General features: G+C 63.3%; 38 protein-coding genes and 1 pseudogene. 23 read left to right on the plus strand and 16 right to left on the minus strand.

The window, feature by feature from the left end; genetic code table 11:
* The 9 genes from Q0K17_RS01780 to Q0K17_RS01820 all read right to left on the minus strand — a co-directional run.
* Positions 1-695: polyphosphate polymerase domain-containing protein (locus Q0K17_RS01780; RefSeq protein WP_294539201.1), on the minus strand; the 695-nt coding region annotated here is incomplete at its 3' end.
* Entirely contained in the window at positions 692-2,920 is a 2,229-nt protein-coding gene (locus Q0K17_RS01785; protein ID WP_294539203.1) for a CotH kinase family protein, read from the minus strand. The genes Q0K17_RS01780 and Q0K17_RS01785, both read right to left, overlap by 4 nt.
* The gene (locus tag Q0K17_RS01790; RefSeq protein WP_294539206.1) at positions 2,917-3,591 is read right to left on the minus strand and encodes a DUF4956 domain-containing protein; all 675 of its coding nucleotides are present in this window, start codon (positions 3,589-3,591) and stop codon (positions 2,917-2,919) included. The genes Q0K17_RS01785 and Q0K17_RS01790 overlap by 4 nt, the downstream gene beginning before the upstream one ends.
* 155 nt (positions 3,592-3,746) lie before the next feature.
* A complete protein-coding gene (locus Q0K17_RS01795) occupies positions 3,747-5,072 on the minus strand; it encodes an MATE family efflux transporter (RefSeq protein WP_294539310.1) in 1,326 nt (441 codons plus the stop codon).
* A 185-nt stretch (positions 5,073-5,257) separates the two neighbouring features.
* The gene (locus tag Q0K17_RS01800) at positions 5,258-6,340 is read right to left on the minus strand and encodes a type I phosphomannose isomerase catalytic subunit (protein WP_294539208.1); all 1,083 of its coding nucleotides are present in this window, start codon (positions 6,338-6,340) and stop codon (positions 5,258-5,260) included.
* 60 nt (positions 6,341-6,400) lie between these two features.
* Entirely contained in the window at positions 6,401-7,141 is a 741-nt protein-coding gene (locus tag Q0K17_RS01805) for a GntR family transcriptional regulator (protein WP_294539210.1), read from the minus strand.
* Positions 7,116-7,625 (minus strand): hypothetical protein, encoded by a 510-nt coding sequence (locus Q0K17_RS01810; RefSeq protein ID WP_294539213.1) that lies wholly within the window; start codon positions 7,623-7,625, stop codon positions 7,116-7,118. The genes Q0K17_RS01805 and Q0K17_RS01810 overlap by 26 nt, the downstream gene beginning before the upstream one ends.
* Before the next feature lie 203 nt (positions 7,626-7,828).
* Complete coding sequence (locus Q0K17_RS01815) at positions 7,829-9,958, minus strand: hydantoinase/oxoprolinase family protein (protein ID WP_294539215.1); 2,130 nt, start codon at positions 9,956-9,958, stop codon at positions 7,829-7,831.
* 104 nt (positions 9,959-10,062) lie between these two features.
* Positions 10,063-11,340 carry a citrate transporter gene (locus tag Q0K17_RS01820; RefSeq protein WP_294539218.1) on the minus strand — a complete coding sequence of 426 codons (1,278 nt, stop codon included), beginning with the start codon at positions 11,338-11,340 and terminating at the stop codon, positions 10,063-10,065.
* Between the two features lie 454 nt (positions 11,341-11,794).
* On the opposite strand from Q0K17_RS01820, the gene Q0K17_RS01825 reads away from it, so the two are divergent.
* The 5 genes from Q0K17_RS01825 (at position 11,795) to Q0K17_RS01845 (ending at position 17,242) form a co-directional block, all read left to right on the plus strand.
* Positions 11,795-12,916 (plus strand): ABC transporter ATP-binding protein, encoded by a 1,122-nt coding sequence (locus Q0K17_RS01825; protein WP_294539222.1) that lies wholly within the window; start codon positions 11,795-11,797, stop codon positions 12,914-12,916.
* Positions 12,917-12,930: 14 nt separating this feature from the next.
* Positions 12,931-13,836, plus strand: a complete 906-nt coding sequence (locus Q0K17_RS01830; protein WP_294539225.1) for a sugar ABC transporter permease — start codon at positions 12,931-12,933, stop codon at positions 13,834-13,836.
* Entirely contained in the window at positions 13,833-14,705 is an 873-nt protein-coding gene (locus tag Q0K17_RS01835; protein ID WP_294539228.1) for a carbohydrate ABC transporter permease, read from the plus strand. The genes Q0K17_RS01830 and Q0K17_RS01835 overlap by 4 nt, the downstream gene beginning before the upstream one ends.
* Complete coding sequence (locus Q0K17_RS01840; RefSeq protein ID WP_294539231.1) at positions 14,702-16,321, plus strand: extracellular solute-binding protein; 1,620 nt, start codon at positions 14,702-14,704, stop codon at positions 16,319-16,321. Before Q0K17_RS01835 ends, Q0K17_RS01840 begins: the two co-directional genes overlap by 4 nt.
* 99 nt (positions 16,322-16,420) lie before the next feature.
* Positions 16,421-17,242 (plus strand): hypothetical protein, encoded by an 822-nt coding sequence (locus Q0K17_RS01845; RefSeq protein ID WP_294539234.1) that lies wholly within the window; start codon positions 16,421-16,423, stop codon positions 17,240-17,242.
* Between the two features lie 92 nt (positions 17,243-17,334).
* Here Q0K17_RS01845 and Q0K17_RS01850 read toward each other — a convergent pair whose 3' ends face one another.
* The gene (locus tag Q0K17_RS01850; RefSeq protein WP_294539237.1) at positions 17,335-18,267 is read right to left on the minus strand and encodes an AraC family transcriptional regulator; all 933 of its coding nucleotides are present in this window, start codon (positions 18,265-18,267) and stop codon (positions 17,335-17,337) included.
* Between the two features lie 215 nt (positions 18,268-18,482).
* Between Q0K17_RS01850 and Q0K17_RS01855 the strand changes: the two genes are divergently transcribed.
* The 16 genes from Q0K17_RS01855 (at position 18,483) to Q0K17_RS01930 (ending at position 42,327) form a co-directional block, all read left to right on the plus strand.
* Positions 18,483-21,563 carry a glycoside hydrolase family 2 TIM barrel-domain containing protein gene (locus Q0K17_RS01855; RefSeq protein ID WP_294539240.1) on the plus strand — a complete coding sequence of 1,027 codons (3,081 nt, stop codon included), beginning with the start codon at positions 18,483-18,485 and terminating at the stop codon, positions 21,561-21,563.
* Between the two features lie 18 nt (positions 21,564-21,581).
* The gene (locus Q0K17_RS01860) at positions 21,582-22,784 is read left to right on the plus strand and encodes an MFS transporter (RefSeq protein ID WP_294539243.1); all 1,203 of its coding nucleotides are present in this window, start codon (positions 21,582-21,584) and stop codon (positions 22,782-22,784) included.
* Between the two features lie 179 nt (positions 22,785-22,963).
* Positions 22,964-24,067, plus strand: a complete 1,104-nt coding sequence (locus Q0K17_RS01865) for a glycoside hydrolase family 88 protein (RefSeq protein ID WP_294539246.1) — start codon at positions 22,964-22,966, stop codon at positions 24,065-24,067.
* A gap of 14 nt (positions 24,068-24,081) precedes the next feature.
* Positions 24,082-25,422 (plus strand): sugar ABC transporter substrate-binding protein, encoded by a 1,341-nt coding sequence (locus Q0K17_RS01870; protein WP_294539249.1) that lies wholly within the window; start codon positions 24,082-24,084, stop codon positions 25,420-25,422.
* Positions 25,423-25,537: 115 nt separating this feature from the next.
* Entirely contained in the window at positions 25,538-26,422 is an 885-nt protein-coding gene (locus tag Q0K17_RS01875; protein ID WP_294539252.1) for a sugar ABC transporter permease, read from the plus strand.
* On the plus strand, positions 26,422-27,258 hold the full coding sequence (locus tag Q0K17_RS01880) for a carbohydrate ABC transporter permease (RefSeq protein WP_294539255.1): 837 nt from the start codon (positions 26,422-26,424) through the stop codon (positions 27,256-27,258). The genes Q0K17_RS01875 and Q0K17_RS01880 overlap by 1 nt, the downstream gene beginning before the upstream one ends.
* A gap of 19 nt (positions 27,259-27,277) precedes the next feature.
* Positions 27,278-28,927 (plus strand): hypothetical protein, encoded by a 1,650-nt coding sequence (locus tag Q0K17_RS01885; RefSeq protein WP_294539258.1) that lies wholly within the window; start codon positions 27,278-27,280, stop codon positions 28,925-28,927.
* A gap of 67 nt (positions 28,928-28,994) precedes the next feature.
* Positions 28,995-32,180, plus strand: a complete 3,186-nt coding sequence (locus tag Q0K17_RS01890) for a glycoside hydrolase family 38 C-terminal domain-containing protein (RefSeq protein WP_294539261.1) — start codon at positions 28,995-28,997, stop codon at positions 32,178-32,180.
* On the plus strand, positions 32,173-33,117 hold the full coding sequence (locus Q0K17_RS01895) for an ROK family protein (RefSeq protein WP_294539264.1): 945 nt from the start codon (positions 32,173-32,175) through the stop codon (positions 33,115-33,117). The genes Q0K17_RS01890 and Q0K17_RS01895 overlap by 8 nt, the downstream gene beginning before the upstream one ends.
* Positions 33,114-33,965, plus strand: a complete 852-nt coding sequence (locus Q0K17_RS01900) for a TIM barrel protein (protein ID WP_294539267.1) — start codon at positions 33,114-33,116, stop codon at positions 33,963-33,965. Before Q0K17_RS01895 ends, Q0K17_RS01900 begins: the two co-directional genes overlap by 4 nt.
* A gap of 130 nt (positions 33,966-34,095) precedes the next feature.
* Positions 34,096-34,413 (plus strand): hypothetical protein, encoded by a 318-nt coding sequence (locus tag Q0K17_RS01905; RefSeq protein WP_294539270.1) that lies wholly within the window; start codon positions 34,096-34,098, stop codon positions 34,411-34,413.
* 212 nt (positions 34,414-34,625) lie between these two features.
* Positions 34,626-36,632, plus strand: a complete 2,007-nt coding sequence (locus Q0K17_RS01910) for a hypothetical protein (RefSeq protein ID WP_294539273.1) — start codon at positions 34,626-34,628, stop codon at positions 36,630-36,632.
* On the plus strand, positions 36,629-37,237 hold the full coding sequence (locus Q0K17_RS01915; RefSeq protein WP_294539276.1) for a hypothetical protein: 609 nt from the start codon (positions 36,629-36,631) through the stop codon (positions 37,235-37,237). The genes Q0K17_RS01910 and Q0K17_RS01915 overlap by 4 nt, the downstream gene beginning before the upstream one ends.
* A gap of 28 nt (positions 37,238-37,265) precedes the next feature.
* The gene (locus Q0K17_RS01920) at positions 37,266-39,230 is read left to right on the plus strand and encodes a hypothetical protein (protein ID WP_294539279.1); all 1,965 of its coding nucleotides are present in this window, start codon (positions 37,266-37,268) and stop codon (positions 39,228-39,230) included.
* Positions 39,227-39,829, plus strand: coding sequence for a hypothetical protein (locus Q0K17_RS01925; protein WP_294539282.1), 603 nt, complete (start codon positions 39,227-39,229; stop codon positions 39,827-39,829). The genes Q0K17_RS01920 and Q0K17_RS01925 overlap by 4 nt, the downstream gene beginning before the upstream one ends.
* A 29-nt stretch (positions 39,830-39,858) precedes the next feature.
* Complete coding sequence (locus Q0K17_RS01930; protein WP_294539285.1) at positions 39,859-42,327, plus strand: YfhO family protein; 2,469 nt, start codon at positions 39,859-39,861, stop codon at positions 42,325-42,327.
* A gap of 119 nt (positions 42,328-42,446) precedes the next feature.
* On the opposite strand, the gene Q0K17_RS01935 is transcribed toward Q0K17_RS01930, so the two are convergent.
* Positions 42,447-43,361, minus strand: a complete 915-nt coding sequence (locus Q0K17_RS01935) for a hypothetical protein (protein ID WP_294539288.1) — start codon at positions 43,359-43,361, stop codon at positions 42,447-42,449.
* Positions 43,362-43,495: 134 nt separating this feature from the next.
* On the opposite strand from Q0K17_RS01935, the gene Q0K17_RS01940 reads away from it, so the two are divergent.
* Entirely contained in the window at positions 43,496-44,188 is a 693-nt protein-coding gene (locus Q0K17_RS01940; RefSeq protein ID WP_294539291.1) for a metallophosphoesterase family protein, read from the plus strand.
* Between the two features lie 77 nt (positions 44,189-44,265).
* On the opposite strand, the gene Q0K17_RS01945 is transcribed toward Q0K17_RS01940, so the two are convergent.
* From Q0K17_RS01945 to Q0K17_RS01955, 3 genes and pseudogenes are all read right to left on the minus strand, one after another.
* Positions 44,266-45,489 (minus strand): nucleotide sugar dehydrogenase, encoded by a 1,224-nt coding sequence (locus tag Q0K17_RS01945; RefSeq protein ID WP_294539294.1) that lies wholly within the window; start codon positions 45,487-45,489, stop codon positions 44,266-44,268.
* A 265-nt stretch (positions 45,490-45,754) separates the two neighbouring features.
* Positions 45,755-46,516, minus strand: a pseudogene (locus Q0K17_RS01950) (PLP-dependent transferase); the annotation flags it as partial.
* A gap of 88 nt (positions 46,517-46,604) precedes the next feature.
* Positions 46,605-48,065 (minus strand): C69 family dipeptidase, encoded by a 1,461-nt coding sequence (locus tag Q0K17_RS01955; RefSeq protein WP_294539297.1) that lies wholly within the window; start codon positions 48,063-48,065, stop codon positions 46,605-46,607.
* Between the two features lie 316 nt (positions 48,066-48,381).
* On the opposite strand from Q0K17_RS01955, the gene Q0K17_RS01960 reads away from it, so the two are divergent.
* Positions 48,382-49,128, plus strand: coding sequence for an HNH endonuclease signature motif containing protein (locus Q0K17_RS01960; protein WP_294539300.1), 747 nt, complete (start codon positions 48,382-48,384; stop codon positions 49,126-49,128).
* Between the two features lie 33 nt (positions 49,129-49,161).
* Here Q0K17_RS01960 and Q0K17_RS01965 read toward each other — a convergent pair whose 3' ends face one another.
* Entirely contained in the window at positions 49,162-50,439 is a 1,278-nt protein-coding gene (locus Q0K17_RS01965) for a DNA cytosine methyltransferase (RefSeq protein WP_294539303.1), read from the minus strand.
* Positions 50,440-50,568: 129 nt separating this feature from the next.
* The gene (locus Q0K17_RS01970) at positions 50,569-50,781 is read right to left on the minus strand and encodes a helix-turn-helix domain-containing protein (protein WP_294539306.1); all 213 of its coding nucleotides are present in this window, start codon (positions 50,779-50,781) and stop codon (positions 50,569-50,571) included.
* Positions 50,782-51,130: the final 349 nt, after the last annotated feature.

Below are 51,130 nucleotides of genomic sequence, written 5' to 3' on the forward strand. Positions count from 1 at the left end.
AATTCCCGGGCGGCGGCGTATTTGCTGATGCTCATGCCCTGGCCCTGCACCGCGGAGAGCATCCGGCGGATGTGCCCGGGCAGGTAGTGGTCGTACTTGACCTCCAGGATCACCGCGCCCCCGGAATGCACCCCCACCATGGGGACGGCCGCATCAAAGAGGGCCGCGCTCTTGGCGGCGCGCACATGCTCGTCCAGGGTGATGCGCACCCGCTCCACCGGCATGGTCCAGGCGGTGCGCTCATAGTCGATGAGAGCGGCGGGGCGGCGCGCCTCCTGCACCAGCAGGTTTCCCGCCCGTCGGGCGGCGGCGTCGGCGCTCCGGCACAGGAAGTCCCGCTCCCCGGCGATCAGGGCCTGGGCCTGGGCCCGGGTCAGGGTGACGCCGGTCTTGTGGGAGTAGATCCCCTGCTTCTCCTTCAGTTCCAGGCGGGCGGCGGCCGCGTCGGTGCTGTAGATGCGCAGGCGGACCTTGCGCCGGTCGCTGACCCCCAGCACCTTGTCGGCGTAGTCGTTGTCAAAGGGGGTGTCAAAGTACAGGCTGCGGATGTAGTAGGCCCCGCCGGCGGAATACCGGTCCCGGTACAGCACCCCGTCCAGCAGGCCCCGGACCAGGGCGGCCTCCCCGGGGTTGAGCAAGAACTTTTCCTCGTGCCGGTCCACGGCCAGAGCGGGGGCGTTGGTCAGGCTTTTCATGCTCCCTCCGCCTCCTGCAGGTACTGGTCCAGGTAGCGGAGCATCACGTCCGCCCGGTTGGCCAGGTATTCGTTCATGGTGTCCACCTGTTCCTCCCATTCTTCCATGGACATCTCCCACCCGGTGACCCCGCTGCCGTCAAACAGCCTGACCAGGGGGGCCAGAGGGGTGGTGTCCACCTTCAGCCGGTCCAGATCCCGCTGGGTCTCGGGACGCAGCAGGTCGGCCCAGGCCGTGAAGGCGGGGCCGATGTTTTCCGGGGCGTAGGTGGTGGCCATCTCCGCCCGGAATTCCTCCGCGAACCGCTGCCGGAAATCCGGGTCCTGCCACAGTTTCTGGAACAGGTTGTCGATGACCGAGTACCAGGGGGAATTTTCGCAGTTGGCAAAGGAGAAGTCGTTTTCCAGCAGGTAGGCGAAGGGGTCCACCTGGTAGTCGATCATGGTGGCGTCCAGGTCGTTGAGCAAAAACCGCCACCGGCCGTCGGCGTAGGGGTTGTCCTCGTCGATGGTGCTGCTCTTCCACAGCACCGAGTTGTTGCCGCCGTTGTACATGCCGTCGGCGTTGTAGGTGTACATCTGGGCGATGGTGTACCGGATGTACTCCTCCACGTCCACGTTGGCCTCCACCCAGGCTTTGCCTTCGGGGGTGGTGGCGTCCAGGGCGTCCACCCCCAGGCCGAAGGCGCTTTTTTCCGGCTGGGCGGTCTCGTCGTCGGTGGTGCCGGGGCAGATCAGGTCCTTTTCCTGGATGCCGTAATGCCGCTCATAGAAATCGGTGTTCTTGCTCTCCCGGATGGTGTACACGCCCCAGTATTCGTCCTGCAGGAACAGGGTCACGGGGACGTTGTACTGGCAGCCGATGTCCAGGTCGTACAGGTAGTTGGACAAAAAGGCGTCCTGGTGCAGGGCCGGGTAGACGGTGCCGTTGCCCATGCCCCGCAAAACCAGGGTGTCCAGGGCGTCGCCGCCGGGAGCCGCGTCCAGAATGCCGGAGGTGGCGTCGTCCTGCAGTTTCAGGTGCAGGTTTTTCTGCTTGACCCCCTGGCGGCTCCATCCGCCGGAGACCCGCACGGTGGTCTGTGCCTGCCAGGCTTCGCTGCCGTCGGGGGCAAGGATCTGCAGCCGGCCGTCCACCTTCTCATTGCCGTTGAAGTTGCCCTGGGGGTTTTCGGAGCCGTATTTGCGCATGGTGTAGTAGGTCTGCCCCGCCACATAGATGCCCTCGGGGCCGAAGAGGTCGTCCGCCTCGCAGGTCAGGCTGACCACCGGCAGGCTGCCGGCGTCCACCCCCACCCAGTAGGTCTGCACGCTGATCTCCTCCCCCAGCACCCCATCCTTCCACAGGCGGGCGGTGACGGTGGTGGCCTTGTCCACCGGGTCGGGGGCATACGCAAAGGCATACCCCAGCAGCCAGCCGTCATACAAAACGGTGGGCAGGCTGACGTATTGGTTTTTCTCCCCCGCCCGACTTTCGATGGAGAGGGGGCCGGTGTACACCGGGGAATCGGTGTCCGGCACGCTGCCGTCCAGGGTGTACAGGATGACCGCGTCGGGGTCGTCGCTGGACAGGGTCAGCTGAAAGTCCTCCTCATAAAAGCCCGCGGGGGCGGAGAAGTTCACCGCGCCCCAGTCGGCAGGCGTAATACTCTCTTCCAGGAAATCCCGGCTGTTGGCCGCCCCGGGGGTGGGGCCGGTGAGCACCCCCACCCGGTCGGCACTGCCGGCCAGACGGCCGTAGGTCAGGTCATATTCCATGGACGGGTATTCCAGGGTGTCCACGGTGGTGCCGTCGGGGGCGGTGAGCACCAGGGTCTCCCCGGTGCGGGCCAGGGAGAATTTGGCGTGAAGGTTGGTGCCGTCAAAATAGTCCTGCCCGTCCGCAAAGATCACCAGAATGTTGTTGGCCCCGCCGCCGATGGTGCTGCCTTCGGGGAAGGTCCAGCGGAAGGGGCGGTCGGGGTCGTCGCTGAGGCCCCAGCCATCCAGCACCAGATCCTCCCCGGACACGTTGATGAGCTCCACCCAGTCCCCGGTATTGCCGTCGGCGTCTTCGATGCCGGTCAGGTTCTTGGGGCAGACCTCATTGATGAGGACGGTGCGCCCCGCGTAGTTGTCGGGACCGGGGACTTCGGCCAGATGCAGGGCCACCGCCGCCCCCAGGGCCGCCAGCAGGGCCAGGGGCAGCAGCACCGCCAGAATCCTCTTGTATACGGAGGGCGTCATCCGATGCTTTCCCCGCTGTAGCTCACCAGGTTCACGCTCTGTACCCCGGCGCAGGCGCCCACCGCCTCCACCAGGTCGTGCTCGTACTTGCTTTTCAGCCGCAGTTCAAAGGTGACCTCATCGCTGCCGGCGCTGCGGCTGCGCATGCGCAGTCTGGCGGTGCGGGTCTTTTCCCGGATGGCCTTCTGCACCCCGTCCAGGTCCAGGGCGCCTTCCTGCCCCCGGACCACCAGAAGAAAGCTCACCGAATCGTACAGGTCCAGGTTGGCCAGGGCCAGCACCACCGCAATGAGCACACTGCCCAGCACCCCGGCCACATAGAATTCGCTGCCGCAGGCCAGACCGATGCTCACCGCCCAGAAGAGGAAGGCGATGTCCCGGGGTTCCTTGATGGCGGTACGGAAACGGATGATGGACAAGCTGCCCACCATGCCCAGGCTCAGCGCCAGGTTGGTGCCGATGATCATCATGACCACGGTGGTGATCAGCACAATGAGGATCAGGGTGAGATTGAAATTTTTGGAATACAGGGTGCCCCGGTAGGTGGCCCGGTAGACGAAGTAGATAAACAGGCCCATGACCAGGGCCACCAGCAGGGAGACGCACATCTGCGTCACCGAAACGCTGGTGTTGGTTTCCAGCAGGTATTCCAGGATCTGACGTTTGCTCATCTTTGCCCAAACTCCTTTTCCGGGGCACAGCCTCCGGGGATGTGATAGTCTGTCGTATTATAGCACTTTTTCCATTTCTTTACAATCAGCATTCCTGTTTTTTTCACAAACAGAAAGCGCCCTGCCGGAGCAGGGCGCAGAAAGGCAAAACCAGGTCAGGCGCGGGCGTTTTCCCCGTGGCCGGGGGCGCCGCCCCCGGGGCTGGGCAGGGGGCAGTGGGTCAGGTACCAGGCAAAGAGCACCGAACTGATGGTCCAGGTGATGGGATAGGCCCAGAAGATGACCCCGATCTGGGGAATGAACCGCAGGGTGACGGTGATGTAGGTGATGCGCAGCGCGCACCACACCGCCAGCATGACGGCCATGGGCACCATGGGCCGGCCCAGGCCGCGCAGGATGCCGGCGGAGCAGTGGCTGAAGGCCAGCAGGCAGTAGAACAGCGCCACCGTGCGGGCCTGCCGCACCCCGAAGGCGATCACCTCCGGTTCGGGGTTGAAGGCCCCGATGAGCCAGGGGGCCAGCAGGAACATGGCCACGCCCACCCCTTCGGCCAGCAGCGCGGAGGTCAGCATGCCGAAGCGCATGCCCCGGCGCACCCGGTCCAGCCTGCCGGCGCCGATGTTCTGGCTGATGAAGGTGGCCAGGGCCATGGCAAAGCAGGTCACGGGCAGGAAGGCGAAGCCTTCCACCTTGCTGTAGGCGCCGCACCCGGCCATGGCCTGGGCGCCGAAGGCGTTGATGTTGGCCTGCACGATGACGTTGGCCAGAGAGATGACCGAGTTCTGCACCCCGGAAGGCACCCCCTGGATGACCACCGCCCGCAGGGTGGGGCCGTGGAACCGCACCTGGCGCCAGCGCACCCCGTAGGGGGCTTTGGTCATGCTCAGCTTGCGGAAGGCCAGCACCGCGCTCACCGTCTGGGAGAGGATGGTGGCCAGGGCGGCGGAGCCCACCCCCATGCCCAGCACGGCGATGAAGAAGAGGTCCAGGATCACATTGAGCGCCGAGGCGGTGATAAGGTAATACATGGGGCTGCGGCTGTCTCCCACCGACTGCAGGATGCTGGCCCCCACGTTGTACATGACCACGGCCAGGGAACCCAGGAAGTACATCCGGAAATAGGCCACCGAGTTGGGCATGACCTCGGCGGGGGTGCCCATCCAGCGCAGGATCTGGGGGGTGAGGACCATGCCCACCACCGTGAGCACCGCCCCGGCGGCCAGGCCCAGGGCCACGGTGGTATGCACCGCCCGACGCAGGGCCTCCTCGTCCTTTGCGCCGTAGTACCGGGCCACCAGCACCCCGGCGCCCAGGCTGACCCCGTTCACAAAGCCGGTGAGCAGGAAGATCAGGCTGCCGGAAGAGCCCACCGCGGCCAGGGCGTCCCCGCCCAGGAAGTTGCCCACGATGAGCGAGTCCACCGCGTTGTACAGCTGCTGGAACAGGTTGCTGAAAAAGATCGGCACCGCAAACACCAGCATACCCCGGGCCACACTGCCCTCGGTCAGGGAAACAGATTTTTCATACACCTTTGTACCACACACCTTTATAAATATACAAAACACGCATTTAATCCTAACGCGGCGCCCGGAGGTTGTCAAGCGCGGCGGCGTGCAAAAAGGCAGGGGCCGCATCCGCGGTCCCTGCCCGTTGGCTGTACAGATATTCAGCGCGGCCCGCCGCAGTGCAGCAGGCGCAGCGTGCCCGAAGCCCGGACGCCCAGCGTCCCGGCCGAGGCGGGCACAAAGAACTGTTCCCCGCGCCGTACCGGCATGGTCTGGCCCTGGGGGCCCAGGAAACAGCCCTCCCCTTCCACCGCCACCAGAATGCCGAACCGGCCGTCCGGCGGCAGCTGGGCGGTGCCGGTCACGGTCAGTTCCTCCATGGCGAAGTAGGGGGTATCCCCCTGGTCGACCAGCACCCGGCGGGTCCCGCCGTCGGGCAGCGGGGTCGGGTCGTGGTGCAGGAACCACCGGCGGCGGGCCTCCGCCTCGGTGACGGGCTCAAAGTGGAAGCAGTCGAACATCCGCTCGAAGCCCAGTCCCTGGTGGCAGGCGCTGTCGGCGATGCGCAGCCCCGAAGGGGTGGTGCGCTCCACCCGGATGGTGTAGTCGGTGGGTTCCTGGATCTCGGTCAGGAAGCAGCCCGCGCCGATGGCGTGGGGCACCCCGCCCCGGATCAGGATCACATCTCCCCTGTGGACGGGGATCTTGTGCAGGCATGCCAGCATGCCGGCGCAGTTCTGTTCCTGGAACAGCTCCTTCCACTGGCTCCGGGTCACCCCGGGCCGGAACCCCAGATAGATGCAGGGTTCCTCCCCGTTGATGGTGCGGCCGCCCAGCACATACCAGCACTCGGTCTTGCCGTACCGGGAATGGAAGAGCTTTTCGGCGGTGTCCCGGTCGGGGTGGACCTGCACCGTCAGCCGTTCGCCGGCATCAATGAGCTTGACCAGCACCCCCAGGGAGGCCCCGTACCGGGCCCAGTGGTCCGCGCCCACCGCCCGGGAGCCCTGCTGTTCGATCCAGTCGCGCAGGAAGGGGGTCCCGGGAAGGTCCGCCAGACGGCTGAGACCTTCGTCCGGGAACTGTTCCCGGCCGGGGTTGCGGGCGGTCACCAGCGAGGCGATCCACTCTTCGGGGAAGTTGGTGTCCCTGGCATCAGGGATGCCGTTCCATGTATCCAGCAGTTTTCCGCCCAGATAGGTACGCCATGCGCGGGCATGGTCCAGCCGGACGGGCATTGTCATATCGTTCAAACCTGTTCACCTGCCTGTTTGCGGCAGGCAGGGCGCGGCGGGTGGGCGGGCTCAGAGCCCGTGGCCGCGGATGGAAAGGAGAAAATCCGTGTCCAGGTCGGGGTTTTCCCGCCGTTCCTGGCCGGAGACGTTCTGGAACAGATCGCCGAAGCGGCGCAGGATCTTGCGTTCCTGGCTCTTGATCTGGTCCAGGTGGAGAGAAAAGCAGGACATGACCCTTTCCATGTCACGCAGGGCCACGGCATTGACCAGTTGGACGTGTTCTTCGATGGTTTTTTCCATGGCGTCGTTGTCGGTCATCTGGGCCAGCAGGCGCATCCGTCGATAGTTGCTGCATTCCTTGTCGATGACATCGCAGCAGTATTCGCGCTCTGCCCCCTGATAAAAAACCCGATGGAACCGGTCGTCGGCGTCCAGAAATCCCCGATGATCCCCGCCTTTGTGCAGCACGCGCTGCTCCCGGATCATCTCTTCCAGGTGCAGGATCACCGAGTTGGAGAACATACCGACGAAGTCCCTCATTACATTTTCTTCGATGGAGCGGCGGATATAGCGTTCGTTGTCGATCCGTTCCAGGTCCAGTTTGGAGATCATGGTCCCGCGCTGGGGCAGAAAGGTCACAAGGCCTTCCTGTTCCAGCCGGATCAGGGCTTCCCGCCCGGGCGAACGCCCGACATTATAGAAGGCGCACAGGTCCCGGATGCTGAAAAACGCACCGGGGCGCAGCCGCAGATTGATAATGTCGTCCCGCAGGACGGAGTAAACGTCACCGCCATCCACTTTCTTTTCCATCACCGTACGCACCATCCATATCTGTCTTTTGGTTCGTTGCCGCAAGAAGATACCTGGTGTAGAGACAGGGGGAGAATTCCGCCCTTGCCATCAGCTTGGAAAAGTGGACCGCTCCGATCTCGCTGGCCGCCTCCACCTTGCTTTTCCAGGGGATGCAGCCCAGCAGCTTGCGCGTGGCGTAGACGCGGCGGGTGTAAATGCCTTCGGACGTTTCTTCCAGCACGTGGAAAAGCTCGTGATACAAGACGATATCACGCAGTTTTTCCCGCTGCGGGTCCCCGGCGGGGAGATGGGTGTGCATGTATTGTTCCAATACGCCCAGGACGGTCCTGTTCAGACAGACCTTGTGTTCGTCCGGCACCGTCAGTCCCATATAAAGGAAATGGAGCATCAGTTCCGGGTTTTCTTCTTCGATCCGGTAGCCAAGCTGCCGCAGACAGGGTTCGGGTTCTTCGGTGCCGAACCGCTGCCGCAGCGTCTGCATTTGTCTCTTTGCTTCCTGCATTGACAGCCTTATTATAGAAGATTTCTGCGAAGAATTCAACGGTCTGGCAACAGGATCCCCCTGCAGGAACAGGGCGTACCAGTTTTCATCGCTCCATTGGGTGCACATATCCCTCTCCTTTGCCCGGGTCCGCACGCACAAGGGCCGGTCCCCCACGGGGCCGGCCCTTGCCTGGAAGCCGGTCAGCGCAATGCGTTCTTGGCCAGCACCAGAATGATCTCGTCATCCGGTTCCTTGTCCGCCAGTTCGGCCTCGATCAGGCCTTCCACCTGAGCGTACTCCGGAATGCCGGAATAGTCAATGACCCGGGACCCGGCGATGACATACACGTCGGGGTTGATGCGCACTTCGGAAGAGAAGTTGGAGGAAGCATCCCAGATCTTCTTCAGGTCGTCGGCCACGTTGGCCATGGTGGTGCGCAGGCAGCCGCCGTCCGAGCGCTGGATCTTGATGAAGCCCTTCTTGTCGATGACCCGCAGCTGTTTGCGGCTGCCCTGCTGGCAGGTGACCACAAAGACCTGGCCGTTGGAAGCTTCCAGCTCCACGTCCTTGGGGTCCACGCCCACGGATTCCGCCGCGATCTGCACGGCTTCCGTCTCGTCGCAGTTCTTCATCAGGTCGGTGGTCTTGACCTCGGTGGAGCCCATGGCGATGGCGGTGACCTTCTGGGCCTGCTCGTCGATCTCCACGTACACTTCCACGCTGTCCTCCACGGCGCCGGAGTTCATGGCCATCTCCTTGGCTTCCTTCTTCAGTTCGGCGATGTCCTTGGCGGTGGGGTTGGGGATGGTGCGTTCCACCATCTCACGGACCATGGCCAGGGCCACGCCGATGGAAGAGATGACCTCGGCGTTTTCGGGGATCTGGTACTTGAAGCCCATGTCGTTGGCGGTGAAGGTCAGCAGGGTGCCCGCGCCGCCGCCGGCGCCCACCAGCACGATCTGGTCGCGCTCGATCTTGTACTTGGCGATCAGGTCCTCGATGACCGGCTTGATCTTGTCGGTGGATTTCTGCAGGATGGCCCGGGCGGTGTCCTCGATGGACATGCCCACCTCCTGGGCCAGCAGGCCGATGGCCTTGCGGGCGGATTCCACGTTGCCGCGGGCGTAGTCGCCCTCGGCCAGGATGCCCAGCACGTTGGCGGCGCAGGTGTTGGTGATGGTGACGCTCTCGCCGTTGTTCAGGCGGATGGCCACATAGTCGTCGGGGTCGTTCTCCCGGGGCTGCATGTGGTACAGGGTGGCGCCTTCAAACAGGGCGGTGTCGGTGAAGCAGGCATAGCCCATGTTGGCGATGTGGGCGGAACGGGGACCCACGTCCACGATGCCGCCCTTGCCGGCACGCACCATGGAACCGCCGGCCACGCCCAGGACGCGCACGTCCAGGGAGTTGACGTAGGTGCGGTGGCCGCCGATGATGGCGTAGTCCACGGCGGGACGGCCGTTCTTGATGACGCCGATGTTGGTGGAGGTGCCGCCCACCTCAAAGTAGATGCCGTTGGAGGCACGCAGGTACATCAGAGCGCCGATGACCGAAGCCGCGGGGCCGCTGAGCATGGTCAGCACCGGGCGCTTCTTCATCTCGTTGACTTCCATAACGCCGCCGTCGCCGCGCATGATCATCAGGGGGACCTTGACGCCGGTGGAGCGCACCGAGGACTCGGTGCTGTTGGCGGTCTCCATCATCTTGGGCAGGATGCTGGCGTTCAGGGCCGCGGTGCGGGTGCGGGTGGTCAGGCCGTACAGCTTGGTGATGTCCGAAGCCATGGAGGCGGGCATGCCCATCTCCTCGGCGGTCTCGGCCACCAGGCGTTCCTCGGACATATCATCCACGCCGAAGGCCTTGGAGGCCACGATGACCCGGTCGCCCTGGTCGTACATCTTCTGGATCATGGCCTTGACGCTGTCGTGGTTCATCTCCTTGGCCTTCATGAACTCGGAGTCGATGTGGATGAACTTGCCGGTGCCCAGGTCGATGTCCGGGATGCGGGTCTGGCGCTTGGCCAGGAAGCCTTCCAGGCCGCCCTTGCCGATGCCGATGACGCCCACGTTGGCCACGTCGCCTTCCAGCAGGGCGTTGGTGGCCTGGGTGGTGCTGTGGGCGATGAAGATGACTTCATCCGGGCTGATGTTGCTGGTCTCCAGGCATTTCTGGAAGGATTCCACAACGCCCCGGGCCACGCCCTCCTTGGCGAAGTGGGTGGTCATGACCGAGCCCTTGCCCACGATCTCGTTGGTATTGTTGTCGATGGCGACAGCCTTGGTGTGGGTGCCGCCCACGTCGATGCCGATGCGGATGGATCTTTTTGCCATAGTATTTTCCCTCATTGTGTCACGGTGTGCCGCCCTTCAAGCACAAACGGCGCCAGCCATGCGCAATGTTGGCCGGCACCGTTGTGCGTACGGAAGGGGGAAGATCAGACGATGCTGTAAGTCAGATAACCCACGATCTGGATGATGATGCAGGCGATCCAGCCCCAGGGCAGGTTCGCTTTGATGTAGTTCTTGGGTTCCAGCTTGGCATAGCTCAGAGCCCACATGGTCCAGGACTGGGTCGGGCAGGCGGAAGCCACGATGGCCACCGGCGGCACCAGGAACAGCATGAACAGATAAGGTTCGGTGAACACGCCCATGGCCTGCAGGATGGAAGCCAGCGCGATGCCGGAGCCCCAGATCATCAGGGGGCCGCGGAACAGGGCCAGCGGAGCCAGCACGCAGAAGGCGATGAGCAGCACAACGGGAGAGGTGGGGATGATGTCACCCAGCAGGTCCTGCAGGATGGGGGCCACCTGCTTGGCGGCCGCCTGGAAGATGTTGACGCCGTACAGCATGCCGATCAGCAGGCCGGAGTCCGCGACGCCGTCATACAGGGTCTTCTGGACCTTTTCCACAGCCTTGGAGTAGCTGGTCATGTTGCGGGTGAACAGCAGGCCCAGGAAGATGCCCAGCAGGAAGGAGGGCACGGGCTGCCAGGAGAAGAAGGAGACCATCACGATGGGAACGAAGGGAACGATGACGCAGTACCAGGGCAGGGGCTTGGCCTCCACTTTGGGAGCGGCGGCGAAAGCGCGGTTCTTGCGCTGTCTGGTGTAGTTGAAGACGATGTACACGGCCATGACCAGCACGCTGACGACGGTGGCGATGATGGCGAAGGTGCGGTACTTGGCATCATAGGTGATGTCGGGGAAGACAGCGAAGAACTGGCTGACGTAGGCGATGTTCAGGTACATGCCGGCAGCCACCGCCAGCATGTAGGAGCCGACGGCCGTCTTCTTGTCGATGCCCAGGGAGAACATGATGGGCAGCACGATCATGCCGATGGCCATGACCGAGCCGACGCCGAAGGCGCTGCAGAAGATCAGGGCACAGACGAAGTTCAGCAGCAGGGTGGTGAGCAGGGGCTTGTCGCCGGCCAGCTCCACGGTCTTTTTAATGATGTAGCCCGCAATGCCGGTGTCCACCAGAACGCGGCCGAACCAAGCACCGAATACGATGATGGCGATGGTCGCGCCGTAGCTTTCCACCGACTTTTCAAAGACATCATTGACCACCGTGGTGATGGGCACACGACCGATGATGCACCAGAGCAGTGCCGTCACGATAAAGCCGATCAGCAGGTTGCCGCCTTTGGCGCAGTACGCGATCAGCCCGATAAAGGTGATCAGCAGCAATACGCCCGCAATGAGATTAACCATGGGATACCTCCTTGAAAAATATATTACACTGATATATTACTACTGATATATCAGTTTGTCTATCTCCATAATCACGATAGTCCGGGCGTTTTTTTATGCACTTTACACAATGTTCATATTCTTCACATCTTTTTAACACTTCTTGTTTTTCCCGGATTTCAGCCTGTATCCATATCCATCCGGCTGTAACAGGAGGATTTCTTTTCTTTCGGTTCTGCTTTCCACCACCGCACTTTGCCTATAATTGGAAGAATTTTCCACCGCCCCTTCTGAAAATATGTCCCGTTATTGGGACTCTTTATCAGACATCCTCCCTGCTCTTTCCCCCCGGACCCCTGTCCGGCGGGCTTTCCCGGGCCCGGAGCACCCCCGGCCCCGCCCCCGCCCGCGCTTGTGATGCCCCGGCAAATGCGGTATAATGGCTTCATATTGCTGACATTGGGGAGATGTGTGCATGAATATCAAATTGGTTGGCCTGACCAAGCGGTTCCCCGCCCGGGGCAAGGGAACGTCCGGCGAGGTCACGGCGGTGGATTCCTTGAGTTTTACGGTGCCGGACGGCAAGCTGGTGGGACTGCTGGGCCCTTCCGGCTGCGGCAAGAGCACCACTTTGAATATGATCTGCGGTCTGGAGACCCCCACCGCCGGACAGATCTTCTTCGGGGAGGAGGACGTCACCGCTGCCCCGCCGGAGCTGCGGGGTGTGGGCATGGTGTTCCAGAACTACGCCCTGTACCCCCACCTGACGGTGCTGCAGAACATCACCTTCCCCCTGGAGAACCTGAAGGGGGACAAGAAGCTTTCCAAGGCGGAGATGCGCCGTCGGGCGGTGGAGACCGCCAGGCTGGTGCAGATCGAGGATTTACTGGACCGCAAGCCCCGGGAACTGTCCGGCGGCCAGCAGCAGCGGGTGGCCATCGCCCGGGCCCTGGTCAAGACGCCCCGGGTACTGCTGCTGGACGAGCCCCTGTCCAACCTGGACGCCCGCCTGCGGCTGCAGACCCGGGAGGAGATCTGCAAGATCCAGCGGGCCACCGGCATCACCACCATCTTTGTCACCCATGACCAGGAGGAGGCCATGAGCATCTCCGACCACATCGTGGTGATGAAGAACGGGGTGCTCATGCAGCAGGGGGAGCCCCAGCAGGTCTACGACGACCCGGCCAACCTCTTTGTGGCCAAGTTCCTGGGCACCCCGCCCATCAACGTCTTTGACGCCGCCGTCAAAGGCGGCAAGCTGTACCTGAAGGGTGCTGACGCCCCGGTGCTGGATGTTCCCGGCGTCCCCGACGGCCCGGTCTGGGCAGGCATCCGCCCCGAAGGCTTTGTGCCCGACGGCACCGGCCCGGTGGCCTGCGCCCTGAGCCGGGTGGAAGTGCTGGGCCGGGACGTGAGCATCGTCTGCACCCATCCCGCCTGTCAGGCGGACACCATCCGGGCCATCATCCCCTCCCGGAACCTGGTCAACGCCGCCGACCCCACCGTTCACTTTGCCCTGAAACCGGACAAGGTCTTCCTTTTTGATAAAGCCGATGAGCGCCGCCTGCCCTTTGCCCTGTCCGGCGCCCGCCGCTGAAAGGGGGCCGGTGCATGGACCGCTCTTCCCGCAAGGCCTGGCTGTACCTGCTGCCCGCCGCCGCACTGCTGGCGGTGTTCCTGGTCTACCCGGTCATCGACGTGCTGATCTATTCCTTTGAGGAAGGCTTCAACTTTGCCTCCCAGAGCTACTGGGGCACGGGATGGTACAACTACTCTTATGTGCTCCACGACCCCTACTTCCTGCAGGCGGTGCAGAACACCTTTGTGCTGGTCATCATCACGGTGCCGGTGTCCACCGGGCTGGCCCTGGCCATCTCGGCGGCGCTGGCTTCCATCCGGCCTCTGCGCAACCTCTACCAGACCATCTACTTCCTGCCCTACGTCACCAACACCCTGGCCGTGGGCCTGGTGTTCATGGTGCTCTTCCAGAAGACCGAGTACACCGACGGCCTGGTGAACCTGATGCTCCGCTGGTTCGGCGCCGGCCCCATCGACTTCATCAACGGTCCCCACTGGGCCAAGATGTTCGTCCTCTGCTTTTACACCATCTGGGTGGTCATGCCCTTCAAGATCCTGGTACTTACCGGGGCGCTGGCCTCGGTGAACCCGGACTACTACAAGGCCGCCCGGGTGGACGGCACCTCCCGCACCCGCATCTTCTTCCGCATCACCCTGCCCATGATCGCCCCCATGCTGGTGTACCTGGTCATCACCGGCTTCATCGGCGCCTTCAAGGCCTACAGTGACGCGGTGGCCCTCTTCGGCACCGACCTGAACGCCGCCGGGATGAACACCATCGTGGGCTATGTGTACGACATGCTCTACGGGGACAGCGGCGGCTATCCCTCCTACGCATCGGCGGCGGCCATCATCCTGTTCGTCATCGTGCTGACCATCACCTGCATCAACCTGCTCATCAGCCGCCGGGTTTCGGAAGGAGGCGTGCATATCCAATGACCCACACCGAATTTGAGGCCCGCCGCAAGGCCGCCGGACGGAAAAGCGGCTTTCTCAAGGCCCTGACCTACCTGGCCCTGAGCATCTGGGCCGTGGTGGTGCTCTTCCCCTTTTACTGGATGGTGCTCACCTCGGTCAAAAGCTACAGCGCCTACAACTCGGAGTATGTGCCCTCCTTCTTCACCCTCTCCCCCACTCTGGACAACTACAGGCAGGCCTTCACCGCCGTGCCTTTGGGCGGGTATCTGCTCAACACCCTGATCTTTGCGGTCATCACCACCGCGGTCATGGTGGTGGTGAGCACCCTGGCCGCCTACGCCTTTGCCCGCCTGCGGTTCCGGGGCCGGGATTTCGTTTTCGGGCTGTTTCTGTCCATGATGATGATCCCCAACGAGCTGGTGGTCATCACCAACTTTGTGACCATCACCAACCTGGACATGCGCAACAGCTTTCCCGGTCTGATCCTGCCCTCCATCACCTCGGTGTTCTACATTTATTTATTAAAGGAGAACTTTGAGCAGGTGCCCGAGGAGCTGTACAAGGCCGCCAAGGTGGACGGCACCTCCGACCTGAAATATCTGTGGAAGGTCATGGTGCCCATCTGCCGGCCCACCATCGTCACCATCACCATCCTGAAACTCATCGAGTGCTGGAACTCCTACGTCTGGCCCCGGCTCATCACCGACGACCAGGCCTACTTCCTGGTGTCCAACGGTATCCAGCAGATCCGGGAAGAGGGCTTCGGCCGGGAGAACGTCCCCGCCATGATGGCCGCCGTGGTGGTCATCTCGGTGCCGCTGGTGCTGCTGTTCCTGGCCTTCCGCAACAAGATCATGGAAGGCGCTTCCAGAGGAGGGTTGAAAGGATGAACCATCGGTTATTGCGCCCCCTGGGGGCGGTGCTGGCCGGGGTGCTGTGCGCCGGCCTGCTGGCCGGGTGCCACGGCAGCCAGGAGCGGGCCGCCTTTGCGGTGCCGGATTCCTTTGACGAGAGCCAGAACTATGAGATCACCTTCTGGGCCAAGAACGACACCAACAAGACCCAGACCGACATCTATAAAAAGGCCATCGAGGACTTCCAGGCGCTGTACCCCAACATCACCGTGACCCTGCGGCTGTACACCGACTACGGGGACATCTACAACGACGTCATCACCAACATCTCCACCGGCACCACCCCCAATGTCTGCATCACCTACCCCGACCACATTGCCACCTACCTCACCGGGGACAATGTGGTGGTGCCCCTGGACGACCTGGCCGCCGACCCGGAGTACGGGCTGGGGGGCAGCGCCCTGAAATTCGACGGTCCCACCCAGAGTGAGATCGTGCCCCAATTCTGGGAGGAATGCCACCTGGGGGATACCTGTTACGCCCTGCCCTTCATGCGCTCCACCGAGGCCTGCTATGTGAACAAGACCTATGTGGAAGCCCTGGGCTACACCCTGCCCGATGTGCTCACCTGGGACTTTGTGTGGGAGGTGTCCGAGGCGGCAGCCAAGCAGAACGCCGACGGCACCTACGCCCTCAACGGGCAGAAGGTCATGGTGCCCTTCCTGTACAAATCCACCGACAACATGATGATCCAGATGCTCAAGCAGAAGGGAGCGGGCTACTCCACCCAGAGCGGGGAGATCGAACTGTTCAACGACGTGACCACCGACCTTCTGAAAGGCATTGCGGGGTACACGGCGGACGGGGCCTTCTCCACCTTCAAGCTGTCGGGCTATCCCGCCAACTTTTTGAACGCCGGACAGTGCGTCTTTGCGGTGGACTCCACCGCCGGCTCCACCTGGATGGGCAGCAGCGCCCCCCTGATGGACATTGCCCCGGACAAGGTGGTCAACTTTGAGACCGCCGTGCGGATGGTGCCCCAGTTTGACCCGGACCATCCCCAGATGATCTCCCAGGGGCCGTCGGTGTGTATCTTCAACAAGGACGACCCCCAGGAGGTGCTGGCCTCCTGGCTGTTTGCCCAGTATCTTCTGACCAATGATGTGCAGATCGCCTACTCCGAGACCGAAGGCTATGTGCCGGTGACCACCAAGGCCCAGAATGACCCGGCCTACCAGGACTACCTTTCCCGGGCCGGGGAGGACGACGACACCCACTACGCCGTCAAGCTGGCGGCGGTGCAGCTGCTGCTGGACAACCTGGACAACACCTTTGTGACCCCGGTGTTCAACGGTTCCGCCTCCCTGCGGGACGCGGCGGGCTCCCTCATCGAGAGCGTGACCAAGAGCGTGCGCCGCAGCCAGACGGTGGACGACGCCTACATCCAGGACCTGTACACCGACACGGTGGCCCTGTACCACCTGGACCAGACATCCGCCATGGCGGGCAAGGCGGACCTGGGGCCCCTGCCCCCCACCGCGGTGGCCCTGCTGGGCGCCCTGGCCGCGGCCTGGGCGGGCATCCTGGCCTGCGTGGTGCTGCGCCGGGTGGGGGCCCGGAAAAAAGCGGCAGGAAAATCTTTCAAAAAATGACAAGACGCCCCAATCTGTTGATTTTTTGCCCCGTTGGGCTATAATGGAACTGTCCGGGGCGCGAGGGATGCCCTGGCCTACCTTTAGGAGGGAACAACAATGAAAAAGATTCTTAGCCTGCTGGTGGCGTTCGGCATGATCGCTTCCCTGACCGCCTGCGCCGGTCAGAGCTCTTCTGCCCCGTCCGACTCCACCGCCGACACCACGTCCGAGTCCGCTGCCGCTTCCGAGAGCGAAGCCGCCACCGCCGACACCGCTGCCGCGGCCGGCACCGTGCTGACCCATGAGGAGTACATGGCCGCCGATGTGGACACCGAAGTCACCATCCAGACCTACGTCCAGGCCAAGCAGTCCTGGTGGGAAGACCAGGCCACCGTCTACGCCCAGAGCGAGGACGGCGCCTACTTCCTGTACAACATGGCCTGCTCGGAGGAAGACTACGCCAAGCTGACCCCGGGCACCTGCATCCGGGTCACCGGCTACAAGAGCGAGTGGTCCGGCGAGGTGGAGATCACCGACGGCACCTTTGAGATCGTGGCCGACGCCGAGCCCTTCATCGCCCAGCCCCTGGACGTGACCGACCTGCTGGGCACCGATGAACTCATCGACCACCAGAACGAGCTGGTCAGCTTCAAGGGCCTGACCGTGGAGCCCTCCACCGTGGAAGGTTCCGACGAGGAGTACGCGTTCCTGTACAACTGGGACGGCTCCGGCACCGACGGCGATGACCTGTACTTCAACGCCTCCTGCAACGGCCAGACCTACACCTTCACCATCGAGAGCTATCTGTGCGACAACACCACCGATGTGTATGCCGCCGTCAAGAACCTGGAAGTGGGCCAGACCATCGACATGGAAGGCTTCCTGTACTGGTACGAAGGCGTCAACCCCCACATCACCAGCGTGACCGTGGTGGGCTGATCCCCCTCTTTCCTCCCCTGCAAATACAGCAAAAGGCACCGAAGCCCGGCTCCGGTGCCTTTGTTTTTTTTCGTGATGCCGGAAAAGGGCGCTCACATGCTCTTTTCGGCGCTGTAGGGGGTGTGCTGGGTGGACAGGCGGTAGTCCGAGGGGGAGACCCCGCAGAACTTGTGGAACACCCGGTTGAACTGGGAAAAGCTGGAAAAGCCCGTCTGGGCCGCGATCTGGGTGATGCGGGTGTCCGAGTTGAGCAGCAGGAACTGGGCGTTCTTGATGCGGGTGAGCTGGATGTACTGCACCACCGTGTAGCCGGTGACCTCCTTGAACAGGTGGGACAGATAGTACGGGCTGACATAGAAGCAGTCCGCCAGCTGTTTCAGGGACAGGTCCTCGCAGTAATGGGTCTGGATGTAGTTGGCGATGTTGTAGATCTTTTCCTTGATGCCGTTCTGCACATTGGGGGCGTACTGGTTGTTGCCCCGGGCCAGATACAGCCGGGTGAGGAAATCGGTGAACTTGGTGTGGATCATCAGGTCCCGCACGCTGCGGTCCCGCTCGTTCTGGCAGGCTTCCGCCAGCTCGTTCAGCGGCTGGAAGATGGCGTTCTGCTGTTCCCGGTGAAAGCGCAGGATGGGGCTGTTTTCATCAAAGATGGACAGCAGCCGCTGGTAGCCCGGTTCATAGTAGCCGGCGGACCGGGGCGGCAGGAACCCGATGATGATGCGGTCGCTGGGCGGCCCGGGCAGATATTCCGACTGATGCAGGGTGGAGGGCGGCAGCAGCACGATGTCGTTGGCCACGATGTCGTACCGTTTGCCCTTGACAAAGTGGTAGGCCTTGGGGCTGAGCAGGATCATCATCTCATAGTACAGATGAAAGTGGGGGAACTCCATGTTGATGGAATGGTTGCGCTCATCGTAGTCGAAGTAATAGTAGGTGGACGCCTGGGCAAAGCTGTCCGCGTCACACACCTCCACCGAGAATCCCTTCTCATACAGCAAAGGTGAGTTGTGATAATATTTCATCTTCCCTTCCCCTCCTTTCCCCCGGCCAACGGGATCGCCACTGGGTTCTCATTAAGCCCAACATACCATAAAACCGCATAAAATGCAATGAAAAATGGTAAATTCGGCAAAAATACGCTTGTTGTTAGCGAATTTGTCCAGTATACTCAAGCTAGATGTTTCTGCCCGTGCAGCGGGCAGGAGCCACCACTCTTTCTTTCCAAGGAGGCTGTGCCATGTCGTCGATTCCCATCTGTCATCAGGACCCGCACCAACTGCATCTGAACACCCTGCCCAACCGCGCCTATTACATCCCCGCGGCGGGCCCCGGCCCCTACTCCCTGGAACGGGAGTGCTCCGACCGGTTCCTCTCCCTCAACGGCACCTGGGATTTCTGCTGGTATGATTCCTTTACGGACATCACCTCGGAAGATCCCGCCATTGCCAAACGTCTGGCCCCCTTTTCCTGCCCCTCCCCCAAGGAATGGCGCTCCGTACCGGTGCCCGCCGTGTGGCAGAACTACGGGGTGGACCACCACCAGTATGTGAACACCCGGTACCCCTTCCCCTTCGACCCGCCCTATGTTCCCCGGGAGAATCCCTGCGGGCTGTACCGCCGTACCTTTATATATACCCCCCGTCCGGACACGCCCCGGGTGTGGCTGGACTTTGAAGGGGTGGATTCCTGCTTCTACCTGTGGGTGAACACGGAATTTGTGGGCTACTCCCAGGTCTCCCACTCCACCAGCGAATTCGACATCACCGACCTGCTCCATCCCGGCAAGAACGAGCTGCGGGTGCTGGTGCTCAAGTGGTGCGACGGCAGCTATATGGAGGACCAGGACAAGTTCCGCATGAGCGGCATCTTCCGGGATGTGTTCCTGCTGCTGCGCCCCGAAACCGGCATCCGGGACTATTTCCTGCACACCAGCCTGGAAGGGGTGACCCCCGGCCACGCCGACCATGCCGCGGTGCGGGTGGAGCTGCAGTATCTGGACGATGCCCCCGTGCCGGTGGACTGGCAGCTGCTGGACGCCGACGGCGCCGTGGTGGACCAGGGCACCGCCGAAGGTCCCGAGTTCACCGCCCAGGTGGCACAGCCCCATCTCTGGTGCGGGGAGGACCCCTACCTCTACCAGCTGGTCATGCGCACGGCCGGGGAATGCATCACCGAGCAGGTGGGCCTGCGGGAGGTGCGGGTGGAAAACACCCGCCTGATGCTCAACGGGCAGGCCATCAAGCTCCACGGGGTCAACCGTCACGACTCCGACCCGGACACCGGGTACACCATCTCCCGCCAGCAGATGGAGCGGGACCTGCAGCTGATGAAGGCCCACAACGTCAACGCCATCCGCACCAGCCACTACCCCAACAGCCCCCAGTATTACTGGCTGTATGACCGGTACGGCTTCTACATCATGGACGAAGCGGACGACGAGAGCCACGGCACCGACCAGGTGTACAAGAAGGAAAACAACTGGACCACCCACCTGAACCGGTGGAACCAGCCCATTGCGGACAACCCCGACTGGACCGAGGCCACGGTGGACCGGGTGCAGCGGTGCGTGGAGCGGGACAAGAACCGTCCCAGCGTGCTGTTCTGGTCCATGGGCAACGAGTGCGCCTACGGCTGCACCTTTGAGGCCGCCCTGCGCTGGACCCGCCAGCGGGATCCCAGCCGCCTGCGCCACTACGAGGGCGCCCGGTATGTGCCGGAGGGCAGCCATTACGATTTCAGCGACCTGGATTTCTACAGCCGGATGTACCCGGATTTTGCGGACATCGACGCCTACGCCGCCGCCCAGCCCGCCCACCACAAGCCCTTCATCCTGTGTGAGTACGCCCACGCCATGGGCAACGGTCCCGGAGACCTGGAGGACTACCACGAGCGGATCATGCGGTATCCCTTCCTGTGCGGCGGCTTTGTGTGGGAATGGTGCGACCACGCGGTGCGGGACGCCGAAGGCCACCTGCTCTACGGCGGGGACAGCGGCGAATACCCCCACGACGGCAACTTCTGCGTGGACGGCCTGGTTAGCCCCGAGCGGGAGGTCAAGCCCAACCTGCTGGAATTCCGCAACGTCTGGCGGCCGGTGCGGCTGCAGCAGGGGGACCTGGACAACCGCCGGGTGCTGCTGCGCAACATGCTGGACTTCACCAGTCTGGAAAAGGCGGTGCAGCTGCGCTGGACCCTGACCTGCGGAACCTGCACCCTGCAAAGCGGCTACTGCCCCGCCCCGGCGGCGGCGCCCCACGGGGATGCCTGGGCCGAACTGCCGGCCCTGACCCTGCCTGAGAATGTGTACGGCCGCTGCTTCTGGCGGGTGGAATACCTGTCCACCGGCCTGCTCCAGCCCGAAGGCACCCTGCTGGGCTTTGACGAGCTGCCCGCCGGCGTGCGCACCGCCCCGGCAGAGCCCGAAAGCCTTGACGGCATCCCTTGCCTGGTAGCGGAGGAGGACGCACGCTACATCACGGTGGACGGCGGGGACTTCCTCTACCGCTATGACACCTATGCCGGCAGCCTGGACCGGATGGAGGACAAACCTTCCCGCATCCAGCTGCTGGACCAGCCCATCCAGTTCAACGTCTGGCGGGCCCCCACCGACAACGACATCGAGATGGTGCCCCAGTGGAAGTATGCGGGGTATGATCAGGCCCGGCTGCGCACCTACGGCACCCGGATTCTCCACCCGCTCGGCAAGATTATCATAGCCACCGACTTTTCTCTGGGCTCGGTGAGCCGTCAGGCCTTTGTGCGGGGCACCATCACCTGGACGATCCTCCGCGCAGGCAATATCACGGTGGACATCGACGCCCGGCGGGACACCGAGTTTCCCTTCCTGCCCCGGTTCGGGCTGCGGTTCTTCCTGCCCAAGGAATTCTGCCATGTGGCGTACCAGGGCATGGGCCCCGGGGAAAGCTACCGGGACAAGCATCAGGCCAGCTGGCACGGCTGCTTTGAACAGGACCTGCGGGAGCTGCACTGTCCCTACCTGAAGCCCCAGGAATACGGCAGCCACTGGGACTGCGACCAGGTGGTGTTCACCAACCCCACCCGCATCGGCGGCCTGAAGATCACCTCCGACCGTCCCTTCGCCTTCAGTGCCGGCTTTGACACCCAGGAGGCCCTGACCGCTGCCGCCCATTCCTGGGAGCTGACCCCCGCCGACCACTGCGTCCTCTGCCTGGATGCGGACCAGAGCGGGGTGGGCTCCAACAGCTGCGGTCCCCAGCTGCAGGAGCAGTACCGCCTGGACGGTGCCGAACTCCACGCCCGCTGGACCCTGATCCTGGGCCCCCGCGGTGACCGCTGATCTCCAGAAAGGAGCTTCATGATGAACCAAACCGATTCCCAAACCAAACGCCTGAGCCCCTGGCTGCCCCTGCTCTGCTTCGGGCTGCTGATGATGGCCCTGGGCATCAACGACGCCCTGCGGGGCATCTTCGCCCCCATCTTCCAGGAGCGCTACGGCCTGACCGACACCATGCTGTCCATGATCGTCACGGTGAGCTACGCGGGCAACCTGCTGTTCCTGAGCATCGGCGGCAAGCTGCTGGACGTGTTCCCCCGCAAGAAGGTCACGGCGGCGGCCATCTGCCTGTGGGGGCTGGCCCTGATCATCAACCTGGTCAGCGACAGCTACTACGCCATCCTGCTGACCATGTTCCTGGCCCTGGGTGCCTCCACCCTGCTCAACACCACCCTGAACATCCTGGCCCCCGCCGTCTTTTTCGGCTACGGTCCGCTGATGGTCAACATCCTCTTCTTCCTGCAGGGCATCGGCACCAGCGGCAGCCAGTTCCTGCTGGGCAACTACGCCTTCAGCTTCGGCGGCTGGAAGCTCATCAACGGCATCATGCTGGCGGCGGGCGTCATCGTCCTGATCCTGCTCAGCCGGCTGTATGTGCCCCAGCACACCCCCGCCGCCCAGGGGGACGCCCCCGGCGCGGCGCCCCTGCAGGCCCGCCCGGAACCCGCCCGCAGCGTCTTCTGGTTCTTTGTGGCCATGTTCGGCTTCTATTTCATCGGGGAGCACGGCATCATGAACTGGCTGCTCTCCTACTGCATCAACGCCTTTGACATGCCCTCCGCCCGGGCTTCCGGCATTTTGTCCCTGTTCTGGGGCGGCATGACCCTGGGCCGTCTGGTCCTGGCCCCCGCGGTGCAGAAGCTGGGCGCCCGCCGGAGCCTGTATCTCTTCGGCGGCGCCGGCACCGTGCTCTTCGTGCTGGGCGTGGTGCTGGGCAGCAGCGGGCTGGTGATCCTGGGCGTTTCCGGGTTCCTGATCTCGGTGCTGTATCCCACCATGGTGCTGCTCATCCAGCAGGTCTACCCGGAAAACGTGGCCGCCACCCGCACCGGCAGCATCATCAGTCTGGCCACCCTGGCGGACATCGCCTTCAACGCCCTGTTCGGCGCCGCCATCGACGCCTTCGGCTACCGGGTCAGCTTCGGCATCCTGCCGGTGGGCATGATCCTGTTCTATCTTTGCTACCTCATCCTCATGCGCAAGACCCGCTCCATGGCAAATTGACAGTTTTGGGCCGGTTTTCGCTGTACACTTTGCCTATAAGTCTTGACTCTTGTTGCATTTTTGTGTGCGAATCACTCAAAAAACGCAAAATACGCAATATCTTCACCCCCAAGAAAGCCGAAAACGCGTAGGTTTTTTGTGGGCCGGATGGTATCATAAGCGTGTAGGAGGACAGAGACATGAAACCGACCAAACAGGATATTTGCCATTACATCGACCAATACCTGCAAAGCTTCGAAAAAGTTCTGTATGAGGACGACGAACAGTTCCTCAAAGGCATGCAGACCAACAGCCTTGCGAATGACGACCTGCGCAAATATGAACACTGGGAATGGACGCAGGGTGTGGGGCTGTACGGTGTCTGGAAACTGTACGACCGGACCAAGGATGAGCGGTACAAGAACATTCTGGCCCGGTACTATGCCAAGCAGTTCGAGATCGGGCTGCCCAGCAAGAACGTGAACACCGTGACCCCGCTGCTGCCCCTGTCTTACATGCTGGACGAGCTGGATGTGCCCGCGTACCGGGACACCTGCCGCGAATGGGCGGAATGGATCTACAAGGATTTCCCCCGCACCAAGGAAGGCGGCCTGCAGCACATCACCTCCGACTCGGTCAACGAAGGAGAACTGTGGGACGACACCCTGTTCATGACCGTGCTGTTTTTGGACAACATGGGCCGGGTGCTCAACCGGCCGGAATACTGCGAGGAAGCGGAATACCAGTTCCTGCTCCACGTCAAGTACCTGGCGGACCGCAAGACCGGGCTGTGGTACCACGGCTGGTCTTTCAAGGAAAAGAGCCACTTTGCCGCCGCCTTCTGGGGCCGGGGCAACTGCTGGATCACCGCCGCCATCCCCGAATTCCTGGCAGCCCCCGGCCGCACGCCGGCGGTGCGCAAGCTGCTCATCGCCACCTGGCGCCATCAGGTGGAAGCGCTGCTGCAGTACCAGGAGCCCAACGGCATGTGGCACACGGTGGTGGATGATCCCGATTCCTATGTGGAATCCAGCGCCACCTGCGGATTTGCCTACGGCATCCTGAAGGGCGTGTCCCTGGGATTCGGCGAGGAAAGCTGGATCGAACCCGCCCTGCGGGCCCTGGAGCCCATCATCGGCTACACCGACGAAGAGGGCGTTGTCCATCAGGTGTCCTACGGCACCCCCATGGGCCGTGAGTCCAAGGATTTCTACAAGAACATCGAACTCAAGCCCATGCCCTATGGTCAGGCGCTGGCCATGCTCTTCTTTATGGAAAGCCAATGCTTTTTAGATAAAAACTGAAAGGAGAAACCACAATGAAAAAGCTCATCAAAAACACCATGGCCGGGGTCATGGCAGCAGCGATGCTGACCTCTCTGGCCGCCTGCGGCAGCTCCGGTTCCGGCTCTGGCTCTGCCAGCACCACTTCCACCGGCACCGCAGAAACCTCCGAGTCCGCTCCCATCACCGGCGGCACCCTGAAGGTCACCCTGTCCGAGGAACCGGGCGAAGGCGACGCTCTGGGCAACGCCCTGGACACCTGGGCTGCCGAGACCGGCAACACCGTGGAGAAGATCATCATCTCCCATGATGACATGCGCACCAAGTTCCCCTCCATGGCCAAGAACAAGGACCTGCCCGACCTGTGCGCCACCACCTTCCTGCACCAGCTGTATCCCGACGAGTTCGTGGATATGTCCACCGTGCTGGACCTGAGCATGTTCAATGAGAACGCCCTGAAGCTGGTCGGCAAGAGCTACACCTCCGACACCATCACCGGCGTGCCGGAACAGTACACCACCACCTGCATCTTCTACAACAAGGACGCCTTTGAGGCCGCCGGCATCGAAGCCCCGACCATCGAGGATCCCTGGACCTGGGATGAACTGTATGAGAATGCGGCCATCCTGCAGGAGAAGGCCGGCGTGAAGTACGGCTTTGCCGCCGACGTTTCCCGCGCCCGCTACGACATCCTGATGTACGCCAACGGCGGCTCCATCGTGGAAGCTGACGGCGACACCTTCAAGGTCACCCTGAACAGCCCGCAGAACGTTTCCACCCTGGAGCGCTTTGTCCAGGCCAACAACGAAGTCATGCCCAAGGCCATCTGGGCCGGCGGCACCACCGACAACCCGGTTGAGTACTTCAAGAACGGCGACGCCGCCATCCTGCTGTCCGGCAGCTGGAACTACAACACCTTCAGCTCCGAGATCACTTCCTTCGACTTCGGCGTCATTCCCAGCCCCATGGGCAGCACCTGCCAGTCCGCCATCATCGGCGGTTCCGCTCTGGCCATCCCCAAGGATGCTGAGAACGTGGAACTGGCTGAGCAGTTCATCCAGTGGCTGTACGGCGACGACCATTCCAACTACCAGGATTACCTGCAGCTGCACAAGGGCCTGTCCGTTATGAACGACGTTTCCTATCAGCCCGAGACCGATAAGGCCAAGGAAGACTTCGCCATCATGCAGAACGAGACCAACTACGTCACCGATACCTTCATGACCGATGAAGCCTCCTCTTGGAGAACCTATAAGGATGCCGAGTACCGCGATGCGCTGGAACGCGCTGTCGCCGGCGAAGTGACCGCCCAGGAAGCTCTGGACACCTTCGCTGCCGAACTGGCCGAAGCTTCCGGCTGGGAGATGGCATACTGATCCGGCAGCTGACAACCTGACCGTTGCCACAAGTGTTTTCAGGGAGTTGCCGCACGGCGGCAACTCCCTGAAAATTTCAACGGGCATTTTGCCCGCCACGAATTAGGAGAGTGTCATGACCAAAACAAAGAATACGGCGCTGAAACACACCGGCGCCTTCTGGATGTTCGTCCTGCCATCCCTTTTGCTCTTTACCTTCTTCTTCATGATCCCGCTGTTCCTGAGCATCTGGTTTTCCTTCACCAACTATGACGGCTGGAAGACCATGGACTTTGTGGGCCTGAAGAACTACATCACCGCCCTGACCAACGCCGACTTCTACAAGACCCTGGGCCGGACCCTGCTGTACACCATCTGCAATCTGCCCTTCAAGGTGGCCATCCCCCTGCTGCTGGCCACTCTGGTCACCTCCAAGAGCCTGAAGTGCACCACCCTGGTGCGCACCCTGGTTTACATCCCGGTTCTGTTCTCCGCGCTGGTCGCCGGTATCACCATCAACTGGATGTTCGGCCAGGAATACGGCCTGATCAACTTCCTGCTGCAGGGCATCGGCATTCAGCCCCTGCAGTGGTCCCTGAACCCCACCCTGGCCACCATCGTCATCAGCGTGGCCTCCAACTGGGTGTCTGCCGGCTACTACATGCTCATGTACATCGGCGGCATCAAGAACATCTCCCCCGACCTGTATGAGGCTGCCAGCGTGGACGGCGCCAGCAAGGTCCAGGCCTTCTTCGGCATCACGGTGCCCCTGCTCATGCCCACCACCTTCATCGTCCTGCTGCTGACCACCGTCTCCTCCCTGAAGGAATACGCGTTGGTCCAAGGTATCTCTCTGGGCGGCCCCGGCACCTCCACCACCTACATTGTGCAGTACATCTACGATCAGGGCTTCAACCAGTACAAGTACGGCTACGCGTCCGCTCTGGGCATTCTGGTCAGCCTGGTCTTCATCATCATTGCCGTTGTGCAGTTCAAAGCAACTAAAGGAGGCGAGATCTGATGGGCGAGAGTGCAAAACGTACCGTTTCCAATGTGGTCGTCACCCTGGTGGGTCTTCTGGTCGCTTTTCTGATCATTTTCCCCATCATCTGGCTGCTGTTCAGCTCCTTCAAACCTTCCAATGAGCTGTTTGCCTACCCCCTGCACCTCTTCCCCCAGAACCCCACCGCTGAATCCTACTTCGGCGTTGTGGAGGACGGCATCTTTGTCTACTTCAAGAACAGCCTGTTCCTGGCTGTCATGGGCACCATCATCACCGTCATCACCAGTGCCATGTGCGGCTACGCCCTGGCCATCTACCGCAAGGAACTGAGCTACACCAACAAGGTGTTCGCCGTCTTCCTGCTGGGCACCCTGATCCCCGGTGAGATCCTGACCATCGCCCAGTTCACCGTTGTGTCCGAGATGGGCCTGTACAACAACATCTGGGGCTGCATCCTGCCCGTGGTCACCACCACCACCGGTATCTTCATGTACCGCCAGCACTACATGTCCATCCCCCTGGAACTGGCCGAATCCGCCCGTATCGACGGCGCCAACGAAGCGCTGATCTTCGGCAAGATCATGCTGCCTCTGGGCAGTGCGGTCACCATCACCCTGACCATCTTCTCCTTCATGTGGCGCTGGAATGACTACATCCTGCCCCTGATGCTGTTGTCCGATCAGAAGAACTTCACCATCCAGATCGCCGTCAAGAGCTACATCGGCACCATGGGCGTTGACTGGAACTCCATCCTGTCCGCCTCGGTGTTGTCCATCGTGCCCGTCATCATCATCTTCATCTTCCTGCAGAAGTACATCACCGGCGGCATCGCCGCTACCGGCGTGAAGGGCTGATCCCCTCAAGGAGCAAACCATGGAACGTTATATCCAACACCTCATCGCCGGCGCCGAGCAGCGCACCGCGAATTTCCTGGCCATGCAGGTCAAAGACAAGCAGGACCTGCAGTACGGCGGCCTGCGCAGCAATGTGTGGGAAGCCAAACCCACCATCTATGCCCTGGCCGCGGCGGTGGCCGTCTGGCTCAACCCGGACAGCCGCTACCACAAGGACCCGGCCCTGTATGACGCCATCTGCCTGGCCCTGGATTTTGTGGCCCGTACCCAGCGGGAGGACGGCAGCTTTGACTACCCCACCTGCAACTTCCATCCGGCGCCGGATACCTCCTTCTGCTTCAAGCGCCTGTTCGCCACCCACCGCATCCTGGTGAAGTACGACGACGGCTCCCAGCAGATCGCCGGACTGCGTCAGCGGTATCTGGCCCTGATGCACAAGGCCCTGCCGGCCATCCGGGACGGCGGCTTCCACACCCCCAACCATCGCTGGGGCATTGCGGCGGCCCTGCTCCAGGGCGCCAACCTTTTTGCCGACGAAGCCGACTTTGCCCGGAGCCTGCGGGACCGGGCCGGCCAGTACCTGGCCGAGGGCATTGACGGGGACGAGGACGGCGAGTACGCCGAGCGTTCCACCGGCAACTACAACGCGGTGGTCAACAACGCCATGATGGCCATGTACCAGGCCACCGGGGACGACAAGTTCCTGGGCTATGTGCGCCGCAACCTGAGCATGATGCTCACCTACATCGACCCGGACGGCACCGTTTTCACCCAGAACTCCACCCGCCAGGACCAGGGCAAGCTGGAATACGCGGACAAGTACTTCTACCAGTACCTGTACATGTGCAGCCATGAGGAGAACGAGGTCTTTGATGCCGCTGCCCAGCGCATCATCCGGGACAACATGACCCGGGGTGACATCGCGCCCGACTGCCTGCACATCATCATGGCCCACGACGAGATGCTGCACCACCACTTCACCCACTGCGGGTTCCCGGCGCAGTACCGCAAGTTCTTCCACCATGCCGGGGTGCTGCGGGTGCAGAACCCCCAGTACACCTACACGGTCCTCAACGGCAAGAGCGCCTTCCTGTACTTCAAGAGCGGCTCCACCATGATCTACCTGAAGATCGGGGAAAGCTACTGCGATATCCGCAACTTCATTCCCCAGACCATCGAGGTGGGGGAAGGCCGCTGCACCCTGAAGGCCACCGCCAAGGGCTGGTATTACCTGCCCTTCCAGGAGCCTCCCGCCACCTCCGACTGGTGGCAGATGGACCACGCCAGCCGTGACAAGCTCATCAGCAGCCAGCTGACCATCACCCTGGACATCGTGGAGCAGCCCGACGGGCTGGACCTCCACCTGAAGACCGAGGGTCTGGACCGGCTGCCCCTGCGGGTGGAGTTCTGTGTGCCGGCGGACACGGTCCTGGACCATCCTGCCTTCAATATCCGTGCCCAGGCCGGTTCCGGCCTGATCCTGCGGGACGGCACCCTGACGGTGCGGGACGGCGCCAAGCACATCACCATCGGCCCCGGTTTCGGGGAACACGAGTTCCAGGGCCACTATTCCGGCGAGGAAGTGAACACCGCCGGCTTCACGGTGTACTGCAACGCCTACACCCCCACCGAGCGCAAACTCAGCATCCGCGTCAACCACGACGCCTGACAAAACCGGGGAGCGCTGTTTTCCAAGCAAGGGGAAACAGTGCTCCTCTTTTTTTAGGAGAATCCCTATGAATCTGACCGAGATGGAAAAATACGTGCACAGCGCCCTGGAGCACCTGCAGCCCCGGCTGTACACCGAGCTGGGCCCCATCAGCGGGGTGCGGATGTGTGCCATCGGCTACGGTGAGCGCCGCCGGGTGCTGGAAGACATGGCCGCCTGGACGCCCTTCGGCACCGACGAGACCTGGGGCGGCCCCGACGCCCATTTCTGCTTCGGGGCCGACTACACCCTGCCCGAAGCCGCCCGGGGGCGGCAGGTGGTGGCGGAGCTGGAGACCGGGGCCAGCGATATCTGGAACACCGACAACCCCCAGTTCCTGGCCTATGTGGACGGCAGGCTCCGCTGCGCCCTGGACATGAACCACCGGGAGGTGGTGCTCACCGACAAGGCCGAACCGGGCACCGTGGTGGCCCTGCGGCTGTACGGGTACAGCAACACGGCGGGCAAATCCAACTTCCTGCATCTGCGGGCCCGCATCCCCGAACCCCTGGCCCAGGCCGCTTACTATGACCTGAAAGCCCCCTTTGAGACCGCCTGCCGCCTGCGGGACGACGACGACCGCCGCACCCGGCTGCTCCAGGCCCTGTGCCGCGCCGCCGACCTGCTGGACCTGCGCAACATCGGCCCCGAAGCCTGGGAGGCCTCCCTGCACCGGGTGCGGGAACTGCTGGCCGCCGAGGTGCTGGGCCACCCCGACGCCCACGCCCCCCAGGTGTACAGCGTGGGCCACACCCACATTGACGTGGCCTGGAAATGGCCGGTGCGCCAGACCCGGGAAAAGGCCCTGCGGAGCTTTTCCACCGTGCTGTCCCTCATGGACGAATACCCCGAATACAAATTCATGTCCAGCCAGCCCCAGCTGTACGAGTTCGTCAAGGAGGACTGCCCCGAAGTCTTTGCCCAGATCCGCCGCCGGGTGGCGGAGGGCCGCTGGGAGACCGAAGGCGCCATGTGGCTGGAAGCGGACTGCAACCTGAGTTCCGGCGAATCCCTGATCCGGCAGATCGCTTTCGGCAAGCGGTTCTTTGAGCAGGAGTTCGGCACCGGGGACAATGTGGTGCTCTGGCTGCCCGACGTCTTCGGGTACAGCGCCGCCCTGCCCCAGATCATGCGCAAGACCGGGCTGCGGTATTTCATGACCACCAAGATCGCCTGGAACGAGCGCAACCTCTTCCCCTACGACACCATGTACTGGGAGGGCATCGACGGTTCCCAGGTGCTGTCCCACTTCATCACCACCGCCGACGCCGACCCCTACCCGGAACTGCGCCGCAAACCCATGGGCACCACCTACAACGGGCTGGAAAATCCCCGCCACATCATGGGCTGCTGGCAGCGCTACCAGCAGAAGGCCTGCAGCCATAAGGTGCTCACCGTCTACGGATACGGCGACGGCGGCGGCGGTACCACCCGGGAAATGATCGAGATGGGCCGCCGCCTGGAACAGGGCATCCCCGGCTGTCCGGTGGTGCGGTTCTCCGGCGTGCGGGAATTCTTTGAGGACCTGGAACAGGAAGTGCAGGGCAAGGACCTGCCCAAATGGAGCGGGGAGCTCTATCTGGAATTCCACCGGGGCACCTACACCTCCCAGGCCGCCAACAAGCGGGACAACCGCCGGTGCGAGGAGGACCTGGCCGCCACCGAATGGCTGGCCCAGACCGCCCATCTGTGCTGCGACACCCCCTACCCGGCCGAGCGGCTCCACGACGCCTGGAAGCTGGTCCTGCTGAACCAGTTCCATGACATCCTGCCCGGGTCCAGCATCGCGGAGGTTTACGAACAGACCGAAAGAGAGTATACTTTTGTCAAGGCCGAGTGCGCCGCCCTGCAGGCCGAAGCCCTGAATGCCCTGGGCCGTCGGGCGGGCTGCCAGCCTGCCGGCGTGGACACCGCCGACACCCTGCTGGCCTGGAACCCTTTGAGCTATCCCCAGGACCTGCTGCTCACCCTGCCCGCCGACGCCCCCCGCCCCGAGGGTGCCCCCTGCCAGCGCACCGCCGACGGTTCCGCCCTGTGCCTGGTGGAGGCCCTGCCGCCCCTGGGCCACAAGACGGTGGCCCTGACCCGGCAGGAACTGCCCCGGCGGCCGCTGCCCCGGGCGGAATACCTGCCCGACGGCGCCCTGCTGGTGCGCACCGGGCGGTACCGGGCCCAGATCGAACCGGACGGCCGGCTGAACTCGCTGTATGACGAGCAGGCCCAGCGGGAGCTCTTTGCCCCCGGGGAAGCCGGCAACCATCTGCGGGTGTACGACGACCGCCCCTACGAGTTCGACGCCTGGAACATCGACGAAGCCTATGTGCGCAAGCACTGGGACCCGGAGGCCTGCGGCCCCGCCGAGCTGCTGGAATCCGGTCCGCTGCGCTGGGTGGTGCGCACCCGGCTGCGGTACCTGAACTCCACCATCGAGCAGAAGATCATCTTCTACGGCCACAGCCCCCGCATCGACTTTGAGACCACCGTCAACTGGCAGGAACACCAGCAGCTGCTCAAGGTCCACTTCCCCTTTGCCATCTTCACCCGCAAGCTGCAGTGCGAGATCCAGTACGGCAGCGTGGAGCGGCCCACCCACACCAACACCAGCTGGGAGCAGGCCCGGTTCGAGATGTGCATGCACCGCTGGCTGGATGTGTCCGACGGCGGCTACGGCGCGGCCCTGCTCAATGACAGCAAGTACGGCTACAGCGCCAAGGATTCCCAGGTGGCCCTGACCCTGATCAAATCCGGGGTGTTCCCGGCGCCGGACGCCGACATCGGCACCCACACCTTCACCTACAGCCTGATGCCCCATGCCGGCGACTTCCGCACCGGCGGGGTGGTGCGGGAAGCGGGCCGGCTGAACCGTCCCGCCCTGACCTGGCTGGGCCGCCGCGGCGGCGAAAGCGCCGGCCTGTGGCCGGAGGTGCGCATCGACCGGGAGAACGTCTTCTGCGAGGTGTTCAAGCACGCCGAAAGCCAGGACGCCACCATCCTGCGCATGTACGAGGCCGCGGGCATGCAGACCCGGGTCCACTGGGAGCTGGCGGGCGCCCCCGACCTGGAAGTGTGGGAATGTGACCTGCTGGAACACCGGCAGACTCCCCTCACGGCGGAAAACGGCGTTGTGACCGCCGAATTCGGCCCCTACGAAATCAAGACCTTTGCGGTGGTCCCCCGCAGCCAGCCCGCAAAACAGGAGGTTCCCCATGTATAACATCGGTATTGACCTGGGCGGCACCAACATTGCCGTCGGCCTGGTAGACGAAGCGTTCCGTCTGGTGTACCAGGTTTCCGAACCCACCGGCCTGCCCAAAACCCCCGAACAACTGGCCGATGACATCCACGCCCTGGTGGTGCGGATGCTGGCCGACCGCGGCCTGACCGAAGCCGACGTGGGCTGCGCGGGCATCGGCATTCCCGGCACCGTGAACCAGGCCGAAGGCACGGTGGAATACGCCAACAACTTCGGGTTTGACAACGTGCCCTTTGTGCGGCTGCTGCAGGAGCGGTTCTCCTGCCGGCTGCTGGCCGCCAACGACGCCGGCGCCGCCGCCTGGGGCGAGTACCTGGCCGGCTGCGGCAAGGGTGTCAGCAGCATGGTGGCCATGACCCTGGGCACCGGCGTGGGCGGCGGCATCATCCTGAACGGCCGCCTGTGGGGCGGCTGCAACGCCGCTGCCGGGGAGATGGGCCACATGGTCATCCACACCGGCGGCCGGTCCTGCACCTGCGGGCGCCAGGGCTGCCTGGAAGCCTACGCCTCCGCCACCGCCCTGGTCCAGCGTGCCCGGGAAGCGGCAGCCGATGCCCCCGAAAGCCTGCTGGCCCAGGGGCCCATCGACGGGCGGGCGGTCTTTGCCGCCGCCAAGGCGGGGGATGAGACCGCCGCCCGGGTGCTGGACGCCTTCCTGGACGATCTGGCCGAGGGCGTGGCCAACATCATCAACGTTCTGCAGCCCGAACTGATGTGCATCGGCGGCGGGCTCAGCGGGGCCGGGGCCCAGCTGCTGGACCCCCTGCGCCGGAAGGTGGCCCCCATGGTCTACTCCCGGTATTCCCGCCGCAACACCCGGCTGGAACTGGCCAGCCTGGGCAACGCCGCCGGCATCATCGGCGCGGCTGTCCTGGACCGTCAGGAGGGATTGCAATGATTCAGTTTGGTATGCGTGCCCACGATGCTTACCGCCCCGCCCCCATGGCCGAAGCCCTGGATGCCATGCGGGACCAGGGCCTGGAGCATCTGCAGCTGGCCTTTGAAAAGAGTTTTTCCGACTACGACTTCACCACCGGCCACTATTCGGCGGGCTTTGCCCACAAGATCGGCCGGGAACTGGCCCGGCGGGACCTGCATGTGGCGGTGCTGGGCTGCTACATCAACCCGGTGAACCCCGACCCCGCCGCCCGCGCCGGGGAGGTGGCCCGCTTTGTGGAGCGGCTGCGCTACGCCAAGCACTGCAGCGCCGACATGGTGGGCACCGAGACCGGGCGCTACAGCCCGGACATGGCGGTGACCGACGCCACCCGCAGCGCCGAATGCTACAGCACCCTGCTGGACAGCTTTTCCACCATTGTGGACGCCGCCGAGCGCCTGGGGGTGACGGTGGGCGTGGAAGGGGTGTTCGACCACACCCTGCGCAGCCCCGAGATGATGGACCGCTTCCTCAAGGACATCGCCTCCCCGGCGGTGGAGGTCATCCTGGATGCCGCCAACCTGGTGGCGCCCTGGGCCGCCGCGCCGGAGGAGCAGAACGCCGTCATCCAGAAGGCCTTCGACCTGTACGGGGACCGGATCTCGGTGCTGCACCTGAAAGACTGCGTCTTTGACAGCAACGGAGTCCAGAAATGCGTGCGCCCGGGCACCGGCCTTGTGTGCTACGACGCCCTCATGCGCAACGTGAAGGCCGCCAAGCCGGAGATCATCGGTCTGCTGGAGGAATCCGACCCCGCCCACTTTGCCCAGGACAAGGCCTTCTTTGCCGCCCAGTGGGAAAAGGCCTGAGCGCCTTCCGCAACCCGTCCGCTTTTCAGCGCCCCGCTCCCCGTGAGCGGGGCTTTTTTCGTCCGCCCCTTGCGCCCGGTGGCCCTTCCGGGTACAATAGGGACGAAACACGGCGAAAGGAGCCTTTTTCATGAAAGTATACGGAACCCCCATCTGCATCGACTGCCGCAACTACAAGGCCCTGCAGCAATCCCGGGGCTTTGCGGCGGAGTATGTGGACATCACCGAAAGCACCGCCAACCTGAAGGAATTCCTGGCCCTGCGGGACCATGACCCCGTCTTTGCCCCGGTGCGGGAGCGCGGCGGCATCGGCGTGCCCCTCTTTGTGCGGGAGGATGGGGAAAAGACCTTTGACCTGAACACCGCCCTTTCCTGGCTGGGCCAGCCCCCGGTGCGGGAGGAAGAGATCGCCGAACACCGCAGCTGCGGCATCAACGGCTGCCAATAAGACCCTGCTGCACAGGTGACCGCGTCCCCGCCGGGGCGCGGCCTTTTGTTTTGCCGGGGGGCTCTTCCGCAAAAGGGCCGCGGTTGAAATCATCCCCCGAATGGGGTATACTGATTTCGAACAATTCCGCATCAATAAGCCCCGCCCACCCCCGGCCGAACCGGGCCGCGGGCCGGGGCTTTTTCTGTTTTTGCAAGAAAGGAGGCCCGTCCATGGCCTGGGCTTCACTGTCAGGGCTGCTGCTCACGCTGCTGGCCCTTTTCGGCCTGAGCACCATCCTGGTGCGCCGCACCGGGGTGGGGCCTGCCGCCGCCCCCCTGGCCGCCCTGGCCCTGGCGGAGCTGGTCCTGCTGGCAGGCGGGCTGCTGCGCATTCTGCCCCTGGCCGGCCTGGTCCTGCTGCTGGGCGGGGTGTGGGGCCTGGGGGCGGAAGGGCTGCTGGCCCGCCGTTCCGGCCGCCCGGACCCGGCCCGGGCCGCTTTGGCCCACCCGGCCGCCCGGGTGTTCTGGGCGCTGGCGGTGCTGCTGGCGCTGTACTTTGCCCGGGTGCAGCCGGATTTCCTCAATTTTGACGAGTATTCCTCCTGGGGCACCGCCGCCAAGCTCATGGTGCAGAACAACCGCCTCTACACCCTGTGCGACGCAGGCCTGCCCTGGCAGATGACCGAGCTGCCCGCCCTGCCCCTGCTGAGCTACTTTTTCCAGTTCTTCGGGGGCTTCGTTCCCTGGCGGGCCATCTACGCGGCGGATGCGGTCATGCTGGCCGCCGCGGCCGCTGTGGGCGGCTGTGCCCGCAAAGCCCGGGTCTCCCTGCCCCTGATGCTGGGGGCCCTGCTGGTGCCCAGCCTGCTCTCGGTTTCGGGGCACACCGCCCTGCTGAGCACCGCCTGGCTGGAATTCCTGGGGGACATGCCCGCCGGGATGCTCTTCGGCGGCGCGGTGGCCTTCTGGCTTTCGGTGCGCCGCGCCCCCCTGCCCGCCCGGGTCCTGGCGCTGCCGGTGCTGCTGCTGGCCGCCAACGTGAAGAGCAACACCCTGGTGCTGGCCCTGGCCGCCGCCGGACTGCTGGCTCTGGACTGGGTCTTTTTCCCCGCCCCGGGTGCTGTGCGGCGGGTTTCGTCCGCCCTCCGGCGGGCGGCCTTTGCCCTGGTCTGTCTGGCCGCGCCGCTGGTACAGTACCAGGTCTGGAGCGCCCACATCACCCCCCTGGTGCTGCAGAACGCCGCCTCCGGCGGCATGGGCGACACGGCAGGGGCCTCTTTGCCGGAGGTGGCCGTCAACGGCATCAAAATGCTGCTGGGCCTGCCGGTGACCGACTACTTTGAAGCCCGCCGCACCCTGTTCCAGGACTACGGCGCCGCTCTGCAAACCGCCTTTTTCACCCGCAACGTGTCCATGCTGGGCACCGGCGTGATGGTCGCCGCCCTGGCGGGGGTGCTGTTTGCGCTGGCCCTGCTCCTGGGTGCGAACGCCCGGGCCCGTGTGCACACTCTGGTGCTGGGGGCAGGCAGCGGCCTTTGCTTTCTGGGCTACTTCTTCATGCTCTGGCTCAGCTACGCCTTTTTGCTCAAGGATTCCTCCCCCGACGACCTGGCCAGCTACGCCCGGTACTTCGGGTCCTACTACAGCGGCTGGCTGCTCATCGCCCTGGCGGTGCTGGCCCTGGCCTGCGACGCCGCCCCCAAAGCCTTGTGGGGACGGGCGGGGGCGCTGGTGACCGGGGCGGCCTTTGCCCTTGTTTTTGCGGTGCAGGGGGAGCCCCAGTTCACCCTCCTGGGGGTGAGCCAGGGGGAATACGCCGCCGTGCGCGCCGAGCGTGCGGTGGCCGAAGCCGCCGCCGGGACCATTGCGCCCGGGGAGCGGGTGTTCCTCATCCGGCAGGGGGACGAAGGGTTCTACTGGTTTTTGTATAACCAGACCCTGCGGCCCCTGGACCTGGTATACGGGGAGGGCGGCGCCACCTACGGCGACCCGGCCCTGACCGGCGGGGAGAATGACCCCTACTTTGCCCCCTACACGGCGGCGGAATTTGCCGCCATGCTGGAAAAAGAAGAGGTGACCTGGCTTCTGGCGGCCCGGGTGGACGAAGGCTTTGTGGCCAGCTACCACACCCTGTTCACCGACGACCTGGCCGCCGCCCGACAGGGTCCGGCGCTGTACAGGGTCACCCCGGAGGGGCTGACCTTTGCCGGGATGCTGGAAAAGGAGGCGGGCGCATGAAGTGGAAAGAACGGTTGGCCGCCGCCCGCCGCCATCCCTTCCGGGCGCTGTACGCCCTGGGGGTGGTGGTGCTGGTGCTGTCCATGGCGGGCAGCTTTGGGCTGGACGGGGTGCTGTACGCCCTGGGGGTGTACCAGCAAAAGACCGTGACCCTGGCCGACACCGGCCAGTATACCCTGGTGAACATGGAGCAGACGGCGCCCGGGGTGCTGACCAGCACCACCGGGGACGCCCAGCTGCTGCTGACCCCGGGCACCCTGGTCCGCCGGCTGCGCCTGGTGGCCGACTACACCGGGGACGGCGGGGAGAAGGACCTGTATTATCATCTGCCGGGTATGGGCTACACCCCCCGGCTGCGGGTCTGGCCCACGGCGGCCCCGGACGGGGACAGCTGGGAATATACCCTGCCCCGCACGGCGGGACAGAACCTGCGCCTGGACCTGGCGGACACCGCCGGGGTCACCGTGCAGGTGACCGCCCTTGTGCTGAACGAGCGCCCGCCCTGGTACACCTACTTTGTGCCGGACGGCTGGCAGCTGTTCTGGCTGGCGGTACTGCCCGGGCTGGCGGGCTGTCTTTTCACCCTGCGGCGGGACGACCGCTGACTACACCCGATATGGGGGAATGTATGTAATGGAATTGGTTCTGAGTCTGGTATCGCTGGCAGCGCTGGGTGGCTATGCCCTGCTGCTGGTCCGGCGCACCGCCCTGCCCGCGCCCCTGGCCCCCTTCACGGCCCTGTGCGCCACCATGCTGTGGTTTGCCGCCGCCGGCATGCTGGGGGTGCTGGTGCCCGCCGGGTGGGTGTATTTTGTGCTGGCGGCGGGGGCCTGGGTGCTGGCCTTTGCCCCGGTGGGGCACAAAAAGCCCCTGTCGGCCCTGAACGTACCCGGGTTCCTGGCCTTCTGGGTGCTTTCGGCGGCGCTGCTGGTCTTTTTCTCCTGGCGGCAGCCCATGTTCAGCACCTGGGATGAGTTCAGCTTCTGGGGCACCGCCGCCAAGATCGTCAAAACCTCCGGTCATCTCTACGTCAACGCCGAGATCGGCTGGGACTGGGTGGGTTCCCATCGCCCCGCCCTCATCGTGCTGGGGTATTTCTTCCAGTTCTTCGGTCCCTATGCGGAATGGCGGGTGCTGGCCGGATATGACATCCTGCTCCTTGCCCTCTTCACCACCCTGACGGCGGCCGCCCCCAAGGGCGCCTGGCGGCAGGCGGTGCCGGCCCTGGGCTTCGGGTTTCTGCTGCCCTTCCTCATCACCCTGTACGGCAATGTCACCCGCACCACCGACCTGTACGCCTCCAGCCTGTCGGACATCCCCCTGGGCCTGACCTTCGGCGGCGCCATGGCGGTGTATTACATGGACCGGCGCCGCGCCCTGTGGCCCACCGCCCTGGCCCTGGCCGCCCTCTGCCTGGAAAAGGACACCGGCTTTGCCATGGCCCTGGTGGCGGCGGGCATCATCGGGGCGGACGCCTTCCTGTCCGCCCTGGCGGAAAAAGCCCCCGCCCCCGCCCTGGGCAGGACCCTGGCCAAGGCGGCGGGGCTGTTCCTCACCTGCGGGGTGTCCTTCTGGTCCTGGCAGCGGTACCTGTCGGTGGCCAGCACGGCGGACACCTCCAACGTGGGCGGCACCCAGCAGATGGGCATGGCCGAGATGGTCATCACCGGCTGCAAGGAACTGCTGGGCATCGGCCGGACGGAAAAGTTTTCCACAATTATGGGCGGAATGGTGAAAAACCTCTTCACCACGACCACCACCATGGTGGGGCCCTTCTTCCTGGTGGTGGGCCTGACCCTGGCCCTGGCCGTGGGGGCCGCCCTCTTCACCCGGGAAAAGGCCCTGCGCCGGCAGGCCGGGGTGTTTGCGGTGCTGGGGCTGGGTGGTTTTGCGGCCTACTTCTTCTTCATCGGGCTGACCTATGTGTATGTGTTCCGGGATGAAGTGTCCGACGGCCTGGTGGGCTTTGAGCGGTACATGTACCCCTATCTGCTGGGCTGGCTGCTGGCCGCCGGGGCGCTGGTGCTCCGGGCCATGGAGGAGGAACGCCCCGCCGGACTGGTACAGACCGGGTTCGGGGTCTTTGTGCTGGGTCTGGCCGGACTGGTGTGGCTGCGGGTGCCCTTCACCCTCACCGTCTTCGGCTGCGGGGACGCTGCCTACGCCCAGCGCTGGCAGACCCGCGCGGTGGCCCGGGAAGTGCAGGCCGTGGTGCCCGAGGACGCCCACATCTTCTTTGTGAGCCAGGGGGACGACGGCAGCCGGTGGTTCCTGTACACCTATGAGCTGTATCCCTGGTACCTGGATTACAGCGGCACCGAGAAGATGGGCGGCGGCGGCACCTTTGCCCTGCCGGGAGCCCTGCCGGATGACACCCTCTACTACCACCCCTACACCACCGAAGAGCTCCGCGACTGCATCCTGGACAGCGGCTGCAGCTACCTGTTCATCGAAAAATCCGACGACCTCTTTGCCGACGGCTACGCGTCCCTGTTCAGCGACGGGCTGGCCGGGTGCGCGGCGGGTTCGGCGGTGTATGAATACAACGCCGGCACCGGCCGGTTCGATTTTGTCTGCAATGTGGGAGGGACGGCATGAAACAGAAGTTGAAATGGCTGGACCAACACAAGATGCTTTCGCTGTACCTTCTGGCCCTGGTGCTGTGGGCGGTGTACGCCCTGGCCTGTGCCGGATGGGACGCCCTGGGCTTTGCCACCGGGCGGCTGCACACCCAGACCCTGGCCCTTTCCGACCTGGCGATGCAGGACATCGTCCAGGATGAGGCGGGCCGCTGGGTCACCGCCGGGGGCGACCCCCAGCTGCAGCTGGCCCTGGACCAGCCGGTGCGCAGCGTGACCCTTGCCACCGATGCCCCGGCCTCCGGCTTTGAGGGCTACTACGGCAAGGTCGGACAGGACCCCAGCCTGCGCCGCCGGGTGTGGGCCGCCGAAACAGCCCCCGGCCAGGTGACCCTGGTCTTTCCCATGGGCAGCGGTTCGGTGCGCATCGACCCCGCCGGCAGCGAAGGGGTGGTGCTGGGCGAGGCGGATGCCGTCCTCACCGTCAACGCGCCCCTGCCCCTGTGGCAGTATTTCCGGCCGCTGGGGGAGCAGGCCCTGGCCCTGGCGGTGCTGCCCGCCCTGCTGGCGGCGCTGTGGGATCTGGGGGCCTTCTGGGCCGCCCGCCTGCGCCGCTGAATTTCCCTTTCCTGTAAGGAGAACGTCCTATGACCGCAACATCCAAACACCGCGCCCTGCCCTATCTCCTCACGGCGGCAGGGATGGCGGTGATCCTGGGGATCCTGTATGCCCTGTGCGGATACTGGCCCTTTGGCCCCAACTCGGTGATGACCGGGGACCTGAACAGCCAGTACATCCCCTTCTATGCCCATTTTTATGAGGCGGTGCGCACCGGCGGCAGCCTGACCTATGCCGGGGACATGGGGCTGGGCGGCGGCAGCTTTGCCCTGTTTGCCTACTACTTTGCCAGCCCCTTTGCCTGGTTGTACCTCCTCTTTGCCCCCGAGACCTACGGCTGGCTGTGCTGTGTGGTCTGGGCACTGAAGGTGCTGCTGGCCGCCCTGACCTTTGTGTGGTATCTGCGGCGGCGCTGGGGCGCCTGTCCCCTCTTTGTGCCCCTGGGCTGGTGCTACGCCCTCATGGGCTACACCGTGGCCTACGCCCAGAATGTGCTGTGGCTGGATTCGGTGATCCTGCTGCCCCTGGTGGCCGCCGGACTGGACGGACTGCTGCGCGGCAGCCGGGGGCTGGGCTTCGCCCTGGCCCTGGCCGCCGCCATCTTCACCAATTTCTACATGGGGTATATGCTCTGCATTTTCTCCGTATTGTATATTCTGGCCCAGCTGGCCGCCTGCCCTCCTCCGGCGGGGGGACGCCGCGGGACGGTGCTTCTGCTGGCCCGGTTCGGGGTGTGCGGCATCACCGGCGCCGCCCTGGCCGGGGCGGTGCTGGTCCCCGCTGTGGCCGGGATCCTGACGGTGAAAAACACCGCCCTGGATCTGACCGGCGGGGTGCAGTTTTCCCTGCCGGACCTGGTGCAGAAGTTCTTCACCGGCAACTTTGTGTGGGCGGACGTCCAGACCGGCCTGCCCCTGGTTTACTGCGGCATGCTGGGTCTGGCGGGACTGCTGCTCTATCTGGTCAGCCCCCGGCCCGGGCGGGAAAAGGCTGCTTTTCTGGCCCTGGGGGCGGTGCTGGTCCTGAGCATGTGGTGGCAGCCGGCGGACCTGGTGTGGCACGGCTTTGCCGCCCCCAACTGGTTCCCCTACCGGGAAAGTTTTCTGCTGGTGTTCTGGCTGCTGAGCCTGGGCGCCGGGGCGCTGGCGGCCCCGCTCACACGCCGCCGGGTGTTCACTGCCGGCGGGCTGGCCCTGGTGCTGGCGGCGGTGGTCTTTCTCACCCGGGCCGAGACCTACGGCCGCCGCCGGTGGGCGCTGGCCTGTGTGCTGCTGCTGGCATCGGTGGGGCTGGTCTGGCTGTGGAGCCGCAGCGCCGGGACCCGGCGGCGGATGGCCGCGGGCGCCCTGGCGGTGCTGGCGGCAGGGGAACTGGCCCTGAACGCCGCCTGGGCCCTGCGGCAGTTTGAGGTCTATACGGTGGCGGACTACCAAACCTTTGTTTCCGACGGCCGCGCCACCGTGCAGGCGGTGGAAGAGCGCAACCCGGCCGGTCTGCGGCTGGAAAAGACCTTTTTCCGCACCCTCAACGACCCCATGCTGCTGGGGTTTGAGGGGCTGACCCATTTCAGCAGCGTGCAGGACGGCACCGGCACCCTGCTGCTCATGGCCCTGGGCTACTGCAACTACGGGGCCAGTTACGGGTATCTGGGAGGCAGCACCGCCGCGGCGGACAGCCTTCTGTCCATCGGGTATTTTCTGGACCGGGACGGCGGGCGGGTGCCCACCCATTTCACCCGGACGGACTTGGACACCCCCTGGCAGGTGTACGAAAACCCCAACGCCCTGCCCCGGGCCCTGTGGAGCCCGGGCAGCGCCGGGGACTTTGTCCTGGCGGAGGGCACCGACCCCTTCACCGCCGCCGAGACCCTCTATTCCGCCCTGCTGGGGCGGCAGACAGCCCTCTTCTCGGTGCAGGAGGGCGGCGCCGGGGACCGCTACACCCTCACGGCGGACAGGGACGGCATCCTGTACGGGGTGTTCACCGGCACGGCGTCGGATGTGCCCCTGACGGTGGACGGGGCCGACGCCGGCACCCTGTTCAGCCTGGAACGGTCCTCCGGGTCGGTCATCGACCTGGGCCGGGTCCGGGCGGGCCAGACGGTGACCGTGGCCCTGGACGCCCCGGCAGACAGCGCCCTCTTTGCGGTGCTGGACGAGGAGGCCCTGGCCGATGCCTGTGACGCCCTGAAAGCCACCGCCCCCGCCGTGACAAGCTGGCGGGACGGGGCCGTGACCCTGCAGACCGACAGCGCCGCCGACGGTCTGGCGGTGCTGACCCTGCCCTATGACCGGAACTGGACCGCCGCCCTGGACGGCCAGCCGGTGGAGGTGCAGGCCGCCGGGTATCTGCTGGGGGTGGCGGTGCCCGCCGGCACCCACACCCTGACCCTGACCTACACCCAGCCGGGGACCGGGGCCGGACTGGCCCTGAGTGCCCTGGGTCTGGGGCTGGTGCTGCTGCTGGCTTTCCGGCGGCGGAGACCTGCCAAGGCATAAAAAACACCGGGCGAAGACTTACCGTCTTCGCCCGGTTTGCTTTTGTGGGAGAGCGGCCGGTTTTGGCCGCCGCCTCCCTTTCTTTCAGGAAGCGTCCCTGTTATAATGGAACCATGGACTCAGGCCGGGGCCCGCCGGGAAATGTGGTCCAGGGCCCGGAACACCTCTTCCAGGGCCTGTTCCTGGGTGGTGATGCCCTTGTATTCCAGGAACCCGCTGTACAGCCAGATCTCCAGCCAGTCGCCGGTCTCACACCCGGCGGCCAGACGCAGAGTCTCCCCCGGCTGGAAATCCTGCCACCGCAGGGTCCAGGTCAGGCCGTCGGCGTTGGTGTAGGTGCGGGTCTGGGGGGCCTGGGCCAGGTCTGCCGGCTCCTCCTGGCGCAGGGTCAGTTCGGGGGCGGTGACCGTGTCTTCCACCAGCAGCAGGTTGCCGCTGAATCCCGCGTCCTGCTGCAGGTCCAGACCATTGCCCAGCGCCACCCGCTGGCCCACCTCCCCGGGGGAGATGGCCTCCACCCTCATCCCGCCGGTGAAGTCACGGAATCCGCTTTCGGTCCATCCGCACACCCGCCACAGCCGGCCCAGGGTCTTGCGCATGGTGCCCAGGGGATCCGCATACAGCTCCTCCCCCAGTTTCTGGGGGAAGAAGTCAAAGCTGTCCGCCTGGGCCCCCAGATAAAAGCTGTGGGTGGCCCCGGTGCGCACGTTCCGGGCATTGATCACAGCCCCCACCCCGTTGGTCTGCACCCACTGCAGGTTCCAGCCTTCCGCCGACACCCGCCAGCAGCGGCCCGCGTCGTCGGTCAGGGTCACTGCCCCGGGTTCGGTGCAGTGGTTTTCCGCCGCGTAGGCGCCCGCGGGCAGATCGTTGGGCACGGAGGCGTATCCCGGCAGATCGGTGCGTTCCAGGGCGCTGCCCTGCCCGCCGTACCACATCCGGAAGGTCCAGCGCAGGGCCGCCCCCGCCCCCACCAGAACCACCGCGGCCAGCAGTGCCGCCAGCCACCGGCGGAGTCTTCTGTTTTCCTTCATCGTCTCTCTCCTCCTCAGCCGTCCTGCGGACGGTTTGTCCCTACCCATCATAGTACACAATTTTGGAGCCTGTTGCAAATCCTTCCTTGTTCCGCCGGCGCACCCGCGCCGCCAACTCTCACGGAGGTGTCTGTATGTTGTATGTCACCGGCGATACCCACGCCAGCTTCTACCCGCTGTATGACCGCCTGGACGCCCTGCCCCGCACAGACTGCCAGGGCTGCATCATCCTGGGGGATGTGGGATTCAACTACCACGGCGGCGACGAGGACCGCTGGAACAAACAGCTGATGAATTCCCTGGGGATCCCCCTTTTCTGCATCCAGGGCAACCACGAACAGCGCCCCGCCCCCACCGGCCTGTATGAACAGCAGACCCGGTTCGGCGGGCAGGTGTGGGTGGAACCGGCCTTTCCCAACCTGATCTTTGCCCGGGACGGGGAGATCTACGACCTGGACGGCCGTTCGGCGCTGGTCATCGGCGGGGCGTACAGCGTGGACAAATACTATCGCCTGATGCACGGGTACCCCTGGTGGGCGGACGAGCAGCCGGACCAGGCCACCCGGCAGCGGGTGGAGGCGGCGCTGGCCGCCCGGGACTGGCAGGTGGACCTCATCCTGTCCCACACCTGTCCGGCCCGGTACATTCCCCAGGAAGCCCTGCTGCCCGGGCTGGACCAGAGCCGGGTGGACCGCTCCACCGAACTCTGGCTGGACACCATCGAATCCCGCACCCGGTACGGCCGCTGGTACTGCGGCCACTGGCACATCAACAAGGCGGTGGACCGGATGCAGTTCCTCTTCCACGATCTCATCCCCCTGGCCTGACCCGGGGGGCAAAGGCAAGCGGCGGCACGGAAGTTTCCGTGCCGCCGCTTTTTTTCGAGCCGGGTCCCTGCCGCGGGTCAGTCCCGCCGGAACAGGTCCCGGGTATAGACCTTCTGTTTCACATCGTCCAGGGAGCTGTCGTACCGGTTGGCGATGATGGCGTTGCTCCGGGCCTTGAAGTCCGCCAGATCGTTGACCACCCGGCTGCCGAAGAAGTCGGTGCCGTCCTCCAGCGTGGGTTCGTAGATGATGACCCGGGCCCCCTTGGCCTTCATCCGCTTCATCACGCCCTGGATGCTGGACTGGCGGAAGTTGTCGGAGTTGGATTTCATGGTCAGGCGGTAGACGCCCACCACCGGGGCATCCGCGTCGCCCCCGTCTCCGGCCGCGCAGGCCCGGGCGATCTCCAGGGCCCGGTCGGCCACGAACTCCTTGCGGGTGCGGTTGGATTCCACAATGGCCTCAATGAGGTTTTCCGGCACATCGGCGTAGTTAGCCAGCAGCTGCTTGGTGTCCTTGGGCAGGCAGTAGCCGCCGTACCCGAAACTGGGGTTGTTGTAGTGGTTGCCGATGCGCGGGTCCAGACAGACACCGTCGATGATGTCCTTGGTGTTCAGGCCCTTGGTCTCGGCGTAGGTATCCAGTTCATTGAAATAGCTCACCCGCAGGGCCAGATAGGTGTTGGCGAACAGCTTCACCGCCTCGGCCTCGGTAAAGCCCATGAACAGGGTGTCGATGTTCTCCTTGATGGCCCCTTCCTGCAGCAGACCGGCAAAGACATGGGCCTTCTCCACCAGACGGGGGTCCCGGGGGTCGGTGCCCACAATGATGCGGCTGGGATAGAGGTTGTCATACAGGGCCTTGCTCTCCCGCAGGAATTCCGGGCTGAACAGGATGTTCCGGCTGCCGGTGCTGCGGCGGATATGTTCGGTGTAGCCCACCGGGATGGTGGACTTGATGACCATGATGGCGTCGGGGTTGACTTTCTGCACCAGATGGATGACCTCCTCCACCGCGGAGGTGTCAAAGAAATTCTTGGTGCTGTCATAGTTGGTGGGCGCCGCAATAATGACGAACTCAGCGTCCCGGTAAGCAGCCTCCCCGTCCAGGGTGGCGGTCAGGTCCAGCGGTTTTTCCGCCAGATACTTTTCGATGTATTCGTCCTGGATGGGCGATTCCCGGCGGTTGATCTTCTCCACCTTTTCGGGCAGGATGTCCACCGCCGTGACATGGTGATGCTGGGCCAGCAGCGTGGCTATGGACAGCCCCACATAACCGGTACCGGCAACTGCGATTTTCATGCTTGTTCCCCCTGTAAAACGTCTGCGCCGCGGGCAAAGCCCGGGGGCGGCGGCCGGTTTTCAACGGTTTTGCGCCCTTTCGGTCAATAATACCCCGGATTTTTTAATTATAGCATAGGCCATTTTGTATTTCAACCGACGCCCCGTTCCCCCAAAAAGCCCCGCCGCAGACACCGGCATGCGCCGGCCCGCAGCGGGGCATTTTTGGCAGGCTGGGTACCCGTCTGCCGCCTTCACGGTGCCGAGACCAGCAGCGGCGTTCCCGTCATCCTTCCCGTACGCTGCGGAAGGCCTGGTCCAGGTCGGCGAGGATGTCGTCAATGTGTTCGGTGCCCACCGAAAGGCGGATGGTGTTTTCGTAGATGCCCGCCTCCGCCAGTTCCTGCGCCGTCAGCTGGCTGTGGGTGGTGGACGCGGGATGGATCACCAGGCTTTTCACGTCCGCCACATTGCCCAGCAGGGAAAAGATCTGCAGATGGTCGATGAACCGGAAGGCCTCCTCCCGTCCGCCCCGGATGCGGAAGGTGAAGATGGAGGCCCCGCCGTTGGGGAAGTAGGTTTCGTACAGCCGGTGGTCCGGGTGGTCCGGCAGCGAGGGATGGTTGACCTGTTCCACCTGGGGATGGGCTGCCAGATAGGCCACCACCTTTTTGGTGTTTTCCACATGGCGTTCCAGTCGCAGGCTCAGGGTCTCGGTGCCCTGCAGCAGCAGAAATGCCGCAAAGGGACTGATGCAGGCGCCCTGGTCCCGCAGCAGCACCGCCCGGATGTAGGTGACAAAGGCCGCCGGACCCGCAGCCTGGGTGAAGCGGACGCCATGGTAGCTGGGGTTGGGCTGACTGAGCCAGGGGTACCGGCCGCTGGCCGCCCAGTCAAACCGGCCGCCGTCCACGATCACCCCGCCCAGGGTGGTCCCGTGGCCGCCAATGAACTTGGTGGCGGAATGCAGCACAATGTCGGCGCCGTGCTCCAGGGGCCGGATGAGATAGGGGGTGCCGAAGGTGTTGTCGATGACCAGGGGCAGCCCGAGAAAAAGAGTGGAAAAAAACAAAAGCAGCACCGGTCCGCTGCTGTTCCCAGCGGTTGGTGCTGCTTTCTTTCCTGCTGTTCTACGCTCAGTTATCCCCTCTGTGATACCGGATCTTCATCTTCTCGGAGGCGTTTTTGAGGATCTGGGCCAGGGCTTTGTCCGACTCCTCCTTCACCATATCCGCAATTTTGCGGTTGGCTTCCTCCAGAATTTCGACCGGCGCGCCCTGCCGGATCTTTTCGTCGTACTCGTACAGGAACTGCTGTCCCCGGTTCATCACGGCGTTCACATACCGCTCATCAAACAGAAGCGCACTGCCGAAATGGGCGTCGGTCAGGGCGGCAATGAGCCGGCTGTGCCAGTACATGCTGCCGGTGGAGACCGTTTCGGTGGTACCGCTGAAGTACTTGGGGAACTCGGTCACACGGGCATAGACCGGGAAGCAGGCCGTGAAGCCGCTGCCGCCCATGGACAACCACTCCACCCCCTGAATCGCCTCGGGCAGATACCCGCGGATCTGCATGATGCCGCAGACGTCGCTGTTGGGCACGCCGATGGTGCGGTATTTGCCCTTGCAGGCCGCGGTCCGGTCGTAGGGGTTGTAGGGCGTTCCCTGGTAATAGGATCCCAGCAGATACCGCACGTCCTCCACCGTCACCTTGCGCTCCGGCACAAAGGACCAGGGGATGTCGTTGCTTTCCGGGGTGAAGTCGGCGTTCTCCCCGTCCCACTTGTAGGTCCGGGGCAGGAAATACCGGGCCATGAACCAGGCCCGGGGGGTGTTGTAGATATGGTCCGCGTCGGAACGGGAACCGAAGGCCAGCCGCGGGTTGAACTCTGCCCCCGTATCCAGCGCCAGGTGGTGGGTTTCCACGAACTCCCGCAGGTCCTTGGAGCAAAGGTTTTCCTGCTGCGCGCCGCAGGCATCCCCGAAGTCAAAATGGTCCAGACCAAACTGGTTGGGCATGACCACCACCCGGTCATCGGGCACCCGCCGGGCGATCCAGTGATGGCCGCCGATGGTTTCCAGCCACCAGACTTCATCGGCATCCGCAAAGGCCATGCCGTTGGGTTCGTAGGTGCCGTACTGCTCCAGCAGCGCACCGGTGCGCAGCACCCCTTCCCGGGCGGAATGAATGTAAGGAAGCACCAGGGTCACCAGGTCCTCCTCCCCGATGCCGCCGGGGACCTCTTTGGTATGGCGGCCTTTCTTTTCCTGATACCGCACATAGGGGTCCGCGCCGATGACCCGGGCGTTGCTGGTGATGGTCTCGGTGGCGGTCATGGCCACATTGGCTTCGTTGATGCCGCAGGCGGGCCAGACGCCGTTGGACTTGTTCACGTTGGGACAGTCGGTATAGCCCATGGCCTTCTCCGGCAGTTCCACCGTCAGGTGAGAGATGACCGTTTTGTAGGTGGCCGCCCCCTCCCGGGCCGGGTGGGCCAAAACGCGCTTGGCTTCAAATGCGCCGTCATCATTGCGGGCAATGATGGTGGAACCGTCATGGCTGGCCTTCTTGCCAACCAGAATCGTGGTACAGGGCATGGGTTTCTCCTTTTTCTATGTACATCCGTTTCCAATTGTGTACAGCCTGATTTTCACTGCACAGCCGACTTCCCGCAACCGGGAATCGACAAAATTCTGCTTTTTTCGGCAACACCTCTATCATAGCATGGGTCCCGCGCCATTTCCAGCCCCCATTGTCCTTGGCACAGCCCGCCCGCTCCGCCGGCTGCCGGCAGACGCCCTGTGCCACTTGCGGGGGCTGCCATCCGGCAGAAGGTTGTTCCGATTGTCTCTATACACAAACGGCATTCCGTGTTATAATTTAATGTAAAATACTGTGCAGGAGGCCTTCCAGATGGCAGAGAGAAAAAGCAAAGCCCGGATTGAGCAGTCCCCCTTCCTGACGCCTGCTGCCGAACCCGATGACTTGGTGGATCGTGATGCATGGATTGAGGAAACTACGGCAGGGTTTATCTCAAAAAGTCCGGCCAACAGATTTATCTATAGGGTGATCCTTGAAACCCTGTGGCCCAAAGGCCATGGCATTCCCGGTCCGATTGTGAACCGGGAAGAAATTCGGAAAGCGGTCGATCTGGCCAAACAAAAGCCCTACATAGACACCTTCCGGCGGCTGCGGGAACTGCAGGGGGAGGAAGGGCTTCTCGGCATTGTGAAGCATGGCAATCAGTACCAGCTGAGCACCCTGAATGTATATCAGAAAAAGACACCGAGAATCCACCTTTCCGATGAAAAGTGGGATCGCGTTGTGGCGCATTACCAGAACAAGTGTGCCGTATGCGGGGCCACCAATGCCGGGAAAAAATTTCAGCAGGACCATAAGGTGCCCCGGTCCCGAGGGGGTACGGACGCCATAACCAATTGGCAGCCCCTGTGTGACAGGTGCAACAATGTGAAAAGCACCTCTTGCAGGTCCTGCACAGAAGATTGTTCCAAGTGCGGCTGGGCCTACCCGGAGTATTATCGCCCCATAAAAGTTCCCGGAAGTGTTTTGAAACTGCTGCATGAATTTGCGGACGCCAATCATATTGACGCCGACGAGATGGTCACAGAGCTGATTTTGCGCAATATACCAAACAAATAAGAAGGAGGCAGCCAAAAGGCTGCCTCCTCTTTATTATGTCCGGTACTTTTCAAGCCTGGGATCCTGGTTCGTGACAAGGCCATATATTCGCATCAGGGCAAGGCCCAGGGCTCTGCCCACCAACGGCGGTATGGCGTTGCCGATCTGCGCATTTCTGGGCACATCAATTCCTCGTGCCGGACCGTTTAGGGTGTACCGGCCATAGAACGTATAGTCATCCGGGAATGACTGCAGCCTTGCCATTTCACGCAGGGTCACAACTCTTGGCTGATTGAAATGGATGAGTTCCTCCGGTGCGGTCGTCAAGGTAGAGCAGGGCTTCTCCGTATCCAGAACGAACCTTTTGTTGGAATGGCAGCCGTTTGCATATAAGAATTCCTTGCTCAATCGGCCCGGCGGCTGCGTCCTTTGCGCGGTCTCACACAGGGTCACGATTTTTTTGCTGTGCCGGTTAAATCTGTGCGAACTCGGCACTTCCTCACCGGGGCTGTTCTTTCTCATCAGTTTCTGGTAGGCACTTTGCGCAGGCCTGTACTTGCAGGTTTCATACCCGGGGAATTCGGGATCGGGGACTTTGTCCCCCCCTGCAAGATCGCTTATGGCTTCGCCGACATTTACATATCGGTCCGTAGCAAGCCCGAACTGGGCGCGCTGCTCCATGCCGACTTCGCTTAAAATGTCCGTGAGCAGACGTGCGACATCCATTTCGCCGCAGAAGTCTTCTCTGATGGAAAACAGGATCACGCGCTTCCGGACCTGGGGCACGCCGAAATCAGCGGCATTGATCACAACTTTTCCGACCTTGTATCCCAGTTCCTCCAGCTGCTTTACCGCTTCCGAGGCCACACTCATGGTCATTCCGTCAATGGGCCTGCAAACAAATTTTCGTTCAAAGCCCCCCACGTTTTCTATGATTCCGAAAACGGGCTTCAGCATGGAAATCGCTTTGATCTGCTTGAACACCAGCAGGTTTCTGGGATCATTTCCATTTCTTGCCCCCGCTACGGAAAACCCCTGGCAAGGCGGCCCCCCTGCCACAAGCAGCACTTTTCCGGCCAGTTCTTTCAGATGCGCCGCATAGGCATCATCGTCCACCAATTCTTCTATCGAATGCGGCTGCTTGGTGAGCCATGCCGGCCAACAGGTAAAATGCCTATAAGGAGCATCCTCGTTCACCAAATTGGATGTAAATGTTTTAAACGCCATGGGGTCTTTTTCAATGGCAAACACCCCTGACCAGCCTGCCCAGCCAAGGCCAAGTGATAGCCCTCCACAGCCAGCGAAAAAATCAATATAGTTCGTGGTACTCATTGTCTGCTTCATTCCTTGGCATTCTCTCCGTCGTTTTTTCTCAGCGTTTTATCTCTATTATGATTTTTATAAGAGATCGCTCCTATGCATCACATGGATTACAGCAAAAATATGCGCTCCCGGTTTTCCTTACTGATTCCGGGAAGAATGATTGTCGATTGCGCTTTCCCCGCTTTTGACCCATTCATCAAGCTCGGAACGCTTGAATTTCCACAGCTTTCCGATTTTATGCGCGGGGATATTCGTTTTCTTTATCCAGTTTCTGATCGTGTCCTTGGTTACGCCCAGATGGATGGCCGCATCCCCGATTCCGATCCAGTTTTCTTCAAAATCCATGCTCATCGTTTTCGCCCCATCACATGATCTATTTTGCCAGTTGAATTTTAGCATACCGGAATAGGGATTTCAACGTGTTTCCTATGATTTGGTTGTAATTAAAAGGAGGCAGCCCTGTCATTTGCGCCAGCCTGCATTCCCTGTCCGAACAGCGGCGCGCCACCGCCGCCGGAGAGTGAAATGCCAATGCGGCGGCAAAAGCAGGGAGCCGGGTGTTTGCCCGACTCCCCTGTTCTATCCTTGCAGCTTCCTTCGCCGCGTCTGCTTTACAACAGCGATTTGATCATGATGATGCCGTGATAGTTTTCCCCATAGCAGTTGGGGATGAACCCGGCAGGCACAAACCCGAGCTTGC

Source organism: uncultured Gemmiger sp. (assembly GCA_944388105.1).
GTDB lineage: Bacteria > Bacillota > Clostridia > Oscillospirales > Ruminococcaceae > Gemmiger.

Bases quoted from the DNA above. Each gene is read 5' to 3' on its own strand.
- Q0K17_RS01785 (WP_294539203.1), bottom strand. From the start codon at position 2,920: ATGACGCCCTCCGTATACAAGAGGATTCTGGCGGTGCTGCTGCCCCTG.
- Q0K17_RS01790 (WP_294539206.1), bottom strand. From the start codon at position 3,591: ATGAGCAAACGTCAGATCCTGGAATACCTGCTGGAAACCAACACCAGC.
- Q0K17_RS01795 (WP_294539310.1), bottom strand. From the start codon at position 5,072: ATGCTGGTGTTTGCGGTGCCGATCTTTTTCAGCAACCTGTTCCAGCAG.
- Q0K17_RS01800 (WP_294539208.1), bottom strand. From the start codon at position 6,340: ATGACAATGCCCGTCCGGCTGGACCATGCCCGCGCATGGCGTACCTAT.
- Q0K17_RS01805 (WP_294539210.1), bottom strand. From the start codon at position 7,141: ATGGAAAAGAAAGTGGATGGCGGTGACGTTTACTCCGTCCTGCGGGAC.
- Q0K17_RS01810 (WP_294539213.1), bottom strand. From the start codon at position 7,625: ATGCAGACGCTGCGGCAGCGGTTCGGCACCGAAGAACCCGAACCCTGT.
- Q0K17_RS01815 (WP_294539215.1), bottom strand. From the start codon at position 9,958: ATGGCAAAAAGATCCATCCGCATCGGCATCGACGTGGGCGGCACCCAC.
- Q0K17_RS01820 (WP_294539218.1), bottom strand. From the start codon at position 11,340: ATGGTTAATCTCATTGCGGGCGTATTGCTGCTGATCACCTTTATCGGG.
- Q0K17_RS01825 (WP_294539222.1), top strand. From the start codon at position 11,795: ATGAATATCAAATTGGTTGGCCTGACCAAGCGGTTCCCCGCCCGGGGC.
- Q0K17_RS01830 (WP_294539225.1), top strand. From the start codon at position 12,931: ATGGACCGCTCTTCCCGCAAGGCCTGGCTGTACCTGCTGCCCGCCGCC.
- Q0K17_RS01835 (WP_294539228.1), top strand. From the start codon at position 13,833: ATGACCCACACCGAATTTGAGGCCCGCCGCAAGGCCGCCGGACGGAAA.
- Q0K17_RS01840 (WP_294539231.1), top strand. From the start codon at position 14,702: ATGAACCATCGGTTATTGCGCCCCCTGGGGGCGGTGCTGGCCGGGGTG.
- Q0K17_RS01845 (WP_294539234.1), top strand. From the start codon at position 16,421: ATGAAAAAGATTCTTAGCCTGCTGGTGGCGTTCGGCATGATCGCTTCC.
- Q0K17_RS01850 (WP_294539237.1), bottom strand. From the start codon at position 18,267: ATGAAATATTATCACAACTCACCTTTGCTGTATGAGAAGGGATTCTCG.
- Q0K17_RS01855 (WP_294539240.1), top strand. From the start codon at position 18,483: ATGTCGTCGATTCCCATCTGTCATCAGGACCCGCACCAACTGCATCTG.
- Q0K17_RS01860 (WP_294539243.1), top strand. From the start codon at position 21,582: ATGATGAACCAAACCGATTCCCAAACCAAACGCCTGAGCCCCTGGCTG.
- Q0K17_RS01865 (WP_294539246.1), top strand. From the start codon at position 22,964: ATGAAACCGACCAAACAGGATATTTGCCATTACATCGACCAATACCTG.
- Q0K17_RS01870 (WP_294539249.1), top strand. From the start codon at position 24,082: ATGAAAAAGCTCATCAAAAACACCATGGCCGGGGTCATGGCAGCAGCG.
- Q0K17_RS01875 (WP_294539252.1), top strand. From the start codon at position 25,538: ATGACCAAAACAAAGAATACGGCGCTGAAACACACCGGCGCCTTCTGG.
- Q0K17_RS01880 (WP_294539255.1), top strand. From the start codon at position 26,422: ATGGGCGAGAGTGCAAAACGTACCGTTTCCAATGTGGTCGTCACCCTG.
- Q0K17_RS01885 (WP_294539258.1), top strand. From the start codon at position 27,278: ATGGAACGTTATATCCAACACCTCATCGCCGGCGCCGAGCAGCGCACC.
- Q0K17_RS01890 (WP_294539261.1), top strand. From the start codon at position 28,995: ATGAATCTGACCGAGATGGAAAAATACGTGCACAGCGCCCTGGAGCAC.
- Q0K17_RS01895 (WP_294539264.1), top strand. From the start codon at position 32,173: ATGTATAACATCGGTATTGACCTGGGCGGCACCAACATTGCCGTCGGC.
- Q0K17_RS01900 (WP_294539267.1), top strand. From the start codon at position 33,114: ATGATTCAGTTTGGTATGCGTGCCCACGATGCTTACCGCCCCGCCCCC.
- Q0K17_RS01905 (WP_294539270.1), top strand. From the start codon at position 34,096: ATGAAAGTATACGGAACCCCCATCTGCATCGACTGCCGCAACTACAAG.
- Q0K17_RS01910 (WP_294539273.1), top strand. From the start codon at position 34,626: ATGGCCTGGGCTTCACTGTCAGGGCTGCTGCTCACGCTGCTGGCCCTT.
- Q0K17_RS01915 (WP_294539276.1), top strand. From the start codon at position 36,629: ATGAAGTGGAAAGAACGGTTGGCCGCCGCCCGCCGCCATCCCTTCCGG.
- Q0K17_RS01920 (WP_294539279.1), top strand. From the start codon at position 37,266: ATGGAATTGGTTCTGAGTCTGGTATCGCTGGCAGCGCTGGGTGGCTAT.
- Q0K17_RS01925 (WP_294539282.1), top strand. From the start codon at position 39,227: ATGAAACAGAAGTTGAAATGGCTGGACCAACACAAGATGCTTTCGCTG.
- Q0K17_RS01930 (WP_294539285.1), top strand. From the start codon at position 39,859: ATGACCGCAACATCCAAACACCGCGCCCTGCCCTATCTCCTCACGGCG.
- Q0K17_RS01935 (WP_294539288.1), bottom strand. From the start codon at position 43,361: ATGAAGGAAAACAGAAGACTCCGCCGGTGGCTGGCGGCACTGCTGGCC.
- Q0K17_RS01940 (WP_294539291.1), top strand. From the start codon at position 43,496: ATGTTGTATGTCACCGGCGATACCCACGCCAGCTTCTACCCGCTGTAT.
- Q0K17_RS01945 (WP_294539294.1), bottom strand. From the start codon at position 45,489: ATGAAAATCGCAGTTGCCGGTACCGGTTATGTGGGGCTGTCCATAGCC.
- Q0K17_RS01955 (WP_294539297.1), bottom strand. From the start codon at position 48,065: ATGCCCTGTACCACGATTCTGGTTGGCAAGAAGGCCAGCCATGACGGT.
- Q0K17_RS01960 (WP_294539300.1), top strand. From the start codon at position 48,382: ATGGCAGAGAGAAAAAGCAAAGCCCGGATTGAGCAGTCCCCCTTCCTG.
- Q0K17_RS01965 (WP_294539303.1), bottom strand. From the start codon at position 50,439: ATGAGTACCACGAACTATATTGATTTTTTCGCTGGCTGTGGAGGGCTA.
- Q0K17_RS01970 (WP_294539306.1), bottom strand. From the start codon at position 50,781: ATGAGCATGGATTTTGAAGAAAACTGGATCGGAATCGGGGATGCGGCC.